Origin of the sequence: Yoonia sp. (genome assembly GCF_030731595.1) — a bacterium.
Taxonomy (GTDB): Bacteria; Pseudomonadota; Alphaproteobacteria; order Rhodobacterales; family Rhodobacteraceae; genus Yoonia.
Genome location: NZ_JANQTS010000095.1, coordinates 1 through 45,362 on the forward strand (window position 1 = coordinate 1; position 45,362 = coordinate 45,362).

A 45,362-nucleotide genomic window follows, 5' to 3' on the forward strand; every position below is an offset into this window, starting at 1 on the left:
CCATTCTCGTGGAAATAGTCGTAGATCGCCTGCGCCATATTCCCTGACACGCCCTCCACCGCTTTCAGGTCCGCGAGGTTCGCGCGGGCCACGGCCTTGGCCGATCCGAAATGCGCCAAGAGCGCCCGTTTCCGTGTCGCCCCGACGCCCGGCACATCGTCCAAAGGTGTTGCGCCGATCGCCTTGGACCGTTTTGCACGATGGGTGCCGATGGCAAAGCGGTGCACCTCGTCACGCATCCGCTGGATAAAATAAAGCACAGGATCATTGTGGCGCAGCGCCATGACCGGTTTGCCGGTGCGGTGGAATTCCTCTTTACCGGCATCGCGGTCGAGGCCTTTGGCCACGCCAACCATCGGGATATCGCTGACGCCCAGCGCATCCATGATTTCGCGCACAGCACTGACCTGCCCTTGGCCGCCGTCAATCAGCAACAGGTCCGGCCAAGTGCCTTGGGTCCGCTCGGGGTCTTCTTTCAACAGACGCTGGAACCTGCGGGTCAGCACCTCTTTCATCATGCCAAAGTCATCGCCGGGGGTCAGGTCTTCACCACGGATGTTGAATTTGCGGTACTGGTTCTTGTCGAACCCTTCGGGGCCAGCCACGATCATCGCACCCACCGCATGGGCACCTTGAATATGCGAGTTGTCATAGACCTCGATCCGCTGCGGGACGCGTGGCAGATCAAAGGCTTCGGCCAGACCTTTCAGCAAGCGTCCCTGCGTGGCAGTTTCCGACATCTTGCGCGCGAGACTTTCGCGGGCGTTGCGCAGGGCAGATTGCACCAGTTCGGCCTTTTCGCCACGCTGGGGGATCGTGATCTCGATCTTGCGACCGGCCTTTTCGGTCAGCGCTGCGGTCATCAGATCATCGTTATCCAACCCATGCGACAGGATCAGCAGGCGAGGTGGCTCGCGGGTTGAATAGAACTGGCCGACGAAAGCCTCCATGACTTCGGACAGGTCCTCGTCGCCACTGATACGCGGGTAATAATCGTGGTTGCCCCAGTTTTGATGGGCGCGGATGAAGAATACCTGCACGCAGGCCTGCCCGCCGTCGGTATGCAGCGCGATGACATCCGCCTCTGCCGTATTTTGCGGGTTGATTCCTTGGGCCGACTGCACCTGTGTCAGGGCCTTGATCCGGTCGCGCAAGGCGGCGGCGCGTTCAAATTCCATCGCGGCGCTGGCGTCCTGCATTTGCTGGGCCAGGGCCTCTTGGATGCCCTTGGTGCGGCCTTGCAGGAACTTTTCGGCATCGCGCACCGATGCGCCATAGTCGGTGGGCGATATCAAACCACAGCAAGGCCCCGAACAGCGCTTGATCTGGTATTGCAGACAGGGCCGCGTGCGGGTTTCGAAATCGCTGTCGGAACAGTTCCGAAGCAGGAAAACCCGTTGCAACTGATTCAAGGTGCGATTGACGGCACCGGCACCGGCGAAGGGACCGTAATAGTCACCTTTTTGGGTTTTCGCGCCGCGATGTTTCTTGATCATCGGAAAGGCATGGTCCTTGGCGACAAGGATATTGGGAAAGGATTTGTCGTCGCGCAGCAGCACGTTGTAACGCGGCTTGAGCTGTTTGATCAGGTTCTGTTCAAGCAGCAAGGCCTCGGTCTCTGTCCGTGTGGTCAGAAACATCATCGACGCTGTTTCGCGGATCATCCGTGCGATCCGCGGCGAATGGTTGCCTGGACGGGAGTAATTGCTGACTCGCGCCTTGAGGTTGCGTGCCTTGCCAACATAAAGCACGCGGCTGTCCGCATCGAGCATCCTGTAGACCCCCGGCGACGCATCGAGACTGCGCAGATACCCTTGGATCAGGTCATAACCTGTCTTGGGTGTCGTGATCTGTTCTTCCGTCATTTGATCCGGTCTGTGATTCTGTATTGGCTGCAATGGTAATGCACCAAGGACAAGAGGAAAGGCATCCACTGTTTCTGTGGATAAGTCGGTGGGTTAATCGCAAAGACACAGAATTTTCCGTTGTATTTTGCGGGCTTCACCAGTTTGCCTTAAAATTAGGCGATTTTACAGACCATTGAAATCATTGATAAAATTAATTTACGAATCCTTAACGCCTTGAAAACTAGTTCATTTATGACAGTTCTGTGAATGACGATTGGCGCAGGTGCACAACTTTTGAGGTCGATCATTCCAATCCCAGCACATCCGGTGTTTCCCAAGCCAGATGTTGACCCCCATCAACGGCCAGCATTTGGCCCGTCACGGCAGGTGCATCAAGGAAGTAACCCAGCGCTGCAGTGATATCAGCAGGGTTTGCGCCTCGCTTCAGAACGGTGGCGGCGCGTTGGCGGTCAAAGTGATCTTTGCTTTGGCGATGCCCCTGCAAGGTCGGGCCCGGGCCGATGCCATTGACCCGCACACGCGGGGCAAGCGCTTGGGCTGTGGTGCGTGTCATCGCCCAAAGCCCCATCTTGGCAATGGTATAGCTCATGAATTCGGGCGTCAGTTTATGCACCCGCTGATCAAGCATGTTGATCACCAGCCCTTGGGCTATCGGTTCGCCCTGCGCGTCCATCAGCGGGTCTGGCACTTGGGCTGCAAAATGCTGGGTCAGTACGAAGGGGGCGCGCAGGTTCGATTCAATATGCCGGTCCCAGCTCTTGCGGGTCGCATTGCTGATGTTGTCATATTCAAAGATCGACGCGTTGTTGATCAGACAGGTCAGCGGGCCGCCTAGTGCTGCAACCGCGTCACCGACAAGCGCCTGGCTTGCATCTTCGTCCAGTAGATCCGCTTGCAGGGCAACCCCGTGACGGCCCAGCGCTGCAAGCTGGGCCACAGTCTCGGACGCGCCCGCCTCGGACCCGGCGTAGTGCACGGCGACATCATAGCCCCGCTGCCCCAGATAGAGCGCCATGGCCTGACCAAGCCGCGCCCCTGCGCCGGTGACAAGCGCTCTCATTTACGCGGCTTTTCGCATTGGCACGGGCCCTTGCCGATCCGGTAGCGCAGGCATTTGGGGCATTTGGCGTCGGCCAGTCTTTGTTGGCCCGGAAACCGCCATTTCCCGAAGATCGCCAAGATCAGCATGAAGGCCAGAAAACCAAAGATCGCCTTGAGGATCACAGGCCGAACCTCGCGAATGCGGCCCGTTCTTCGATGCCGGAAACCGCATCGTCGACGATCCTCGCACCAAAACGGTCAAGAATGGATCTCTTTTGCCCGTAGCGGCGGAACTGCACCTTGTCGCCAAAGCGCTCTTTCATCACTGGCGCCAGATGGCCGATTCCGTCGGCCAGTCCGGCGTCGATCCCTTTTTGGCCGATAAAGACCTCGCCGGTGAACAGATCGGGATCATCTGACAGTTTGGTCCCGCGCCGCGATTTGACATAGTCGATAAAGGTCGCGTGCAGGTCTTCGAGCCAGCCCTTGAGCTTTTTCACATCGGCAGGCTTTTCCGGTTTGAACGGGTCCATCATCGACTTGGATTTCCCTGCCGTATGCACCCGCCGTTCGATTCCGATTTTCTCGATCGCGGTATGCGCCCCGAAACCTGAACTGATCACACCGATAGACCCTGTAATCGAACAGCTATCAACGAAAATTTCGTCTGCGGCACAGGCCAGCCAATAGCCACCAGAGGCCGCCACATCCTCGACAAAGGCGAAGACAGGGATTTTCTTTTCGTCAGCCAATCGCCGGATCCGCGAGGCAATGAGCGAGGACTGCACCGGCGAACCGCCGGGACAGTTTATTTCCAGCGCGACAGCGGCCGGCTTGCCCTTGGAAAAGGCTTTTTCAATGACGGGAGCAAGGCCGGGATTGTCCAAGCCGCGCGCCGAATTTGCAATCGCCCCTTGCAGCCGGATCACGGCAACGAAGGGATCGGATTTCATAAAAGGGATAAAGCGTTTCATGCCAGTGTACTTAGGCCTTCAGCGACGACGCACAAGGGTTATTGCCTGATCCGCCAGCCGGTGCGGAAAATCCACCAGATGACCGTCAGACAAATCCCCGTAAAGAGCGCGATAGCAAACAGCGAAAAGGCGATGCCAACATCGGCTGTGCCGAAAAAGGACCAGCGGAAACCACTGATCAGATAGACCACCGGATTGAAAAGGGTGATGGTTTGCCAGACAGGCGGCAGCATCGTGATGGAATAAAATGAGCCCCCCAGAAACACCAGCGGTGTGATGATCAACAAGGGGATGATCTGGAGTTGCTCGAAGTTGCCCGCCCAGATGCCGATGATGAACCCTAAAAGAGCAAAGCTGAAGCAGGTCAAAATCAGGAACGCCACCATCGCCACAGGATGCGCGATCTGGATGTCCACAAAGAAGAACGCCGTAATCAGGATGATGACACCGATAAACAGGGCTTTGGTTGCCGCCGCACCGACATAACCCGCCACGATTTCCAGAAAACTGACGGGGGCCGACAGCAATTCATAGATCGTGCCGATAAACTTGGGGAAGTAGATACCAAAGCTGGCGTTTGTCGTGGCCTGCGTCATCACCGACAGCATGATCAGACCGGGCACGATGAACGCGCCATAGCTGACCCCTTCCACGGTGTCGATCCGGCTGCCGATGGCGGCGCCGAAAACCACGAAGTAAAGCGATGTGGACAGCACGGGCGAGATCAAACTTTGCATGATGGTCCGGAAAAACCGGCGCATCTCGGTGACATAGATGGTGCGGACTGCGTGCAGGTTCATGCTGTTTCCTTTACCAATCCGACAAAGATGTCTTCCAGACTGCTTTGCTCGGTGCGGATATCCTTCATCTGCAAACCAGCCTTTTGCAGATCGTTCAGCAAGGTCGTAATGCCAGTCCGTTCACCCTTGGTGTCATAGGTATAGGTCAGGGTCAGCCCATCGTCGGCGCGGCTTAGCTCGTACCCCTTAAGCGCATCGGGCACCGTTGCTGTCGCTTGCGCCAATTCGATCTTGAGCTGCTTCTTGCCCATCTGCGCCATAAGATGTGCCTTGTCCTCGATCAGCAGGATTTCTCCTTTGCTGATCACACCGACACGGTCGGCAATCGCTTCGGCCTCTTCGATGTAATGGGTTGTCAGAATAATCGTGACACCAGAGGCTTTGAGCCCCGCGACGACCTCCCACATGTCCTTGCGCAATTCCACATCGACACCGGCGGTGGGTTCATCAAGGAACAGGACACGCGGTTCATGGCTGAGCGCCTTGGCGATCAGAACGCGCCGTTTCATGCCGCCCGATAGGGTCATCACCTTGTTGTTCTTCTTGTCACCCAAGGAAAGCTGATCGAGGATGCGCTCGATATAGCCGTCATCACGCGGCTTGCCGAAAAGCCCGCGTGAAAAGCTGACCGTGCTCATGACCGTCTCGAAGGGTTCTAGGCTGACCTCTTGCGGGACCAGCCCGATCAGGTTCCGCGCCGCACGAAAATCACTTTGCGTATCATGCCCGCCAACGGTGATCGTGCCGGAGGTCGGCACCGTGATCCCGCAGATTGTCGAGATCAGCGTGGTCTTCCCCGCCCCATTGGGGCCAAGGAGTGCAAGGATCTCGCCTTCTTCGATATCGAGGTTGATGGATTTCAGGGCCTCGAACCCGCCAGCGTAAGCTTTACGCAGGTTCCGGACAGATACGATTGCGGACATGGGGGAGAGGCCTTTGATTGGTTTTGGGTAACCTAGTGCGACTGACCGCCAAGGGAAAGGGATGAACGGCCATCGCGTGGACCAAGCGCAGGTGTCATCCGAAAAAGACTGCCGACTGTTCAAACAGGATTGGCTGAGGGCCCCGCAAACGAACACCAGATAGATCCAAAGTCAGCGAAGCCGTCAGATTTGGAGGCCGTCCCAAACGGCAGTACGTTCTCAAAGGTCCTTCGAAAAATAGTGCATGTGTGGGCGAAGCATAGGTTGATCAAGGTAGGTCGTCGTCTCAATCGGACCGGCCAATTCGACAAATCCAAGCTTTGGATAGAGGCTGCGCATTTCGATATTCGGTGTGAGCGTATCCGCGATCAACCGTTTCAAACCCATCTCGCGCGCCACTTTTTCGCGCGCTTCGATCAACGCGCGGCCCATGCCGGTGCCACGGGCGTCTTGCGCAACAAACATTCTTTTCAGTTCGCCAGTTTCATCATCAAGGCGCTTCAACATCCCGCATCCCACCATCTCTCCTGAGTTCTTCCGGGCCACAACCAGACAACCTTTCGGGGGCAGATAGTCGTCCGAATGTGCCCAAAACTCAGCAAGTGCGCTTTGGGGCGCGGCGAGATCAATTTCCAAGCCCATGTCCCGCATCCGGCGTACGATCAGATCGTAGTACTGAGACAAAATCCCGCTGAGTTCTTCTTTGGGCGGCAAAATCCGACAAAACTCGATCTTGATATCAGTCATGAAATTGCTCCAAATCCCGCGCTTTACTCTCCGTCCCCGTCGGGCCTCGGATAATTCAGTTTTGTACAACACTCGAAAATCATCAAGTCAGAAGCATTCACCCCATCAACCCTGCCACATCCAGCATCCGGCAGGAAAAGCCCCATTCGTTGTCGTACCAGCCAAAGACCCGCACCAGCCCGCCCTGCGTCACGCGTGTTTCCGGCAATGAGACAATCAGGCTTTCCGGCCTTGCCCGCAGATCGGTGGAAACCAGCGGCTTGTCGGTCCAGCCGATGATCCCTGATTGCGCGCGCAACACGGCATGGACCTCTTCCAGTGCTATCGGCCGATCCAAGGTCACGGTCAAATCGACAGCCGAGACTGACGCCACCGGTACGCGGACGGCTGCGGCTTCGATCCGGCCTGCGATCTCTGGCAGGACTGCATTCAACAGGCGCTGCGCCGAGGTTGTCGTTGGCACCATGGACAGCGCCGCGGCCCGGCTGCGCAACATGTCCCCGCGCGGGGCGTCAATGGTCGGTTGGCTGCCCGTATAACAATGGATCGTGGTCATCCAGCCTGTCTGCAGGCCCCAAGTGTCGTCGATCAGCTTGACCAGAGGTGCCAGCGCGTTTGTGGTGCAAGACGCATTCGAAACGATCCTTTGATCGCCAAGCAGATGATCATTTGCACCCAGCACAACTGTCAGGTCTGCGGCATCGGAGGGCCCGGAGATTAACACCCGCCCCGCACCTGCCAGCAATCCACGGGCAGCGATGTCGCGGTCGTCAGCCTTGCCGGTACATTCGAGCACCACGTCCACATGCCCAAGATCAAGCGTTCTGAGATCGTCGGTTTGGGTCAAGGGTATCGACTTGCCGTCGACAACAAGCGCATTTTGCTGCAGGTGCACCTGACCGGGGAACGGGCCAAAGATACTGTCATATTCAAAGAGATGCGCGCAGAGGTCGGGCGCGGCTATGTCGTTGATCCCGACAATCTCTAGGTCAGGCCATCCGCCAGATGCATGTACACGGAGCATGGTCCGGCCGATTCGGCCAAAACCGTTTATGAATACACGTGTCATGTTCGCACCCTTTGGACTCACGCGGATGGTGCATCTTTGCGTTCGGCGCTACAAGTCGGGTTTCACGGGAACCAGAGCCCGCCGATTAATATTACCTTGATAGAATCGGCACGACTTTACATTTTCATGATAGAGAATCACGGTTGGTGCTTCGACGTAATGGGTCGCATTTGCTAAAAATCTGTGCAAACACCCGTTGTATCCGAAAAAACGTGATGACTGAGTGACTGATGTAATCCCTCAACACATGAGGAATAAAAACATATGTGTTTTCAGTTAAAATAGCGACATATCTGCTAAGTTCGGTCAGATACTGTTTCGCTGCAATGCGATAATCAGCAGGAAGAACCGCAATTACGATCTACTAAACAACAAGTTAGCGTCACTTTTTGGCCTAATTTGGATGAGAGCAAAAAAGAACTGCGAAATGGACTCCCGTTTTGCAAGCAAGTTTGAGGGCTGGGTAGGCAAATGGCTAAGTTACAGGCGAAAGAAACGACTGACGACAAGGATGGCTTTGTTGACGAACTGAAACCGGGCACAAAGTTGATGCACGGCCAGTACACGATCGAAAGCTTCCTGAACGCAGGCGGCTTTGGCATCACTTATCTTGCGCGTGACAGCCTTGACCGGAAGATCGTCATCAAGGAATGTTTTCCCGGCGCGTTCTGCCGGCGTAGTCGCTACGTTGTTCAGGCCCGTTCGCGCGCACACCAGAACGAGTTGAAGTCCATTGTCCGGCTCTTCGTTCAAGAGGCGCGTAGCCTCGCTAAACTTGACCACCCGAACATTGTCGGCGTGCATCAGGTCTTCGAGGACAACGACACCGCCTATATGGCGCTTGATTTTGTTGAAGGCCGCGACCTGCTCGACACGATTGAGGATCCAAATCACGGGCTTACCCCGACGCAGATTAAAACCATCCTCAAGGAAGTGCTTGGTGCGGTCGGATTTATTCATGATCAAGGCATCCTGCACCGGGATATCTCGCCAGACAATATTCTGATCAATCAGGATTTCCGTCCTGTGCTGATCGACTTTGGCGCAGCACGTGAAGAAGCAACCAAACAGAGCCGGGTGCTTTCAGCGCTGCGGGTTGTCAAGGATGGTTACTCGCCGCAAGAATTCTACATTGCTGGGTCAGAACAAAGCCCCAGCAGCGACCTTTATGCATTGGCTGCATCGTTCCATCACTTGATCGCGAATGAGGTTCCGCCAAATTCACAGGCGCGTTTGGCCGCGATCGCCTCGGGCGATCCCGATCCTTACAAGGCGCTGGTCGGAAGGTTCCCTGACTACGATAACGCTTTCTTGGCTGCCATGGACAAAGCCTTGGCGGTATTGCCCAAGGACCGTGTTCAATCTGCAAAAGAATGGATCGCTCTGATGGACGGCGGTCAAGGCAATGTGACACCGCTAAAGGTCGCATCATCTCCTGCGGTCGAGAAAACGCCGGCTGCCGCTGCACCTGCCGCTGCCGCTGCAAAAAAATCGAACATGCCCATTTTGCTTGGATCTGCAGCAGCGATCGCTTTGCTGATTGGTGTGGGCGTTATAACGATGACTGGCGGCGATGAGCCCGAGGTGCCTCAAGCCACGACATCGGCGCCGGAGGCTTCGGCGCCCGTTGTCGCCGAGGCAACACCCGTGCCGCCAGTTGCCGAGCCCGTGCCAGCGGCCACACCAGAACCGACTCAGGAGTTGCCTGCATTCCTCAGGCCGCAGCCGGTTGCTGAACCTGAGGCTGTTGCTGTCGAAGAGCCTGCACCAGAAGTTGTTGCTGTCGAAGAGCCAGCGCCAGAAGTTGTTGCTGAACCAATCGTTCCAACCCCTGCGGAAACCGCCGCGCCGGAAGTTGCGGTCGAAACGCCGGCACCAGAGGTCCGTCCAGAAGCACGTCCTGAAAGCGTCGAGGTTGCTGTTGTTCCAGAACCAACACCGCTTCCCGAGCCAGTAGAAACGCCGCGACCTGTCATTTCTGAACCTGCTGCCGAAGCCGCTTTCCCTGATCAAAGTGGCAATCGTCCGCTCGCAGATAACGATACGGCTGCGGTAACGCTGCCTGCGACACCTGATGTCGTGGAAGCGGTTGGTGCCGGTCTCGAAGTCGATATTCCGGCCGTTGTGCCCGGCAATGAAATTCTTCCTGAGGTCGACAGCGTCATGGCCACCTGGACCGTGCAGCTGCCTTTCGTTGCAGCGGGTGCAAGGTCTAACATCATCGCGGTTGCTGGGCCCGTATCACCGGTTTGGGTACAGCCCGGCTTGGTCATTACCGGCGTGAATGGCGTACCTGTCGATGCAATCTCCGATATCCCGGATGCGTTGCGCGCTCAAACCGCCGGGCCGGAACTCTCGCCGACGGTTCAAGTGAATTTCCAGACACGAAATCCTGCATCGGGTGAAGTTGCGGAACATGGCTGGATCTTGCCAGTTGTGCAGCAAGTTGAATTGTTGGACGGCTCTCGTTTTGAAACAGTCTACGTTGGCGGTGATTGGAAAACGACCGTTGCGGAATTGGCAGAAGGCCAAGATGGCGGTTTGCAGCTTGGAGACGTCATCTCCTCCTATATCCCGACATCCGAAAGTGTGGATGGTCCTGATACGCTCATGAAGATTCTTGATCGGGAAATTGAAAATGGTACCGAACAATTCATGTTTGCGGTGCAAAGAGAAGGCAGCCTTTGGGTTGCATCACTCGCCTACAAAGGCGCTGAAGAGTAAAAATCGCAGCGGTACATCCTTCGGGATCGGCAGCGCGAGACGTAAATGGAAAGGTAGCTAAGATGAAGTTTATTCGTGATCTCCTCGGCAAGAAGCGCAAAGAAGAAGGCGCACGCCGTGCAAAAGGCATCGAGTCTCTTGAGCAGTCGTATCGCGAGACAATTGGCTCCATGGTCGATGACGCCGCGCCACTTGATGCGCTTCCGTCTGACAAAGCGCAGGTGCGTGTTGTTTCCGTAGACAGGGCGGTAACGCCACCTGTCGCCCCCGCCGTAAACATCTGGGATATGGAAGATGACGGCGGATCTACCGAATTGCCCGCGCCGGCTGCGCCGGCCGCGCAACCGCTGGAGCCTTCTCAAATTATCGCATCCGCTGCTGCAGCACGGTCTCCGGCGCGGTCACGCCGCACCAAGACGCGCCTGATCGGATTTGAAAAATCTGACGGTGATGTGGTCGATCTTTTCAATGATGCGCCAAAGGCGGCACCAACAAAGAACGTAAAGTTCCCGGTCGGTTGGATTGTCGTGGCTGAAGGGCCTGGGCGCGGCGCAAGTTTCTCTTTGCTGGCTGGCATGTCGCAGATTGGCCGCGGCGAAGATCAGGCTATCCAGCTTGATTTCGGCGACAACTCGATCTCGCGCTCGAACCACGCGGCGATTGTCTATGATCCGAGCAGTAAGGAATTCTTGTTAGGTCATGGTGGCAAGTCGAATATTGTTCGATTGAACGATAAGCCATTGATCAGCAACGAAACGCTGAAAACCGGCGATGTGATCCGTATTGGTGAAACCGTTTTGCGCTTTGTCGCATTGTGCGACAAATCATTCAATTGGGCCGAAGGCTCAACCGGGGAGGATGAAGATGTGGCGATCGCCTGAACCTCGTTTTGATGTCGCTTCAGCGATTTGTCAGGGCGGGCGAGACTACCAAGAGGACGCAATCGTAACTGACTTCCCGTTTGGGTCTGACAGCGGTCTTGTCGTTCTTGCTGACGGCATGGGTGGACATGCTGCTGGTGACGTGGCGAGCAAGATCGTCGTGACTGAAGTGTATAGCGAGCTCAAGTTCGAAAGCGCCAATTTTGCTGATTTCGAAAGCGAGATTCCTCGTTTTCTGACAGAATCGGCTTCGAATGCTAACGGGATCGTTCGATCCCATGTGCAAGCGCATCCGGAAACACGGGGTATGGGCGCAACGCTCGTTTCTGTCGTCCTGGTGGAAAACCGGATGTATTGGATGTCGATTGGTGACAGCCCGCTGTTCCACTATCGGGGCGGCAAGATGTCCCAACTGAACGAGGACCACTCGATGGCTCCTCAGATCGACTTTATGGTCAAGCAAGGGCTTCTGGACGAGGAAGCAGGCAGGAACCATCCGGATCGCAACTGTCTTACTTCCGTCATTCTTGGAGATCGGGTCGCAAAATCTGATTGCCCCAGAACACCTTTCGAGCTTCAGGTCGGCGATATCGTTGTCGTGTCCAGTGACGGATTGCAGTATCTGGAAGACAGCAAGATACAGAAAATCCTGCACCGTCACCGGCGCAAGAAGTCAGCCGAAATCGCGGGCTACCTGCTTGAAGCCATCGAGGAGCTGGCAGATCCGGATCAGGACAACTGCACTTTCTCGGTGATCAAGCTGAACCACAACAAGCCGGTCATCCGTGCGATCCGCGCCAAGCCAATCGGGCATGTGGATTCGCAAACATCAACCATGACTCGTGTCGTGACACTGGACGACAAGAACAAAGTTGCCGCCTCTGGCGCGCAGAGATCAGATGAACCTACGGTGATCAAAGAGGTGAAGCCTCTCAAGACTGTCACTATGAACGACGACACAAGCAACACACAGGAGGTTGAAGCGGCACCGCCGCCGGCTAAGATAGCCGCCGGAGGTAAGTGATGTCGAATCAATCGCTGGGGATCAGGGTTCTGGAAGAGCTCTCGCAAGCCGTCGAAAGCGGCTTGCTTCCTGATTCTGTTCAGGACAATGCGCAAAAGCTGTTGGACCGTTTGCGGCAGCCTGTGCGCCTGGCTCTCATGGGTATGCCAGAGTCAGGCAAATCAACACTTTTGAACCTGCTGGTCGGCAGCGATGTCATGACAGATGGTGTGCAACTCCCCACTCTGCAACTGACCTATGGCGAGACAACACAAACGATTTGCACACTGCCCGACGGCTCAAGAAAAACGCTGCCAACGACGAACGGAGCAGAGATTGCCGCTCTTTCGCCGGTGTTTGTAGAGATGCAAATGCCACTGCCCGCACTTGCCAAGATTTCAGTGCTGGAAGTCGTCGCGCCCAATGATGTGAACGCTATCCACCGCGCCAGTCAATGGGCATCAAAGCGGTCTGACGTCGCACTTTGGTGTACCCAGAGCTTTACCGAAGACGAGCAGCGCATTTGGTCAACGATGCCGGATCTTATCAAGGATCATGCTTTCTGCATGGTGACCCGCGCAGATGCTTTGGCATCGCAGGGCTTGCTGGATGCAACCTTGGGCGCTGTGAGCAATGCAGCAAGAGACGAATTCAACCAGATCCTGCCTATTGCGACACTGGACGCGCTCGCAGCGCGGCAGCCGGATGGCTCGGTTAATAAAGACAAGATGCGCGAAAGCGGTGGTCTTGCGCTTATTTCAGCGGTCTTGAAACAGGTTGAACTTGGTCGGCAGTCCGCTGTTGATATGGCTGACGTCCTTTTGCACCAGCACCGTGATATTCTTGCGCAAGACCCCGCTGTAGAGACCCCAGAGCCCGTTGCGCCAACCCTGTCATCAAGCCCAGATGCGTCCCAACCGGCATCAGGTTCAGCGACCACATCAGACTCGCCCCTGCCTGATGGCATAACCCGTCTCCGGACGCTGGCGGCGAAAAGATTGCAGGAAGAAGAGCAAGAAGGTCTGAAGCCCGCCACGCGTGAGGCCTACAAGCACGTCATCCAATATATCGAAGACCAAGCAAAGGATCTGAGTGCAGCACTCCAAGACCTGGGCGAGAGCGCACCGTCAGAGGTGATTGCGCAGTCGGTCGAGAATATCCAATGGTTGTGCGACTACCTGAATGAGAATGGCGACGACACTGATGCTTCGTTGCTAAGGGCCAGAGACACTGCATTCGATGCAGCAGATCTTGTCCAATTGATGCAGATGGAAAAACGTGACAGCGCCGCACTTGAAGCTGTCAGCCTAATACTTCAAATTAAGCGGGAGTTGCAGGCTGATCTCGCCGCCTAGATTGTGGCAGCAGTCGCAAAACGCTAACAAGTACGCCACACTTTTGCCCTGCGTATATGTTTCAGTTATGGCAAGAAAATGTGTGTTATCCTCGCCATTTGGCGGCGAGGCGAACTACTGTTAAAGGTAGTGCTTAGACGGTTATTGAGGACGGACAAGAATGAAGATGGAAGAGCTGGCAAAAGGGGATGGCTACAAAGTCCCAGCAGCACACCACCCTTTCATGCGACTTGGTCTCGAAAAGTTGGACGATTTCCACGACGAGGTGGCCGATCTTGAGGCAACTCTGGCGGATGTCGTAAAACTGGGCGGCCAAGACGCTGAAAAGAAAGCTGCTAAGCTTATCAAACAGTTACGGGCTTTCGAGCCAAGTATCACCATGATCGGTCAGATCAAGGCGGGCAAAACGTCCTTGGTAAATGCGATGGTTGGCCGTCCAGAGCTATTGCCGGCTGACGTGAATCCGTGGACTTCTGTTGTCACTTCGCTCCATCTGAACACGCCCCTGCCCGAAGATTCGCCAATGGCAACCTTCCAATTCTTCAGCCAAGGCGAATGGGATCACCTTGTCGAAAATGGTGGCCGAATCGGTGAACTCTCGTCACGGGCCGGTGCAGATGATGAACTTGAGAAAGTACGGCGACAAATCGCCGATATGCGCGAGAAGACAAAACAACGTCTGGGGCGCAAATTTGAACTGCTACTCGGGCAGAAACACAGCTACGCCGAATTGAATGATGATTTGGTGCAGCGTTATGTCTGCATGGGCGACGATTTTGAGGATCTGGAAGAAGAAGATCAGCAAGGGCGTTTTGCCGATATCACGAAATCGGCTGATCTTTATCTAGAAGCCAAAGCAATCCCGATGCCGCTATGTCTGCGCGATACACCGGGCGTGAACGATACCTTCATGATGCGCGAACAGATCACGATCAATGCGCTGCGCGACAGTCGTATCTGTGTGGTTGTTCTGTCTGCCCATCAGGCGCTGAGTTCGATGGATATGGGCCTGATCCGCCTCATCTCTAACGTGAAGGCCCGCGAAGTCATCATTTTCGTCAACCGGATCGATGAACTTTCCAATCCCGCCGAGCAGGTTCCCGAAATCCGTGACAGTATCTTGCAGACCCTGATCGACAACAACGGACCAGAAAATCCGCAGGTGATATTCGGGAGCGCGTATTGGGCGAATATGGCCTTGGGTCCCGACCTTGAAGACATCGTCGAGGACAGTGCAGAGGCCATGTTCAACTGGGCCGAGGCCGCGCTGAGTGCGGAAACATCCGGCATGGCAACGAACGAGCTTGTTTGGCATCTGTCCGGCGTTCCGGAGCTGTACCAAGCTATTTCCGAAAGGATATCAGAAGGACCTGGCGCCGAAATTCTGTCGGCATGCCGCAAGCGGGCACTCAATCTGGTTGGTGGTGTTCGGGCGTCCAACGCGGTTGTTTCCATGCGGCTGGAAGGCGACACGCTCGAGATCATGGCGCCAGCCACATTGCAAAAACACTTGGATAAACTTGAAGCGGACAACCTCAAATTCCTGAACGACAGGCTGGATATCGTTTTCCAACAGTTCGGATCGCGCGTGGAGCAATCGCACAAGCGCTTTCTTGATCGCGCTTTGGAGTCACTTCTCCAGCACCTCGAAACCAATGGCGAAGATGAGATCTGGCAGTACAGCCCAGATGGTTTGCGGATGCTCTTGCGCACGAGCTATCAGGTGATGCGTCGCAATGTGTCTTCGGCCTGCCAACAGGTTTATGGTGGAGCAGCCTCTGATCTGGCCGAAACCTACAGGGCCGCATTTGGCGTCGATGTTGAGAATTTCTCGATCACACCGCCGGCTGCACCTGAAATTCCGGCGCCCGTTTCTTTGGGACAAACAATCGCGCTCGACCTTCAGTCATCCTGGTGGAAGGGATGGTGGAAGCGGCGCAAAGGCTATCGCGCATTTGCGAGTGGCTTTTATGACCTGATCGAAGCCGAAACCGCGCCAATCGTTGACGAGCTTAAAGTACGGCAAGCGGAGGATATCCGCATGACGGCCGAAAAAGAGCTTCGGGAATTCTTGAGCGAACAGCGCGCAATTCTGACGGACATCAGTAACAAATCCGAAATTGCTTTTGATGATCTGGAAGATATTTTCGGCATCACTGCCCAGCAAGAGCGTGACGAGCTTTTCGACTATATTTTCGAAGAACTCAGCGATCCAAAGCATTCTGAAGGAAAAGGAGCGGCATTATGAGCGACGACGCTCTGGAAGTTGGAGGGCCACGCAAGCCGCGGATCGCCTTGATGGGCGAATTCAGTGCGGGCAAGAGCACCCTGTCCAACCTTTTGTTGGGCGCGCGGCCACTTCCGGAAAAGGTGACTGCCACACGTCTGTCTCCGGTCTGGTTGACCCATGGCACAGATGCGCCTTTCCGGGTTAACGTTGATGGCACGACAGAACCTGTTTCAATCGCAAATCTAGAAGATATTCCTGTTCACGAGACGCGCTATATCCAGCTCTTCCTTGAAGCTGATATTCTGGAAGTCTGTGACCTGATCGATTTCCCGGGCATCTCTGATCCCAACATGTCGTCCAGCGTCTGGGAACGGATGCTGCCAGAGGTGGATACCGTCATCTGGTGTACCCATGCGACGCAAGCATGGCGCCAGTCAGAAGCCGCCGTCTGGGAAGATATGCCTGCTTCGGTGCGCGAGAATGCGGTCTTGCTGATTACGCGCTTTGACAAGCTGACAAACGAGAAAGACCGTGGCCGGGTGATCAAGCGGGTACGCAAGGAAACCCAAGGCCAGTTCGGCGGCATCTTTCCTGTGTCACTCCTTCAGGCGATCAAGGCTGGCGAAGATCCAGCGCTTTGGGATGCAAGTGGCGCAGGGCCGTTCACGGAGTATCTGATCGACATGATCGAAAAGCTCGCCGAGATCACCTCCCGGTCCGAGGTTCCGCTTTATAATCTGGCCAGCATATCTGATGTACCAGCGGCTTTCGTGGAGCCTGTCACCCCTCGTCGGATCGAGCGGTCCCCTGATAGCAGCAGAACCCAACGGGGCGTCGCAACCGGTGGACCTGTCGTAGAAACCTCATCTGAAGCGAACCGAATAATCCGTACTTCTTGATTGCAATGGATGCAGAGGGTTTCATAACCTGCGCAATTGCCTTAGTCGTGTCTGATGTAAAAACAAAGCAGGCCATAAATGGTTGTTAATGAGTTGGACGCTTTGCGGGAGAAGTATGAAAGCTGTAACACAATTGCTTTCGCTGATCTGTCTACGCAAATGATCCTTGTAACCGATTCCAGTTCGAATCGCCGCCGAGAGGTGCTTGATGATCTCTGTGCAGAAGCTTCGCTGCTGTTAGGGGCTAATGGAAAGCTCGCGATCGGCCTTAAACAAAGCAATTCTGCTCTTGTTGCAAGCAAGTCGAGCGTTCGGATATTTCTGCGCGCCGAAGATGAACCGAATGATGTACTTTGCTGTATCTGTGCGCCTACAGTTGACGCGGGCGCCTTTCTTGCGGATGCCCGTGCCTGTATAGATCGCATCAGTAGCGCTGCATGAAGAGAAACCCGAAGCTGGAAACAGGTTGATGAGCGATTTGAACGCTTTGGCACAAAAGATATCTGCTTTGACTGCCCAAGACGTGGTCTTTGAAGCGGGTTCCCGCGTGATCTCGCAAGGCGGGTCGCCTGCACCTTTGGACAGTGTATTGGCCGAAATTGACGATACCGTGCTTGAGCGAAACCTGGAATTCACCGCCGACACACAGAAGATCAATCTGATCGTCGCTGGACGCAGGTTGCGCGGCGTGCTGGCTGTTTCTTCCATGGGTGCAGAGGACGTTATCGGCAAGACCGTCTCGCGCGAAGAACCCGATCTCTTGCTGGCTGTGGCTGACCTGATTTCCTCTATCTGCAGTTCAGCAAACCGCCTGACTGTCCGTAGCCTTGCGCCAGAGCCTTTTGGCACCGGCGGTGAGCGCGGCATATCGGCCCAAGGGCTAGCAGAGATTTGGCAGGTCGAAACAGACCAAGCACCCCAGACGCCGATGGGTCGTTTTCTGAATACCAACAAGTCGGCTTTTTCCGCAGTGTTGCACGTCGTGGACGATGAGATCGTCGCAACCTTCGGGGATTTTGATACGCTGCAAACAATCTGGGAAACACAAGTCGCAGCCTTTCAGGCAAGGCAGAAAAAGACCCTCAATGCCGATGATGGCCCTCAGTTGATCTGTTTTGATGGTGCACTCGAGGATGGCACGGCAGCCGCACTGGCATTGGCAGACGAGGATGTTGTCCTGATCGCCTATCCGGCCAACAACATCGGTGCGGTGCATAGCTCTTGGCGGGCGATTTTCGGCTAATGCATCCGATTGCGCAAAAGGCACCTTTGGCTGACCCGTTCTTTTCCGGCTTCACGGAACAATATTTTGACGGGCCTGACGGTGCCGTATTTTACCGCACCGGCGGCGAAGGGCCACCGCTTCTTTTGCTTCACGGCTACCCGCAGACTTCTGCAATGTGGCACGCGGTTGTACCGGAGTTGGCCAAATCCTATCAGGTGATTTGCCCCGATTTGCGCGGGTATGGACGGTCTTTGAAGCCAAAGACCGACGCGGACCATACGCCCTATTCCAAGCGGGCGATGGGCGCGGACATGCTGGCCTTGATGGATCATCTGGGACATCAGCGCTTCCTGATCGGCGCGCATGATCGGGGTGGGCGCGTAGCACACCGGCTGGCTGCCGACCACCCTGCCCGTGTCATCGCGCTTTCCGTGCTTGATATCGCCCCCACCCGCGAAATGTACCGCGAGGCGGACAGCAGTTTTGCGCATACCTATTGGCATTGGTACTGGCTGACTTTGCCGCATCCTTTTCCCGAAAGGCTGATCGGGGCTGACCCTGATTACTATTTGCTCACCAAGGTCGGCGCGGGTGCAGCGGGTCTCGCGCCTTTTGCGCAGCAAGCGCTGGATGAATATCTGACTTGTTTCAACGCGGCAGAGGCAATCCACGGTGCTTGCGAGGACTACCGTGCGGCGGCTTCAATCGACATTGCCCATGATGATGCGGACCCCAGCAAACTGCAAATGCCGCTTTTGGCGCTTTGGGGACGGGATGGCGCGATCGAAGCGCATTTTGATTGTTTGGCGCTGTGGCGCGAACGTGCAGATGACGTGCAGGGCTGGGCTTTGCCGGGCGGGCATTATGTGGCCGAGCAGCACCCCGACAAAGTCTTGGAAGCATGGCTGCCATTCTTTGCCGAGGCGATGAAAACCGTTTAGGTCAAGCGCGCCGGAAAGCCCTCTGCGCGCAGATCGGTTCCCAGCAGATCCTCCAATAATTTCACGATCATCGGGGATTGTGCATCGCCGCCATAGGCCGCACGCGCTGCAACATAGGTTTGCTGGGTCGCCGCCGCCAGTTCCAGCGGGACCTCGAATTCACGGCCAAAGCCCATGGCAAAGCCCAAATCCTTGAGAGCGAGATCAATGTTGAAGGCCACGTCATAAGAGCCGTTCAAAACCAATGCGCCTTCGGTTTCATGCACGAATGATGTTCCCGATGATGCCTTGATCGCATGCCAAGCTTGCGCAAGGTCCAGCCCGCCACGCTTGGCCAGCATCAGCGCCTCTCCACAGGCCTTGAGGTGGATAAAGGCCAGCATATTCGTGATCACCTTGATGACCGAGGCAGACCCGAGCGGGCCCATGTGAAAGACCTGATTGCCCATCGCCTTGAGGGCGGGCAAGTGCAGATCAAACATGTCCTTGTCGCCGCCCGCGAGCATCGTGATGTTGCCTTGGGCTGCAAGGTGCACACCACCGGTGACCGGAAGCTCCATCAAGCGGACATTATGTTTCGCCGCCATCCCGGCAAAGGCGAGGACCTCATCCCGCCCCAAGGTTGACATCTCGATCCAATGCGCACCGTCGCGCATTGCAGGCAGCATTTGGCCTGCGACACGCTCGGACACAGCCGGAGAGGGCAGGCAGGTGATCACATGATCGACTTGTGCGGCCAGTTCGGCAGGACTGTCCGCCCAACTGGCCCCCGCCGCCAAGGCCGCCGCTGCCGCGTCGCGGTTGATGTCTGTCACGGTGACCGTCATGCCTGCGCGCAGCAGACATGCCGTGCAATTCGCGCCCAGATTGCCTTGGCCAATATAACCGTAGTGCATGATGCGGTCCTTAAATGAAGTAGATATTGTAGTCAGCGCGGATCGCTGCATCCAATGCGGGATCGACCTGCAATTTGGCTTTCTGCAAGATGTCATTCTTGCGGGCAATCGCCTTGTCGATCAGGATCGGGCGGTCGGCTTCGTTCCATTCCTTCGGGCTCATGCGGTTTCCCAGCGTTGGATAGATATATTCGGTCTGCATCAACTTAAGCGTCTGATCCGACCCAAGATAATGCCCCGGCCCACCAAGACAGACAGCCTTCATCGCTTCGATGGATGTGCTGTCTTCGGTCACGTCAATCCCGCGGACCATCCGCATGACCTGACCAAGGATATCATCGCCCAGAACAAGCGATTCAAGACAGAAACCCAAGAGCGACGCATGCATGCCCGCCGCTTCATAGACCATGTTGAGGCCGGACAATCCTGCCAGAGCATTGGTCATCCCCGTTTCCCAGCCCGCCTGCATATCTGGCAGCTTGGAGTCCGAAATGCCCGCAGCCGCACCACCCGGCAAGTCATAGAACCGATGCATTTGGGCGCAGCCTGCGGTAAGCAGAGCCTGCTCTGCCGAACCACCGGACATCGCACCGGTGCGCAGATCAGACACAAAGGGCCAAGTGCCAAAGACCGCCGGATGGCCGGGCGCCATTGCGTTCACATAGACCACGCCTGCCAGACATTCCGCCACCGCTTGGACAATCGCCAGTGCAATAGGCGCAGGAGCGGTCGCGCCGGCCTGCCCTGCTGAGAGCAACAGGATCGGCATGCCCGCGCGAATGCATGATTCCATCGCGATGCAGCTTTCCTCGGCGAATTTCATCGGCGGGACGACAAAGCAATTCGAGTTCGATACGAAAGGCCGCGCGCGCCATGCAGCTTCACCGCCCGCGATACGGTGCAGCATCTCCATGCCTGGGGCCACATGGGAGGGGTCGCTGAAGGAGGTCCCGACGTGTTTGGTTGTCCCTGCACAGCATGCATAGATCGTGTTCAGATCCATCTCGAGGTTATCGGTGATATCACGCGCAACCATGGCCCGTTGGAAGAAATGGATGTTATCAAGCGCATGGGTGAGCTTTGCCGCATCATGCAAGTCCTGTGCGGTGCTTTCGCGGTACGTATTGGTTTCAACATCAACGACATGCACTGCGGCACCCGCTGTGCCAAAGTGAACCTTGCTGCCCGAAAGATGCAGATCATGCTTGGGATCACGCCCGAACAAGGTGATATTGCGTGCAGCCTTCGCCAGCATGTCCTCGACCAAGGCACGCGGAAACCGCAGACGGCCATCATCGCCAAGGATAGCTCCCGCCTTTGTCATGATCTCGATGCCCGAGGGCGGAGCTTGCGACAGACCAATCTGTTCCAGCGCATCAAGCGCAGAGAGGTGGATCCGCAGGACATCTGCATCGCTGAGCGGTTTATATTGCCCCCCCGACATGCCTGGCCGGACAGGACGCATATCCTCGGTCAAAGGCGCGCTGCGCAATGCCACGCGTGCGGCACGGCCGCCGCTACGGGCCGATCTGGTAATGGTTTCGGTCATGCTGGAAACTCCGTTGTCGCTGACAGAGTATTCTCCTGTGCTGATCTCTGATCAATCTGCCCATCCGGTTATTATTGATCGGCATTTCCGATTAGTGCATTCTATGCCCATGCAGATTGAACTCATCGAAACCTTTCTTGATCTTTGTGAAACCAAAAGCTTCAACCAGACCGCCGACCGATTGGGCGTGACCCAATCGACTGTGTCTGGGCGGATTAAAGCGCTAGAGGCTGTTGTCGGTGTAAGGCTATTCCAAAGATCGCGGTCCGGGACCGCGCTTACAACGCAGGGCCTGCGGTTCGAGCCACATGCACGCAGCTTGCGGCATGATTGGACCAGAGCGTTGAATGCGACGCGCGATACCGCGCTAGCTGGCATCACGATGCGGATCGGCTTGCAACATGATCTGGTCGGGCTTGGGATCAAACAGTTGATCGAAGAGTTCAGGGGTTTTCTGCCCAATACCACCTTTCTGTTCGAGGCCGACTATTCCAGTCAAATGTGTTCTGATTTGATTTCTGGACTGCAAGATATAGCCGTTCTCTATTCGCCGAAGGTGCAACCGGACTTGTATTTTGAAACTCTGGGAGAGGTCCACTATGTGATGGTTTCAAGCGAAGCGACCCGCTTGGCACAGCTGGACAAAGACCGCTATATCCTCGCCAATTATTCGCCAGCTTTTGCGCATGCCCATGCAGCTTTGTTGCCCGAATTTACGCATGTGTCTTTATCCATCGGCCAGAACGCGGCCATGGTGGACTTGTTGACGTCTCTTTCAGGCAGTGCCTATGTGCTGCGGCATTCGGCTGCGGCGCTGGTGCAAACGGGCAATTACGCCCTTGTCGCAGACGCCCCTGAAATTGCACAGCCAGTCTTTGCCGGACTGAACATGCGGAACAGGCATAGGGCGGCCTACCGAAGGCTCTTTGCCATTTTGCATGCACAATACGCAGCACATGGCAGCGAACGTCGACCCAAGGAACGGCGCTTTCCATCCTAAGTCAAAGCGGAGCGGATCGGCCTCACAAACGACAAGCGCGGTTGATTGTGGAATTCATTGGGAAGGGTCGGGTCATGCGGTAATCCCCTCCGAAAAGGGGACTAGGAACTGGCGTTCTCGCGGCGCCCTCTAACGTGGCGACACGTGATCCCGTCAAATCTCTTGAAGATCTTGCGGACTGGGATCGTAGAGAGGCCCCGCCGATCCCGTGGCGGGTTTTTGCCCGAATGACGGATGGAATTGAACCAAAGAGCGAACCAAAATCCATCAACTCTTGCGATAACTTCGAAATGGGGCGGGAAAAGGCTCTTGTCAGAGGGTCACTTTTTACTCGCGTAGACGCCTGACACGAAGAAAGCCGCGCATGACTGCGCGGCTTTCAGATAATTGTATTCCGGACATTAGCCCCGGTTCATCCGGTTCTCGATCAGGTCATCCACGACCGACGGATCAGCGAGCGTTGACGTATCGCCCAATGCGCCGAAATCATCCTCGGCGATCTTGCGCAGGATGCGCCGCATGATCTTGCCAGAGCGAGTCTTGGGCAGGCCCGGCGCCCATTGGATCAGGTCAGGTTTCGCAATCGGGCCAATCTCGTTGCGCACCCAGACCTCGAGTTCTTTGCGCAGCTCTTCTGTCGGCGTCTGACCGTTCATCAAGGTGACATAGGCATAAATCCCCTGCCCCTTGATTTTGTGCGGATAACCGACCACGGCAGCCTCGGCCACCTTCGCATGAGCGACCAGTGCGCTTTCGACCTCTGCTGTACCCATCCTATGACCCGAGACGTTGATCACGTCATCAACGCGGCCTGTGATCCAGTAGTAGCCATCAGCGTCACGACGGCAGCCATCGCCGGTGAAATAGTAGTTCTTGTAGTCCGCAAAATAGGTCTTCTCGAACCGTTCATGGTCGCCCCAGACGGTGCGCATCTGGGCAGGCCAGCTGTCCTTGATGCACAGCACGCCTTCGGCAGCCGTGTCGTTGATTTCCGCGCCCGTTGTTGGCTCCAAAATCACTGGCTGGATACCGAAGAACGGCAAGGTCGCAGATCCCGGCTTGGTCGCTGTCGCACCAGGCAGCGGCGTCAGCAGATGGCCGCCCGTTTCGGTCTGCCACCACGTATCGACAATCGGCGCTTTGCCCTTGCCGACAACATCATTGTACCAGTTCCAGGCTTCGGGGTTGATCGGTTCGCCCACGGTGCCCAGCACCTTAATGCTGGAAAGGTCATACTTCTCGACAGGCCCGTTGCCATGCGCCATCAGCGCACGAATGGCGGTAGGGGCTGTGTAGAACTGGTTCACCTTGTGCTTTTCGCAGACCTGCCAGAACCGGCCCGCATCCGGATAGGTTGGCACGCCTTCGAACATCAGTGTGGTGGCGCCATTGGCCAGCGGGCCATAGACGATATAGCTGTGACCGGTGACCCAGCCCACGTCTGCCGTACACCAGAAGACGTCGCCGTCATGATAATCAAACGTGTATTGATGCGTCATCGCCGCATAGACGAGATAGCCGCCGGTGGAATGGACAACGCCCTTGGGCTGGCCGGTTGAGCCGGAGGTATAGAGGATGAACAACGGGTCTTCGGCGTTCATTTCCTCGGGGGGGCAGTCGGCGCTGACCTTGGCTTCCATCTCGTGCAGCCAGTAATCACACTCGGGACGCCATGCGATCTGCTGGCCGGTCCGTTTGACGACCAGACATTTCACGCTGTCATAGTCATGTAGCAGAGCCTGATTCACGCTATCCTTGAGGTTCGTTATCCGCCCGCCGCGCGGTGCGCCATCAGAGGTGATCACCACTTTGGCGTCGCAGGCATTGATCCGGGCGCCCAGCGCCTCGGCCGAGAAACCGGCGAAAACGATAGAATGGATTGCCCCGATCCGCGTACAGGCCAGCATCGCATAGGCCGCTTCAGGTATCATCGGCATGTAAAGCACAACGCGATCACCTTTGCCCACGCCCAGTTCCTTGAGCACATTGGCCATCAGCGAGGTTTTTTCGTGCAGCATCTTGTAGGTGATATGCAAGGCTTCGTCATCGGGACTGTCGGGCTCCCAGATGATCGCGGTCTGGTCGCCGCGCGTGGCCAGATGCCGGTCAATGCAGTTGGCGCTGACGTTCAGCGTGCCATCCTCGAACCATTTGATGTCGACATTGCCGGGGGCAAAGCTGGTGTTCTTGACCTTGGTAAAGGGCTTGATCCAGTCGACACGCTTGCCATGTTCGGCCCAGAACCCGTCTGGATCGTTGATCGAGGCGGCATACATCGCATCATATTTCGCTTTGTCGGCATGCGCCCCTGCGGCCATGGCGGCGGATGGTGGAAATGTTCCGGCTGGTTGATCGGTCATGGCGTGTCCCCCCTTGATATTCTTTGTGTGGCGCGAAACTTTGGTTCGCGGCATCCTCGATCGGCATCATGGCGAAAAAGGTTGTGAATCCAAGTCGCCGTGAACTTGGCTGCGGCAATTTGTCAATCACAGCTAAAAATTTACAAAAAGCGTGTCAATGACTTTACCGGAATCGAGCCGGACAAGTCCATATAGCAAGTAAAGGCTAAAGCCCGCCGATTTCGCGGATCAGCTTGCTGATCTCATCCACACCCTTGCCGTGTCGCAAGCTCGCGAAGACAACGGGCAGGTCGCCGCGCATGCGTGCCGCGTCCCGCGCCATCACCTCAAGCGAGGCACCGACATGGGGCGCAAGGTCAGTCTTGTTGATCACTAGAATATCCGACCGGGTGATCGCAGGGCCGCCCTTGCGGGGAATTTCCTCGCCTGCGGCAACGTCGATCACATAGACCGTCACATCGGCCAGTTCGGGGCTGAAGGTCGCCGACAGATTGTCACCGCCGCTTTCGATCAGGATCAGTTCCAGATCAGCATGCCGCGCGCGCATCTCCGCAACTGCCGCCAGATTGATCGAGGCATCTTCGCGGATCGCTGTATGCGGGCATCCCCCGGTTTCGACCCCCATGACCCGATCATCGGGCAGGATCTGCATGCGCATCAGCGCCTCGGCATCCTCTTGCGTGTAGATGTCATTGGTGATCACCCCAAGGCTGATGTGATCCTTGAGCAAGCGGGCCAGATTGGCGGTCAATGTGGTTTTACCGGCACCCACAGGACCGCCGATTCCAACACGCAAAGGTCCGTTTGGCGACATCGCCTATCCTCCGATCAAAGTGAAAAGCAGACCCGCGGCCAGCACAAGGCAGAGCGGGCCATAATACCGCTGGTCATAGGTTGCAAAGGGTTCTTCCGGCGTCATCTTGCGCCAAAGACCTGCATAGGCAATGAGCCCGCGTCCGGCAAAGACAAGGGCCGCGAGCCAAAGCACAACGCGCGCGATAGTCACTGATGGCATCCAGAGCGCCGCAATCACAATAGCCAGACTGCCCGCAACCAGCAGGCAGGGGATGGTCCCCGGCATCCGTGTGACGCCCTTGGCACCGACGACCGCATGGGCAAGCTGGACTTCGTCCCGGATGGGAATCCAGATATGGAACGCCCATGCCAGATGCATTGCCGCGATCAACGACAGAAGAGCAGTCAAAAGAATCGTCATGACCTGAAGATACGCGAATATTGCGCCGCGTGCTGCATTGATGCCGTATCTACGGCAAAGGTCGCACTCCCGATATCGTCAAGCGATGCTGTGCTGGCCTCGGTCCCGATCTGGATACAGACAGGCGCAAGTGCTGCCAGAATACGCTGCCCTTCGGTCTGGCCAAGCGGCATCAGCCGTTGGGCGGCTTGCACAAGATTGCTGGCGAAGGCTTGCAACCAGAGTTGCACGGTGGGCAGAACAGGAAGACCAACGAGCCCAGCAGCCCGGCCAACAGCAACAGGATAGGCCATATCTGGCAGATCAATGTGCCAGACCGCCCGTGTTGTCGCGGCAAATGCCGCCCCCTGCTGGAGCGTTTCCATCCGCCGTTCTTGTGATGGCGCAAGCGCTGCGGCCAATTCTGCAATCGCTGCCACGTCATCGGCCCCATGTGCGGCACAAAGCAAGATCGCATCAGACCGCCCTGCCCCATTTTCAAGCACATTGGTCAACCAGTCGCGCAGATCGGCGGCGCTCGTAACATCGCCACGCCCGACCGCACGTTCCAGCCCATGCGACCAAGCGAAAGCCCCGACCGGATAGGCCGGAGACAACCACTGCGTCAGCGTCAAAAGCGCGTCGTCACGCATGGGAATGGCTGTGGTCGTGTCCCATCGTGCGGCCGTGCCCATAGGCACCGCCCTCGGGTGTAAAGGGGCCGTCAAAGTCGGTGACCGTGGCATGGAGTTGTTCAAGCATCGCGCGCATGACCTTTTCGCGCTGCAAGACCAGACCGTCCTCGGTGATCGCACAGGGCGCGTGCCGGTTGCCGACATGCCACGCAAGTCGCACCAGATCACCTGTGACGCGCATCAGCGGCTCGTCTGCGGCAACCACGCCGATTTGTCTGCCATCTTGCAGAACAAAGGCCTCGCCCGCATTGACCGATGTGGTCTGCGCCAGATCGACAAGAAACGGCTCGCCACTATCGGTGACAAGCCGTTTGCGCCGCAAAAGACGCGCATCGTAGGTGAGGCTGACGGTGCCTGCCAACGCAGTGGCATGATGGGTGACTTCGTGGGCGACGCTGCTCATGTGGTCTGCCCCGCCTGAAAACCGCCTAGGCGTCGTGCCGGAACGTCATGCTGATCAAGTCGGCGCGCGTCACACCTTTGGCGATCAACTGCTCTTCGGGGATTGCGGCTATTTCCTTCAACGCTTGCGTGCGTGAATTGCTGACAGCCAATCCTTCGAGGATAGCGCCAATTTTCCGAAACGGGACGAGCAACAGCTCGGTCAGCATTTCGCGGTTTGTGATCAGTGTGTTGTCTGGACGGAGTGCCATAATATGCCTCATGAATACGGTTTTCTGTCCTCCCGCAGCCACAGTTATGCCGGTCACCCTTCATCGACAACGTCCCTTTGTGCAATCCCACTATGCATGCCTTGCATCAGTGCGTCCAAATCAGAATAAAAAGTAGCGCTGCGCCATCGGCAGTTCGGTTGCCGGTTCACAGGTCAACAGCTCACCATCGGCGCGCACTTCATAGGTTTCGGGGTTTACCTCGACATGCGGCATCGCATCATTGAGCTTCAGATCCGCCTTGCCGATGCCGCGCGTATTGACAACGGGCAAGGTCTGCTTGGCAAGGCCGAGCCTTTCCCTGATCCCGGCATCCTGGGCCGCACCGCTGACAAAGGTCACAGCGGAATGTTCCAGCGACCGGCCGTAAGCCCCGAACATCGGACGGGTATAGACCGGTTGCGGCGTCGGGATCGACGCATTCGGATCACCCATTTGTGCCGCCACAATCGTGCCGCCCATCAAGATCATCTCTGGCTTGACCCCAAAGAACGCGGGGTTCCATAGTACCAGATCAGCGCGCTTGCCTTCCTGAACAGAGCCCACATGCGCCGAAAGCCCGTGGGCGATCGCAGGGTTGATCGTGTACTTGGCCACATAGCGTTTCACACGGAGATTGTCGTTGTCACCCGTCTCGTCGGCCAGCTGGCCACGCTGGACCTTCATCTTGTGGGCGGTTTGCCAAGTACGGATGATCACCTCGCCGACCCGACCCATCGCCTGACTGTCAGACGCGATGATCGAGAAAGCACCCATATCATGCAGGATATCCTCGGCAGCGATGGTTTCGCGCCGGATGCGGCTTTCGGCAAAAGCGACATCCTCGGGGATTGATTTATCAAGGTGATGGCAGACCATCAGCATATCAAGGTGTTCATCCACGGTATTGACCGTGAAAGGCCGCGTGGGGTTGGTAGAGGATGGCAAGACGTTGGGCTGTCCGCAAATCTTGATGATATCAGGGGCGTGACCCCCACCTGCACCTTCGGTGTGGAAGGCGTGGATCGTGCGGCCTTTCATGGCGCCGACCGTGTTTTCCACAAAGCCGCTTTCGTTCAGCGTATCGGTATGGATCATGACCTGTACGTCCATCGCGTCAGCAACTGTCAGGCAACAGTCGATGGCGGCAGGGGTGGTGCCCCAGTCTTCGTGCAGTTTCAGACAGGACGCACCCGCCAGTACCTGTTCTTCCAACGCCGCAGGCAGCGATGCATTGCCCTTGCCCGCAAAGGCAAGGTTCATGGGAAAGGCGTCAGCGGCTTGCAGCATGCGGCCCAGGTGCCAAGGCCCTGGCGTGCATGTCGTCGCAAGCGTGCCATGCGCAGGCCCGGTCCCGCCGCCGATCATGGTCGTGATTCCAGAATAAAGCGCATCCTCGATTTGTTGAGGGCAGATAAAGTGGATGTGGCTGTCGATCCCGCCCGCGGTCAGAATGCGGCCCTCGCCCGCGATCGCCTCGGTGCCAGGGCCGATGATGATATCGACGCCGGGTTGGGTGTCAGGGTTGCCCGCCTTGCCGATCTTGACGATCCTGCCGTCCCTGAGGCCAACATCCGCTTTGATGATGCCGGTCCAATCCACGATCAGCGCATTGGTGATGACCGTGTCAACGGCACCTTCGGCCCGTGTTGCCTGAGACTGCCCCATCCCGTCGCGGATCACCTTACCGCCGCCGAATTTCACCTCTTCACCGTAAAGCATGGCATTCTTACCCATGCCTTGCGATGTTGCCGCCCCTGCATTCTCTGCGGTCAGGTCGCGTTCAACCTCGATAATCAGGTCGGTATCGGCCAGCCTGACCCGATCCCCCGTTGTGGGGCCAAACATTGCGGCATAATCCGCGCGAGAGATCGTGGCTGGCATAGAGGTCTCCGATTAGGTGTTTTCAGACGTTTTCTTTCCGTCCCAAGGCGTATCGGCAATGGATACAGCTTTGGCGCGTGGTTTTGCTTTGGATTTGGGTGCCGAGGTTGTCTTGGCAGGCTCTTCATGGGCGACCGTCTTTGGTGCCGCCGTCTTTGCTGCTGGCGTCATCTCTGCTGGCGCTGCCTTTGCAACTTTGGGCGCAACCGTCTTGGCCGCAACCTTCGTTTCGGCTGGTGCGATCTCTGCCGGTTTTACAGCAACCGCTTCGGCCACTTTCGGAGAAACCTTGGGCTTGGCAACAGGCGGCATCTCTGCTGCTTTGACTGGGGCGGGCTTGGGTGCCACAACCGATTTTGTCTTTTTGGCTGGCTTGGGCGCCTTGGCCTTGATGACCTTCTTTTTGGCAGCAGCGGCCTTGGGAAGCTTCTTCTTGACCGGAGCCGCTTGCTTTGCTTTTGGCTGGGCCGCGATGTTCGCTGGCGCCTTCAAGAATGGTGTGAACAGGGCACGTTGTGCTGAAAAAGTTTGGTCAATAACCACATCGGCAAAGCGCATTTGCTGCGCGATCACGGCACTGGCCGCGTGCATGGCTTGGGCTGAAAGCGAGAGTGTCAGTGCGGGTGTCATGATTTTCCCCTTCGGGTTAAGTTGCTGTTGCCAGCATCATACCCCAGAGGCTTCTGCCGCGCAGCATTTTTCTGCACTGCAGCATATGTCGGCAAGATACCGATCACAGGTCCCCCATCACATGACCGTTAAAACCGTAAATCCTGCGCGCCCCGGAAATCGGTATCAGCGTGACTTCGCGGCGCTGCCCCGGTTCAAACCGCACTGCAGTCCCTGCGGCGATATTCAAACGCATGCCGCGGGCGGTCTCGCGGTCAAAATCCAGCGCAGGGTTCGTTTCGGCGAAATGAAAATGCGACCCGACCTGCACCGGCCTGTCACCTGTGTTGGCCACCTCCAGCACGGTTTCCGGCGCACCCGCATTGAGCGTATGGACACCTTCGCTTACGATTATTTCACCCGGTTTCATTGCTGCACCTCTTCATCACCTTGCCCAAAATAAGTGTTCCGAGCGCGTCATCGGATCGGATCATGGACCGTCACCAGCTTTGTCCCATCGGGGAAAGTCGCCTCGACCTGCACCTCGTGGATCATATCAGCGATCCCGTCCATGACCTGTTCGCGGGTAATCACATGCGCGCCGGCTTCCATCATATCGGCGACTGACCGGCCATCACGCGCACCTTCAACAACTGCATCTGTGATCAGGGCAATCGCCTCTGGATAGTTGAGCTTGACGCCACGTGCCAAACGCTTGCGGGCAACCTCGGCGGCCATCGCGATCAGCAGCTTGTCTTTTTCGCGGGGGGTCAATTGCATGTCTTAAAGTCTCCAAACACGGGGGATCGGCGCTGTTGCCAGCGCCTCAACAACAGGGATCATTTGTTTGCGCAAGTCAAACCCGTCTTTTGCCAAAAGACGCACAAGCAGCACGTCATCTGCAATCAGACTGAAGCCGCTGCTGTCGGGCAGGTCAATCTGCGCTGCACAGGCCGCAGCAGAAGGCCCTGCAAGCAAAATGGTTGCCATGGCACCTGCACCAGAACCGATCGCCCTGCGCGCCAACAACTCTTGGGCGTTACCGACCATGCGGATGGCATCGGCGAAAACCAGTTTGCCATCGCGGCGGATCTTCCAATGATCCTTGAAATTCAGTTGCTGGACGGTCTCGCCCATCGCGACCCGCCCAAAGATCACCGGCTCGACCAAAAGGGCCGTCGCGTCCGCCGCCAGATCGACCTCCAGACGTCGGTGGAGCGCAGCGTGATCAAAGAGTATCGTTTCTTGGGGCATCCAGTCGATACGACCACCGGCCGCCACATCCAAAGACACGCGGGCATGCGCAACCTGATCAGGCTGGGCGCGATATGCACGTTCAGCCGCTTGGGATGACATGATCACATGCGCATTTTGCCGCGCCGCAACGTCAATCGCCATCCGGTCGCCACCTGTCAACCCACCCGCAGTATTGAGGAACACCGCATCAAGTGCATTGCCGCGCACCTTGGGAAAAAGCGCCTTGAGCGATCCGTCCTGGCGCAAGTCTGCAATGACAGTCTCGGCGCCGCGCCGCTTTGCGACCAGCCGGAGTGCACCTTGGGCACGCGGTGCGCATGGCACGGCATCCTGAGCGCGAATTTCAGCAACGTATGTAATGGGTCGCCCCCAACGGCCAACTTATCTTCCAGACCACCGTGCCAAACTTTGTGCGGGACATGCCAGCACCGCTTGCAAAATTTCCGACAACCCGTCGCATTTGAAGGGGCAACTGCCTAATTTGCGGGCAGATTGGCACGGGATGCAAAAAGGGGCGCTCAGCGGCGCCCCCTTTGAATGCCCGTGCTTGACGCGCTCAGTCTGTCTGATCCATCCGCACCGCGTAACGGACCTGGCCTTTGACAGGGCGACTCCAGTTCAAGTGGACATCACGCATACTGCTGCCCCTCTCGCCCTCGGCCCAAGGAAGATCATGGATCCGCGCATTGTTGGTATCGGTGATCTGGCCTACAGGCATGACGCTTTCGACCGTCAGCGCCCGCCCGTCAAAGGGCAGCGCGGTATCGGTCTGCATCACCCAGGTCGTCGCCACAGTTTGTTGGTCGTGAGTAAGGTATGCCGGATTGGACACAGGTTCATTGACGTTGTGAAAAGTATTGCCTGTGAACACAAAGCTGCGGGTGCGGCTGTAGTCCAGATCGGCAAAGCTCGTATCCACATTCTCGACCCTGTCGATCCGCCCGTTCAATGACCGAAACACATTGCCGACAACGGCGAAGCCGTTGATGAAATGACCGGGGCCATAAGGTTTGATCACGATGAAATTGAACCAGTCGGCCACATCATTTGTGGTGAACATATTGCCCGTAATCGTCAGCCCACCAAAGGAAAACTGTGTGCCCAGCGCGGGCGAGCTGTCGTGTTCGTTTGTCCATTCGATAAAGTTGTTATCACAATAATTGCCGGTAAAAATGCTCTTGGGATTGGGTAATGTCAGGACAATCCCCCCCATACGTACCCCGTTGACCTCGTCATCGCCATGAAACCAGTGGTTTCCGGTAATCAGGTTTCCAGACCCTGCCAGCACACAGAAATGCCTGAACTTGCTAGTGCGATTGTCCCGGATTTTCACGTCGTTGGCATTGGCATTGAACCCGATACTGACGCGGGCGGCCACGGGCACATCCTGTTCGTCTGAAATCAACTGGCAGCGGTCAATCATCATCCCCTGACAGCCGCGCCCGGGCGACGTGATACCCCTATCCTTTGGGTTGTTGATGAAACAATCGCGAATATGAAACGTGAAGCCTTCGGGTGCCAAGATGATCCCGCTTGCCACGCCACGCCCCTGAAATTCGATATCATCAAGGATGAACTGGCTCAGCTTTTCGTAGCCCGAGAAATCAAGCATGTATTTGAATCGGGTAAAGGTGAAAACCTGCGTACCCTCGGCATCAAAAAGCGGACGGCTCAGTTCCAGCGTCTGTGCTGCGACATTCACAGAAGTCACATAGATCTCGCGCCCGACACCGTTGCCCTGCACCAATGATCCAACTGTGATATTGGCAATACCGGCAACATTGGTCAGGTGGTTGTCATTTGCCGCCGCATAGCTCGCCTGAGATGTGACCACGACCGAATTCCAGACCGACCCGTCTGCGGGCTGGAACTGCCCGTTGCGAATGACTCTGCGGGTTTCGAAACGGGTGCGCGACGGATCGCATGCCTGCATGTCCACCGGTTCTGTGAGCAAGATGCGCCGCCCGCACAGATCAAGCGACTCGTGATCCGCAAAGTTGATCAGCGCCTGATAGGCTTTTTTGAAAGCAGTTTCTTCATCTTTGAACGCTGCAAAATAGGTATCATAGTTGTAGTTTTGTTGCAGAATGAACCGGTGTTCAGCCGCTTGCACGATCTGCCCTTCGAACCGCACGGCACTTTCCATCGTCACACTGTCGTCCAAGAAATATGTGCCGGCTGGAACCATGACAGTGCGCCCTGCCGCCGCTGCATCGGCGGCATCAAAAGCCGCACTGTCGTCGGTCACGCCGTCACCCTTGGCTCCATAGTCGCGGACATCAACAAGCCCGATCAGGTCACGGGTAAAGATCGCACTGACATCGGTGATGGTGATGTCATCAAGGCGGATAACACCCCCCGAAGGACCCGTCACATCAATCCCGATGTGCCCATACTCGGCACCGGTCCAAACCATATCCACTCCGGACCGATCAGCAGTTGCAATGATGGCGCTGATCTCGACAACTTGGCCATAAGTGGTCAACTGGGCCGATGACCCCGCAAGCGTCAGACCCGTAACCGGAATACCGCCTGTGATGCCGGCCCAACCCGCGATACGCACGGCAGGAAGCGGCCCTGCGACTGCCTTCACCCGCGCTGTCACTTGCAGGTAGCACCCCGGAATAATAGGCGTTTCTCCCATATAGCGGACCCGCGCCGTCGGATCGACCTTGAGCAGTTCCAGACAGCCCGCAAAATCCTGATCAGCGGCGACAAAGACACCCGACCCGCTGATCGCATAGGTATCCGACCCCGGCGTGCCATCGCCGCTCGACCACAGTCCCAAGCCTGCGGAAAATGGCAGCGGATTAAACACAATCCCGTCGGTTATCGCTTTGTTCATGAAAGAGCCCTCTTGGTTGCCGAATGCAAAAGGCCCGGCACACCGCCGAGCCATTCGCCCAAGAGCTAACCGCGAGGTCTAAAAAGGGGCTTGCAGCACCGTCACGATGCCCTGCGCAACCCGGGGAAGTTCAGGCGCCAACGTCAGGCGATGGCAACAGCTGCACCCCGTTGATCTGCCAGCCTTCGGCTGTTTCGATCATCTGATAGTCCAGAATATGCAAACCACCTTGCGCATCGCGTACCATCACCTTTTGCCAAAGGTTGCCAGCCACATCGCGCAGTTCCAGAAACCGCACATCGGCATTGTCCCAAACCATCGGATAGCCTTGCTGGACCATCATCCCGAAATTGCCCGGGTTACCGAACAGCCTTTTGATATTGGGGCTGGCGTATTGCCACGCTTCTTCGATGTCGCGGTCGTTAAAGGCCTCGAGTTGATTGCCGATGACGCCTTCGATGGCACCGGCGTCTTGCGCCCATACCGCAGTTGCCGCGATCCAAAAGCCCAGAACGATTGCCAAAATGCGTTTCATACCTGTCTCCTATCCCTATCTATCTTTCCAGATACGGATCAAAACGCAAATTAGTTTCGTTTTAGTCGGCGACAGCCAGTTGCGCCTCGATCAGGGCAACGGTTTCGTCAACGCCATAAAGTGCGATGAACCCGCCAAAACGTGGACCCTGCGAAGCCCCCAGCAGCACCTCGTAAAGCGCTGTGAACCATCCGCGCAGCGGCTCAAACCCGTGTTCGGTGCCGACCGCAAAGACCATCGTCTGCAAGTCTTCCGCATCCAATCCGCCATCCCAAACCTTCAGCCGTTCGGCCAGATCGGTTAACGCTGCACGTTCTTGATCGGTCGGCGCGCGGTAGGTTTTGGTCGGCTTCACGAAATCATTGTAATAGCGCACGGCAAAGCCCGCCGCCTGATCCATCTGTGGATTCTTTTCGGCAGATGCGTCCGGCGCATAGCGCTGGATAAAGCCCCAAAGCGTGTCCTTGTCCTCTGCCCCAGAGACAGAGGCGAGGTTCAACAGCATCGCAAATGGCACCACCATGTCCGAGGCAGGCACGTTATGGCCGTGAATGTGGAACACAGGGTTATTGGCACGGCCCGCATCATCCTGATCCGCATAGGCGCGCAACTGCTGGTGATATTCATCCACGGCCTTTGGGATCACATCGAAATACATCCGTTTGGCGGTCTTGGGCTTGAGATACATGAAATAGCTCAAGGATTCGGTCGAGGCATAGGTCAGCCATTCGTCGATCGAAATGCCGTTGCCGGAAGATTTTGAAATCTTCTGACCGTTCTCATCGAGGAACAATTCATAGGAAAAATGGTTCGGTTTGCGCCCGCCCAAAATCTCGCAAATCCGGTCGTAGATCGCAGTATTGGTGGCATGTTCTTTGCCGTACATCTCGAAATCGACATCCAAAGCGGCCCAGCGCGCGCCAAAGTCAGGCTTCCACTGGAGCTTCACGTTGCCACCAGTCACAGGCAGTGTCCACTCACGACCATCGGGGTCATCAAATGTGATTTCACCTTTCACCGCATCGACGTTCTTCATCGGCACATAAAGCACGCGACCCGTTTCGGGATGGATCGGCAAGAAGATCGAATAAGTCTCGCGGCGTTCCTCGCGCAATGACTTAAGCATCACTTCCATGATGGCGTCATAACGGGCGGCGGCACGCAGCAGAATTTCGTCGAACTGACCTGTCTGATAAAACTCGCGGGCAGAATAAAACTCGTAATCGAACCCGAAGGTATCCAGAAAACGGCGCAACATCGCGTTGTTATGATGGCCAAAGCTTTCATGGGTGCCAAAAGGATCAGGCACCGATGTCAGCGGCTTGTGCATATGTTCGGCCAGCATGTCCTGCTGGGGCACATTGCCCGGCACTTTGCGCATCCCGTCCAGATCGTCGGAAAAACAGATCAGCTTGGTCGGAATGTCGGAAATCACCTCAAAGGCGCGGCGGATCATCGTCGTTCGCAGAACTTCGCCAAAAGTGCCGATATGGGGCAGGCCCGATGGGCCATAGCCGGTCTCAAAAAGCACATAGCCCTTCTCAGGCGGCTTGTTTTCATAGCGTTTGAGCAAAGCGCGGGCTTCTTCAAAAGGCCAGGCTTTCGACGTCATCGCCGCTTCACGCAAATTGCTCATTCTATTTCTCACATCCTTTGGGTCGACATTGTGACGACCGCAACGCGCACTCCCTATTGCGAGACAGGCAAGGCGTCAATAAATGGGGTGTATCAGCAAAGGATTTGATCATGATCGAAGACGCCCCAATGACCTCGCAGGACGCCCTTGCGGCCCTGATGATCGCTGTATCCGCATCCGACGAACACATCCGGACGGCAGAATTGGTCAAGATGAGCAATGCGATCAACAATCTGCCTGTTTTTGCAGACTATGACGCCGAACGGCTGCCGCGCATCTCCAAGATGGTCTTTGACCTTCTGGAACAGGAAGACGGGCTCGAGGCGCTGTTTGGCTTGATCCGCGATGCCCTGCCAGAGCGGCTCTTCGAGACGGCCTATGCGCTGTCTTGCGATGTGGCGGCGGCAGATGGGCGTATCCTAGGTGCCGAAGCGAGGATGCTGGAAGAAATCCGCGATGAGTTGAATTTGGACCGTCTGCACGCCGCAGCCATCGAACGAGGTGCGCGCGCGCGGCATATGACGCTCTGATCAGCCTGCCCGCAGCGCCAGATGGGCAATAATCTCGCGCTGAAGATCGCGCGCGCGCCTGTTCCATGACCGAGCACCGGGCGGCGCTTCACTTCCTTCCAGCTTTCCGGCGGCCCGTGCATCAAGATCGGATGCAAATATTGCAAAAGCAAGGTCACGGCCCTGTTCTGTCCGAACATATCCCGCGAGGCTCGACACAAAATTCAAGGTGCCGGTCTTTGCGCTCACGATCGCCTGACGCGTTGCGATGACTTTTTCATCATCACCGACCAAGGGCATTGTCCGCATGATCGGCTGTAGCGTTGGCATGACATCAGGCGCGGTCAGCATCGTCACCATCTGTGCCGGTGATACACGCGACAGATCACCCAAACCGGAATGATCTACAAAATGCGGGGCAATCCCGCCGCAGCGTTCATTGGCCCAACGCGCCATCCCGAAAGCCGAGGTATGCAACCCCCGCTGCTGGCCTGTGCGCAAAGCCGTCGCCGCCAGCCCCGCTGCTTCTGCCGTGATATTTGTCGAGAACCGCAGCATCCCGCGCATCATTTCGGTCAATGGCTCGCTTTGGAAAGTTGCCAATAAACGACCTGCGGGCATCTGCATGACTTCTTTTGGAGCCTTGAGCACAATCCCATGACTGCGGGCAAAAGTCGCAAAAACCTCTCCGGCATAAAGTGCGGGGTGACGGACTGGCAGCCATCGCGATCCCTCGTTGTTCAGGGCGCTGCGGGCCACTGTCCATTGGTCGACGTCACCGGCATCACTGTAGCTGAAAACCGGGCTGTCCCGTTCCACCACACGCATGCGCGCCGTCGTCACCGCAGGACGATAGTTTTCGCTGCGGGCATCCATCGTGGTCACAAAATTCTGACCTTCACGCTTCCATTCAAAATGCACGCGGTTGAAGTTCAGATTGAGCCCCGTAATCGTCGGATTGTACCCAAGATAATCCAATTGCGCGGCGTCAATTTCAGCGACATTCCGCAAGGCATTATCCCAGACGAGGAAATCACCTCTGACCTCTCGCAATCCAGTGGCTTTAAGGCGTTGAGCCAATTCAGCCAGATGATCAGTGACCAAATTCGGATCGCCTCCACCAGCCAAAATCAAATTACCATCTAAAATACCGTCTTTTACTTCACCTTCAGCAAATATACGTGTTTCAAACTGATGCCCCGCACCAAGTGTTTCCACGGCGTACAGGGCCGTGAAAGCCTTGGTCACGCTTGCAGGGGGGTGCGCAACATCAGGAGCGATTTCTTCCAGATAGGCCCCTGTTGCAATGTCAGCCACAACCACGCCGATGCTGCCCGAAAGGCCAGCGTTGGCGACCATCTTCGTGATAGCATCTTGTACAGGGACACGGGCGCGGGGACGCATCGACGTCAGCGGGGCATCTGCAAAAGCACCGGTCGCCAAGCTCGACGCAGCACCGGCAAGCAAGGCGCGCCGTGACAAACGCATCACCATTCTCCCCTCGCCCGGATAGCACTTGAGGACTGGTTGGAAAGCGGGACATTGATAAAAATCCAAGCAGGTGCTTCCATCCGTCCCAAGACATGCGACGCCCGACCGGGAAGACGCGCTTGGGCATAGACCTTGGCCGCTTTCGACATCCGCGCCGAGATCCGGTCTCCCGGACGCGCGATCACACCAACGGGGACGTTTTCCATGATCCAGCGCCAATCCTGCCAGAGGTGGAATTGCGCCAGATTATCTGCCCCCATCAGCCAGACAAAGCGGACCCCCGGATAGCGGCGGCGCAACGCAACAAGGGTTTGCGCTGTATAGCGCGTGCCCAAATCGGCCTCGATATCCGTGACTGTGACCTTGGGATGTTGCATCATTGCCCTTGCGGCTTGCATCCGTTCAGCCAAAGGGGCGGGACCGTTCTTTTTCAATGGGTTACCCGGGGACACCAGCCACCAAAGGCGATCCAGCCCAAAGCGTTGCAGGGCAGCCTTTGAGATATGCACATGGCCTGCGTGCGGCGGGTCAAAAGACCCACCCAACAGCCCAACAATCTGGCCGGGTTTCGCGACAGGCATCATCTGCGCTTCTCTGTCCGCAAAATGGAAAACCCTAGCAAGTTGGAAAAAAGGTAAAGGTATCTCTGCATCGTTGGCCTTGTAATAGCCCCTTGATCGGGCACGATGTCAATCGCTCCACATCAAACCCGCGTGTGACAATGCTGCTCTTATTGCCGGACATAGCGCATAAATGCAAAGCGCCGGCTGTCAGGTGCCCAGCACGGGACATTGATTGTGCCCTGCCCCCCATGCAGATGGCAAAGCGTGCGCGGGCTTCCCCCTGCCATCGGCATCACCCGCAAACTGACATCAAGACCACCGGGATGTCCTGTGGTCCCTTCGGGATAGGCCAAATAAAGTACCCATTCACCATCCGGCGAGGGATGTGGAAACCAGTTCACCAAAGGATCATCCGTCATCTGCGCAAGGCCTGACCCATCGGTTCGGACCCGCCAAAGCTCCACTTTGCCCTCGCGTTCCCCGTTAAACCAAATCCACGCCCCATCCGGGCTATAGTCAGGCCCGTCAACGTGATCAAAATCACTCACGACCGCCGTTTCTGCCCCACCCGCAACAGGGCAGGTATAAAGCGCAAAGGGACCATCGCGCCGCCCGACATAGGCCAGCGTCGTCCCATCCGGCGCCCAGCCATGCCAGTAAGAAGGGAGCTTTTCGGTCACTTTGCGGGGCACGCCACCTGCAACGGGCAACGTATAGATGCAGCTTTTGCCAAACTCACTTTTGTCACTGATGACAAGTTGCTGACCGCAAGGCGAGATCCCGTGGTCATTATTGCAGTTTACCGCAAATCCCGTGTCGATCGGCACAAGATCAGGTGCGTTCAGCGGAACCCGGAAAAGCCGCCCGCCACCGTTCACGATCAGGTAGCCGTCCCTGTGCCAGTTCGGCGCCTCGATATGCCCTTCGTGGCGCAACACGACCTCGACTGCGTCCAGGCCCAAATCAAATATACAAAGCTCGCTGATCATGCCGTATCCCGTGCATCCATCGGCAAGTAATCAAAGCGCGTAAAGCGCGCTTCTTTACCCTGTCCGGTAAGATCAAAAGCAATCATTCCGACAAATGCTCCGGTAAACGAGGCGTGTTCACCCCGCCCGCCTTCGTCGGAAATCACCGAAGCATCGAGCGCCGGACCAAGGGCCTGCCACGCCTCGCCCTGCCTGAACCAAAACTGCTGTTCATTTCCATGGACAGTCACGCGCAGGTCAACAGAACCTGCGGCGACCGGGACTGATGCGGCTGGAAACTCCAAGGCCTCATCCGGCCAGTTGCCGGGGCAAGATACGATCGTCAGCACAGACCCCACTTTGGCGTCATGGGTGACAAGCGCCGCATGAAACTTGTGCCGATTGTAATAGGTCGTTAGCCCTGCGCCCTGCTGATAAGTTTCTGGCGCAAAAGTCAGTGATGTTTCGGCGCTGTAAGCGACGTGCTCTTGGCGTCTGGCAACAAGCGACTGCTCGAACCAACTCCCGATGCTTTCGCGCCCGATCAGGACCAATGCGTCGGCCTCCTCGCGGAAAAGGCGCGCCTTATCCGGCGTCCGCAGCCATTGAAAAGCAGCCGGCAGCGGGCCACCCAATACATGCTTTTCAAAAGATGGCCGATGCGGTTCCACATTGACAGGTCCAGGCAGGTCTTCTCGGGCAACAAGTCCGCCTTGTTGCAGGTAAAGCCAATCATCGCGCCACACGACTTCTTCGATGCCTGTCTCGCGGCCCATCGGGCAAAAAGGCCCCGGTTGCTGCGGGCGGCCCATAAGGAACGTGTGATAATGGCGCCCCCAATGGGTCTCGATGTACTGCCCATGTCCGGTTCTTTGGATCGGTCCCTGACTGCCATCTGCACAGATGACGTGTAAGTCCGGGTGGCTATCATATGGCCCCCAGATGTTGCGTGCCCTGGCAAGCGAAACGGCGTGTTGATAGCCGGTCCCACCCTCGGCCGTCGTCAGATAATAGTACCCGTTGCGTTTGAACAGATGCGGCGCTTCGGTCAGGCCACGCGTGGTTCCGGCATAGATATTCTTGACGGGGCCGAACAAACCCCGGTCGGGTGCCCACTCCTGCAACAAGATACCATCAAATGAATCATGGGCAGGGTTCACTCCGGTTCCCTTGCGCCGATGGTTCCACTGCATATTCACGAACCATTTGCGCCCATCGTCATCATGAAACAGCGACGGATCGAACCCCGACGAATTTACATACCAAGGATCAGTCCAATCCCCGTCAACCGTGTCGCTGGTCGTGATATAGTTATGAGCATCTTTGAACGCCCCGTCCAACCGCTTTACGTCAGTGTAGACCAACCAGAACTTGCCATCCGCATGCGAAAGGCAGGGCGCCCAAATCCCGCAGCTATCGGGATTGCCGCGCATATCCAACAAGGCGGCGCGGTTAAGTGGACGAGCCACTAAAGTCCAATTCACCAAGTCGCGGGAATGGTGGATCTGTACGCCGGGATACCACTCGAACGTTGATGTCGCGATATAGTAATCTTCACCCACCCGGCAGATCGAAGGATCGGGATTGAATCCCGGTAGGATGGGATTACGGATCATCCGTCTATCTCTGCCGAGGCCGCCCAAAGATTGATCTGTTCTTCATCGGCGTATTGATCGATCAAAGCCAGTTCTTCGGCACTAAAGGTCAGGTTCTTGATTGCACCGACACAGTCTACGACCTGCGACGGTTTCGATGCGCCAATCAGGGCCGTCGTGATCCCCCCATCGCGCAAGACCCAAGCAATCGCCATCTGCGCCAGCGACTGGCCGCGCCCCTGCGCGATTTCGTCAAGTTTGCGGATATTTGCGAGCGCTTGATCCGTCAGCATGGACGGGAACAAGGATTTATCCTGTGTCGCGCGGCTGCCTTCTGGAATACCGCTGAGGTATTTCTTGGTGAGCATGCCCTGCGCCAATGGCGTGAATGCAATCGACCCGACACCCAAATCTGCCAGAGTTTCTTTCAACCCGTCCCTCTCCACCCAGCGGTTGAGCATATTGTAGGATGGCTGATGGATCAGACAGGGCGTGCCAAGGTCATTGAGAATGGCAACCGCCTGGCGCGTCCGTTCGGAATTATACGACGAAATCCCAGCATAAAGCGCCCGCCCCGACCGCACGATATGATCAAGCGCACCCATCGTTTCTTCCAGCGGGGTGTCAGGGTCAAAGCGATGCGAATAAAAGATATCAACGTAATCAAGACCCATCCGCTTGAGCGACTGATCACAGGAGGCAATCATATACTTCCGGCTTCCCCATTCGCCATAAGGACCGGGCCACATGTCATAGCCGGCCTTTGAGCTGATGATGAGTTCATCGCGGTAACCTTTGAAGTCTTCCGCGAGGATGGACCCAAACGCATGTTCTGCCGAACCCGGCGGCGGACCATAGTTATTGGCCAGATCAAAATGGGTGATGCCGTGATCAAAGGCTGTCCGGCAAATGGCCTGCTTTGTTTCATGCGGCGTGTCATGGCCGAAATTATGCCAAAGCCCCAATGACACCGCTGGCAGTTTCAGGCCCGAGGCCCCGCAGCGCCGATACTCCATCCGGTCATAGCGATCTTCTGCTGGGGTGTAGGTCATGATGCGGCTCCTATAACGATTACGAATATGCGACCATGCGACACCGAGGATGTCAACGCCACACCTTTGCGACGGGTGCTTTGGCAGATAGCTTGTCAGAGAGAAAAATGTCAGCCGGAGCCGAGAATTTTGAAATCTCAGATCAGCCAAACTGCCGCCCTCGGCCTTCTTGCGCTGCTGCTTCTGCCTTTCGCGCTTTATTCAGTCGATTTTGGGCAGGCGGGTCTGCGCAATGATCTGGATGAACCGCATTATCTGCGTTCCACGCAATGGGCGGCAAATCTGGCAATCTTTACCCATATGGTCACCGGGGCTGTAATTACCCTGCTGATCCCCTTCCAACTGATCGGGCCGCTGCGGCGGCGCGCTCCCGGTTTGCACCGTTGGTCGGGGCGCTTGATTGCAATCGCAGCGACCATCACCGCTTTGGGGGGTCTGATCTATATCCCCTTGCGCGGGACCATCGGGGGATGGCCCATGGATCTGGGCTTTGCGCTTTACGGGCTCCTGACGCTGGGCGCGGCCCTGCAAACTGTGCGCCATGCCAAAGCAAAGCGGATAGCCCAGCATCAGGCTTGGGCCTTGCGGTTCTTCTGGCTAGCGATCGGGTCGTGGTTGTACCGGGTTCATTATGGACTTTGGTATCTCGCGACAGACGGGCTTTGGTCGAACGCTGAATTCACAGGCGCCTTTGATCTGGCGCAGAACTTTGCCTTCTATCTGCCCTATCTGATTGCTGTGGAACTCTATCTGCGGCGCAAACGGTAGGATGTTTCAGATGCATGAGCGCAGCCGCTTTTCATCCCCGCCGCGCCATGTCACTGTTTCGGTATGACACACTTAGAAACAAAAAAAGGGACCCCTGTGTCCCGCCTCACATTTGGCACCATGCAGTTTGGTGGCACGGCCGATGCAACCGAAAGCAAAGCCATGTTCGACGCGGCGCGCGCGGCAGGGATCAATCACTTTGACACCGCTGTCGGCTACACGGGCGGGGCGTCAGAGAAAATCCTTGGCGCGCTCATCAAAGCAAACCGCGATGACATCTATCTGGCCACCAAGGTGGGCTATGTCGGCGGGGGCTCGCGCGCCAATATCACCAAACACTTCGACATCTGCCGCCAGCAGTTGCAACAGGATGAGGTCGATCTGCTTTATATGCATCGCTTTGACGATGACACGCCGCTGGAGGAAACATTCAGCACATTGGCAGAGCTTCAGTCACAAGGCGCTATCCGCCACATCGGTGTCTCGAACTATGCCGCATGGCAGGTCATGAAAGCACAGGCTGTTGCCAAATCCCTTGGCACGCGGATCGATGCTATACAGCCGATGTACAGCCTTGTGAAACGCCAATCCGAGGTCGAGATTTTCCCGATGGCGGTTGATCAAGGCATCACCATTATTCCCTATTCGCCCTTGGGCGGCGGGCTTCTGACCGGAAAATACAGCAAAGGTGAAACAGGCCGCCTGACCGATGATGAACGCTACAAGGCGCGGTATGATCAACGATGGATGCACGAGGCGGCCGTCGGCTTGGCGGCATTGGGCACAGAGCTTGGCGTCAGTCCGGCAACCCTCGCCGTCGCATGGGCGGCCAGCCACCCTGCCAAGCCGCTGCCGATCATCTCGGCCCGGTCCGCAGCACAACTGGTACCCTCTCTTGCAGCGGCAGATTTTGAGATGTCAGAAGCGCTTTATGCACGGATTGCAGCCCTTAGCATTGCCCCGCCACCTGCGACTGACCGGTTGGAAGAAGCATGATCGACTTTTTGGTCATCGGCGGCGGGATCGCTGGGGTATCAGCCGCTGCGCGATTGTCCGAACTCGGAAGTGTCACACTGCTCGAGGGCGAAGATGCGCTGGCCTATCACGCCTCTGGTCGCTCTGCGGCGCTCTTTGAACAAAACTACGGGAAACCGGCAACCATCGCGTTGAACAAGGCCAGCAAGGATTTCCACCGCACAGCCGAGGTGCTGAGCCCGCGTGGCCTTTTGCTGATCGGCACCAAAGTCGATGCCGCAGCGTTCCAGGCAGATCAGGCACAAATGGAGCTTGCACCGATCACGGTCACAGAAGCCAAGGCCATGATCCCGATCCTTGATGACAGCGTGATTGATCGCGCGGCCTATGATGCGGAAGCATGGGATATTGATACAGACAAGCTGATCCAGACCTTTGCCAAAATGACCCGTGCAAACGGCAGCACGATCAAGGCCAAAGCCGCGGTGACAGCGATAAAGCGGTTGCCACAGGGCTGGGAAGTGACTGCCGCGGGCGAAACCTATCAGTGCAAACAACTGGTCAATGCCGCTGGCGCTTGGGTGGACGAGATCGCCAAATTGGCGGGCATCACCCCGCTTGGTTTCACCCCGCTGCGTCGCTCAATGGCGCGAATCGCAGCCCCCGGCGGGCATGATGTCAGCCGCTGGCCCATGATGTTCGGACCCGGCGAAGACTGGTACGCCAAACCCGACGCCGGTGCCCTGATCGTTTCTCCCGCCGAGGAAGACCCTGTCGCACCCCACGACGCCTATGCGGATGATATGGTGCTGGCCGAAGGTCTTGCCCGCTATGAGGCAAATGTCACCGAAGCCGTCACACGCCCGCTCAGCACATGGGCGGGGCTACGGACATTTGCGCCAGACCGCACGCTTGTGCTGGGACCATCTCCGCAAGACCCCAGCTTTATCTGGTGTGCAGGCCAAGGCGGATACGGAATGCAATCGGCACCGGGGGCAAGCCTGCTTTTGGCGGATTTAATCGGCGGGCGGCCTTCCGCTTTGCCCCAAGATACGATCGCAGCACTGTCACCGCAGCGCTTTGCATGACGGCGCGGGTAAACACGCTGGGGCAACCCATCGGTGCTGCGCTGCCGGATTGGACCGGATGTGCACCTATTCCCAAGACCGCCATGCAGGGGCGATCCTGCGATGTTGTCCCGCTGGCGCCGAGACATAGTAAAGACCTGCACAAGGCATTCAGCACAGACCAGACCGGCGCAATATGGACCTACATGCCAACCGGCCCGTTTGAGGCGGAACGAGACTTTGTGGCTTGGGTTGCACAAGCCTGCGAGAGCACCGATCCGCTTTTCTTTGCGATCATTGACAAGAGCACGTCAAAGCCTGTGGGCGTGGCAAGCTTCTTGCGGATCCAGCCACCGCATGGCGTGGTAGAGGTCGGTTTCATTACCTACGCACCACAGTTGCAACGCACCGTGATGGCGACAGAGGCGATGTATCTGATGATGAAGCGGGCCTTCGACGAATTGGGCTACCGGCGTTACGAGTGGAAATGTGACGCTTTAAACGCACCGTCACGGCGGGCGGCAAAGCGGCTTGGCTTCAGCTATGACGGTCTGTTCAAACAGGCACTGGTCTACAAGGGGCG

The 45,362-nt window shown here is 56.7% G+C and carries 44 protein-coding genes; 15 read left to right on the forward strand and 29 right to left on the reverse strand.

The genetic code is table 11. The annotated features are described in order from the left end of the window. The 8 genes from uvrC to NWQ23_RS11090 all read right to left on the reverse strand — a co-directional run. Positions 1–1,865, reverse strand: a 1,865-nt coding sequence (gene uvrC / locus NWQ23_RS11055; RefSeq protein ID WP_306166412.1) for an excinuclease ABC subunit UvrC, incomplete at its 3' end; no start/stop codon positions are given. Between the two features lie 286 nt (positions 1,866–2,151). Next, positions 2,152–2,928, reverse strand: coding sequence for an SDR family oxidoreductase (locus NWQ23_RS11060; protein ID WP_306166413.1), 777 nt, complete (start codon positions 2,926–2,928; stop codon positions 2,152–2,154). Continuing rightward, positions 2,925–3,092, reverse strand: coding sequence for a hypothetical protein (locus NWQ23_RS11065; RefSeq protein WP_306166414.1), 168 nt, complete (start codon positions 3,090–3,092; stop codon positions 2,925–2,927). The genes NWQ23_RS11060 and NWQ23_RS11065 overlap by 4 nt, the downstream gene beginning before the upstream one ends. After that, on the reverse strand, positions 3,089–3,883 hold the full coding sequence (locus NWQ23_RS11070) for a S49 family peptidase (RefSeq protein WP_306166415.1): 795 nt from the start codon (positions 3,881–3,883) through the stop codon (positions 3,089–3,091). The genes NWQ23_RS11065 and NWQ23_RS11070 overlap by 4 nt, the downstream gene beginning before the upstream one ends. Positions 3,884–3,921: 38 nt before the next feature. Continuing rightward, positions 3,922–4,683, reverse strand: coding sequence for an ABC transporter permease (locus NWQ23_RS11075; RefSeq protein WP_306166416.1), 762 nt, complete (start codon positions 4,681–4,683; stop codon positions 3,922–3,924). Continuing rightward, the gene (locus tag NWQ23_RS11080; RefSeq protein ID WP_306166417.1) at positions 4,680–5,606 is read right to left on the reverse strand and encodes an ABC transporter ATP-binding protein; all 927 of its coding nucleotides are present in this window, start codon (positions 5,604–5,606) and stop codon (positions 4,680–4,682) included. The genes NWQ23_RS11075 and NWQ23_RS11080 overlap by 4 nt, the downstream gene beginning before the upstream one ends. A 219-nt stretch (positions 5,607–5,825) precedes the next feature. After that, complete coding sequence (locus NWQ23_RS11085; RefSeq protein WP_306166418.1) at positions 5,826–6,353, reverse strand: GNAT family N-acetyltransferase; 528 nt, start codon at positions 6,351–6,353, stop codon at positions 5,826–5,828. A 97-nt stretch (positions 6,354–6,450) separates the two neighbouring features. Continuing rightward, positions 6,451–7,422, reverse strand: a complete 972-nt coding sequence (locus tag NWQ23_RS11090; RefSeq protein ID WP_306166419.1) for a type I glyceraldehyde-3-phosphate dehydrogenase — start codon at positions 7,420–7,422, stop codon at positions 6,451–6,453. 471 nt (positions 7,423–7,893) lie between these two features. Here NWQ23_RS11090 and NWQ23_RS11095 point away from each other — a divergent pair, with 471 nt between their 5' ends. The 9 genes from NWQ23_RS11095 to NWQ23_RS11135 all read left to right on the forward strand — a co-directional run bounded on the left by NWQ23_RS11095 (position 7,894) and on the right by NWQ23_RS11135 (position 18,680). Continuing rightward, the gene (locus NWQ23_RS11095; protein ID WP_306166420.1) at positions 7,894–10,146 is read left to right on the forward strand and encodes a serine/threonine protein kinase; all 2,253 of its coding nucleotides are present in this window, start codon (positions 7,894–7,896) and stop codon (positions 10,144–10,146) included. A gap of 62 nt (positions 10,147–10,208) precedes the next feature. Then, the gene (locus NWQ23_RS11100) at positions 10,209–11,027 is read left to right on the forward strand and encodes an FHA domain-containing protein (RefSeq protein WP_306166421.1); all 819 of its coding nucleotides are present in this window, start codon (positions 10,209–10,211) and stop codon (positions 11,025–11,027) included. Continuing rightward, positions 10,951–12,051 carry a PP2C family serine/threonine-protein phosphatase gene (locus tag NWQ23_RS11105; protein WP_306166422.1) on the forward strand — a complete coding sequence of 367 codons (1,101 nt, stop codon included), beginning with the start codon at positions 10,951–10,953 and terminating at the stop codon, positions 12,049–12,051. Before NWQ23_RS11100 ends, NWQ23_RS11105 begins: the two co-directional genes overlap by 77 nt. Then, on the forward strand, positions 12,051–13,385 hold the full coding sequence (locus tag NWQ23_RS11110) for a GTPase (RefSeq protein WP_306166423.1): 1,335 nt from the start codon (positions 12,051–12,053) through the stop codon (positions 13,383–13,385). The genes NWQ23_RS11105 and NWQ23_RS11110 overlap by 1 nt, the downstream gene beginning before the upstream one ends. Before the next feature lie 160 nt (positions 13,386–13,545). Continuing rightward, the gene (locus tag NWQ23_RS11115) at positions 13,546–15,633 is read left to right on the forward strand and encodes a dynamin family protein (protein ID WP_306166424.1); all 2,088 of its coding nucleotides are present in this window, start codon (positions 13,546–13,548) and stop codon (positions 15,631–15,633) included. Beyond that, positions 15,630–16,514: a dynamin family protein gene (locus NWQ23_RS11120; RefSeq protein ID WP_306166425.1), complete on the forward strand. Its 885-nt coding sequence runs from the start codon at positions 15,630–15,632 to the stop codon at positions 16,512–16,514. The genes NWQ23_RS11115 and NWQ23_RS11120 overlap by 4 nt, the downstream gene beginning before the upstream one ends. A 78-nt stretch (positions 16,515–16,592) precedes the next feature. Beyond that, positions 16,593–16,955 (forward strand): hypothetical protein, encoded by a 363-nt coding sequence (locus NWQ23_RS11125; protein WP_306166426.1) that lies wholly within the window; start codon positions 16,593–16,595, stop codon positions 16,953–16,955. 28 nt (positions 16,956–16,983) lie between these two features. Beyond that, positions 16,984–17,757 carry a hypothetical protein gene (locus tag NWQ23_RS11130; RefSeq protein ID WP_306166427.1) on the forward strand — a complete coding sequence of 258 codons (774 nt, stop codon included), beginning with the start codon at positions 16,984–16,986 and terminating at the stop codon, positions 17,755–17,757. Further along, a complete protein-coding gene (locus tag NWQ23_RS11135) occupies positions 17,757–18,680 on the forward strand; it encodes an alpha/beta fold hydrolase (RefSeq protein ID WP_306166428.1) in 924 nt (307 codons plus the stop codon). Before NWQ23_RS11130 ends, NWQ23_RS11135 begins: the two co-directional genes overlap by 1 nt. Here the strand turns inward: NWQ23_RS11135 and NWQ23_RS11140 are convergent. Both NWQ23_RS11140 and NWQ23_RS11145 read right to left on the reverse strand, forming a co-directional pair. Then, on the reverse strand, positions 18,677–19,576 hold the full coding sequence (locus tag NWQ23_RS11140) for an NAD(P)-dependent oxidoreductase (protein ID WP_306166429.1): 900 nt from the start codon (positions 19,574–19,576) through the stop codon (positions 18,677–18,679). The genes NWQ23_RS11135 and NWQ23_RS11140 overlap by 4 nt on opposite strands. A 10-nt stretch (positions 19,577–19,586) precedes the next feature. Continuing rightward, positions 19,587–21,125 (reverse strand): trimethylamine methyltransferase family protein, encoded by a 1,539-nt coding sequence (locus NWQ23_RS11145; RefSeq protein ID WP_306166430.1) that lies wholly within the window; start codon positions 21,123–21,125, stop codon positions 19,587–19,589. Between the two features lie 109 nt (positions 21,126–21,234). Between NWQ23_RS11145 and NWQ23_RS11150 the strand changes: the two genes are divergently transcribed. Then, the gene (locus NWQ23_RS11150) at positions 21,235–22,125 is read left to right on the forward strand and encodes a LysR family transcriptional regulator (protein WP_306166431.1); all 891 of its coding nucleotides are present in this window, start codon (positions 21,235–21,237) and stop codon (positions 22,123–22,125) included. Between the two features lie 401 nt (positions 22,126–22,526). Here the strand turns inward: NWQ23_RS11150 and acs are convergent, their stop codons facing one another. The 14 genes from acs to NWQ23_RS11220 all read right to left on the reverse strand — a co-directional run bounded on the left by acs (position 22,527) and on the right by NWQ23_RS11220 (position 35,791). Continuing rightward, positions 22,527–24,485 carry an acetate--CoA ligase gene (gene acs / locus NWQ23_RS11155; RefSeq protein ID WP_306166432.1) on the reverse strand — a complete coding sequence of 653 codons (1,959 nt, stop codon included), beginning with the start codon at positions 24,483–24,485 and terminating at the stop codon, positions 22,527–22,529. A 205-nt stretch (positions 24,486–24,690) separates the two neighbouring features. Further along, positions 24,691–25,299: an urease accessory protein UreG gene (ureG, locus tag NWQ23_RS11160; RefSeq protein ID WP_306166433.1), complete on the reverse strand. Its 609-nt coding sequence runs from the start codon at positions 25,297–25,299 to the stop codon at positions 24,691–24,693. Between the two features lie 3 nt (positions 25,300–25,302). Continuing rightward, the gene (locus tag NWQ23_RS11165; protein ID WP_306166434.1) at positions 25,303–25,701 is read right to left on the reverse strand and encodes a DUF3995 domain-containing protein; all 399 of its coding nucleotides are present in this window, start codon (positions 25,699–25,701) and stop codon (positions 25,303–25,305) included. Continuing rightward, entirely contained in the window at positions 25,698–26,375 is a 678-nt protein-coding gene (locus tag NWQ23_RS11170; protein ID WP_306166435.1) for an urease accessory protein UreF, read from the reverse strand. The genes NWQ23_RS11165 and NWQ23_RS11170 overlap by 4 nt, the downstream gene beginning before the upstream one ends. Beyond that, the gene (locus NWQ23_RS11175) at positions 26,326–26,778 is read right to left on the reverse strand and encodes an urease accessory protein UreE (protein WP_306166436.1); all 453 of its coding nucleotides are present in this window, start codon (positions 26,776–26,778) and stop codon (positions 26,326–26,328) included. Before NWQ23_RS11175 ends, NWQ23_RS11170 begins: the two co-directional genes overlap by 50 nt. A gap of 25 nt (positions 26,779–26,803) precedes the next feature. Next, on the reverse strand, positions 26,804–27,028 hold the full coding sequence (locus tag NWQ23_RS11180; protein ID WP_306166437.1) for a DUF1127 domain-containing protein: 225 nt from the start codon (positions 27,026–27,028) through the stop codon (positions 26,804–26,806). A 120-nt stretch (positions 27,029–27,148) separates the two neighbouring features. Further along, positions 27,149–28,909, reverse strand: a complete 1,761-nt coding sequence (gene ureC / locus NWQ23_RS11185; protein ID WP_306166438.1) for an urease subunit alpha — start codon at positions 28,907–28,909, stop codon at positions 27,149–27,151. A gap of 12 nt (positions 28,910–28,921) precedes the next feature. After that, entirely contained in the window at positions 28,922–29,539 is a 618-nt protein-coding gene (locus NWQ23_RS11190; protein ID WP_306166439.1) for a hypothetical protein, read from the reverse strand. 103 nt (positions 29,540–29,642) lie between these two features. Then, positions 29,643–29,948, reverse strand: a complete 306-nt coding sequence (locus NWQ23_RS11195; protein WP_306166440.1) for an urease subunit beta — start codon at positions 29,946–29,948, stop codon at positions 29,643–29,645. Positions 29,949–29,995: 47 nt separating this feature from the next. Further along, positions 29,996–30,298 (reverse strand): urease subunit gamma, encoded by a 303-nt coding sequence (locus NWQ23_RS11200; RefSeq protein ID WP_306166441.1) that lies wholly within the window; start codon positions 30,296–30,298, stop codon positions 29,996–29,998. A gap of 3 nt (positions 30,299–30,301) precedes the next feature. After that, on the reverse strand, positions 30,302–31,099 hold the full coding sequence (locus NWQ23_RS11205; RefSeq protein WP_306166442.1) for an urease accessory protein UreD: 798 nt from the start codon (positions 31,097–31,099) through the stop codon (positions 30,302–30,304). 232 nt (positions 31,100–31,331) lie between these two features. Next, positions 31,332–33,620, reverse strand: a complete 2,289-nt coding sequence (locus NWQ23_RS11210; protein WP_306166443.1) for a glycosyl hydrolase family 28-related protein — start codon at positions 33,618–33,620, stop codon at positions 31,332–31,334. A 130-nt stretch (positions 33,621–33,750) separates the two neighbouring features. Further along, positions 33,751–34,155, reverse strand: a complete 405-nt coding sequence (locus tag NWQ23_RS11215; protein WP_306166444.1) for a DUF4864 domain-containing protein — start codon at positions 34,153–34,155, stop codon at positions 33,751–33,753. Positions 34,156–34,216: 61 nt separating this feature from the next. Then, positions 34,217–35,791, reverse strand: a complete 1,575-nt coding sequence (locus NWQ23_RS11220) for a lysine--tRNA ligase (RefSeq protein ID WP_306166445.1) — start codon at positions 35,789–35,791, stop codon at positions 34,217–34,219. A 110-nt stretch (positions 35,792–35,901) separates the two neighbouring features. On the opposite strand from NWQ23_RS11220, the gene NWQ23_RS11225 reads away from it, so the two are divergent. Continuing rightward, entirely contained in the window at positions 35,902–36,321 is a 420-nt protein-coding gene (locus NWQ23_RS11225; RefSeq protein WP_306166446.1) for a tellurite resistance TerB family protein, read from the forward strand. Here the strand turns inward: NWQ23_RS11225 and dacB are convergent, their stop codons facing one another. The 5 genes from dacB to mgrA all read right to left on the reverse strand — a co-directional run bounded on the left by dacB (position 36,322) and on the right by mgrA (position 41,969). Then, positions 36,322–37,788 carry a D-alanyl-D-alanine carboxypeptidase/D-alanyl-D-alanine-endopeptidase gene (gene dacB / locus NWQ23_RS11230; RefSeq protein WP_306166447.1) on the reverse strand — a complete coding sequence of 489 codons (1,467 nt, stop codon included), beginning with the start codon at positions 37,786–37,788 and terminating at the stop codon, positions 36,322–36,324. Beyond that, complete coding sequence (locus NWQ23_RS11235) at positions 37,788–38,372, reverse strand: nicotinate-nucleotide adenylyltransferase (protein WP_372340125.1); 585 nt, start codon at positions 38,370–38,372, stop codon at positions 37,788–37,790. Before NWQ23_RS11235 ends, dacB begins: the two co-directional genes overlap by 1 nt. Positions 38,373–38,521: 149 nt before the next feature. Continuing rightward, entirely contained in the window at positions 38,522–39,343 is an 822-nt protein-coding gene (locus tag NWQ23_RS11240; RefSeq protein ID WP_306166449.1) for a hypothetical protein, read from the reverse strand. Then, positions 39,340–40,938: a glycoside hydrolase family 43 protein gene (locus tag NWQ23_RS11245; protein WP_306166450.1), complete on the reverse strand. Its 1,599-nt coding sequence runs from the start codon at positions 40,936–40,938 to the stop codon at positions 39,340–39,342. The genes NWQ23_RS11240 and NWQ23_RS11245 overlap by 4 nt, the downstream gene beginning before the upstream one ends. Next, on the reverse strand, positions 40,935–41,969 hold the full coding sequence (gene mgrA, locus NWQ23_RS11250) for an L-glyceraldehyde 3-phosphate reductase (protein WP_306166451.1): 1,035 nt from the start codon (positions 41,967–41,969) through the stop codon (positions 40,935–40,937). Before mgrA ends, NWQ23_RS11245 begins: the two co-directional genes overlap by 4 nt. Positions 41,970–42,098: 129 nt before the next feature. On the opposite strand from mgrA, the gene NWQ23_RS11255 reads away from it, so the two are divergent. The 4 genes from NWQ23_RS11255 to NWQ23_RS11270 all read left to right on the forward strand — a co-directional run. Beyond that, positions 42,099–42,737: a DUF2306 domain-containing protein gene (locus NWQ23_RS11255; protein ID WP_306166452.1), complete on the forward strand. Its 639-nt coding sequence runs from the start codon at positions 42,099–42,101 to the stop codon at positions 42,735–42,737. A 63-nt stretch (positions 42,738–42,800) separates the two neighbouring features. After that, a complete protein-coding gene (locus NWQ23_RS11260; RefSeq protein ID WP_306166453.1) occupies positions 42,801–43,733 on the forward strand; it encodes an aldo/keto reductase in 933 nt (310 codons plus the stop codon). Next, on the forward strand, positions 43,730–44,800 hold the full coding sequence (locus tag NWQ23_RS11265) for an FAD-binding oxidoreductase (RefSeq protein ID WP_306166454.1): 1,071 nt from the start codon (positions 43,730–43,732) through the stop codon (positions 44,798–44,800). The genes NWQ23_RS11260 and NWQ23_RS11265 overlap by 4 nt, the downstream gene beginning before the upstream one ends. After that, the coding region (locus tag NWQ23_RS11270) for a GNAT family N-acetyltransferase (RefSeq protein WP_306166455.1) at positions 44,797–45,362 on the forward strand (566 nt) is incomplete at its 3' end. The genes NWQ23_RS11265 and NWQ23_RS11270, both read left to right, overlap by 4 nt.

Coding starts and splice junctions, on each gene's coding strand:
- NWQ23_RS11060 (WP_306166413.1), bottom strand. CDS start 2,928: ATGAGAGCGCTTGTCACCGGCGCAGGGGCGCGGCTTGGTCAGGCCATG.
- NWQ23_RS11070 (WP_306166415.1), bottom strand. CDS start 3,883: ATGAAACGCTTTATCCCTTTTATGAAATCCGATCCCTTCGTTGCCGTG.
- NWQ23_RS11075 (WP_306166416.1), bottom strand. CDS start 4,683: ATGAACCTGCACGCAGTCCGCACCATCTATGTCACCGAGATGCGCCGG.
- NWQ23_RS11080 (WP_306166417.1), bottom strand. CDS start 5,606: ATGTCCGCAATCGTATCTGTCCGGAACCTGCGTAAAGCTTACGCTGGC.
- NWQ23_RS11085 (WP_306166418.1), bottom strand. CDS start 6,353: ATGACTGATATCAAGATCGAGTTTTGTCGGATTTTGCCGCCCAAAGAA.
- NWQ23_RS11090 (WP_306166419.1), bottom strand. CDS start 7,422: ATGACACGTGTATTCATAAACGGTTTTGGCCGAATCGGCCGGACCATG.
- NWQ23_RS11095 (WP_306166420.1), top strand. CDS start 7,894: ATGGCTAAGTTACAGGCGAAAGAAACGACTGACGACAAGGATGGCTTT.
- NWQ23_RS11100 (WP_306166421.1), top strand. CDS start 10,209: ATGAAGTTTATTCGTGATCTCCTCGGCAAGAAGCGCAAAGAAGAAGGC.
- NWQ23_RS11110 (WP_306166423.1), top strand. CDS start 12,051: ATGTCGAATCAATCGCTGGGGATCAGGGTTCTGGAAGAGCTCTCGCAA.
- NWQ23_RS11115 (WP_306166424.1), top strand. CDS start 13,546: ATGAAGATGGAAGAGCTGGCAAAAGGGGATGGCTACAAAGTCCCAGCA.
- NWQ23_RS11120 (WP_306166425.1), top strand. CDS start 15,630: ATGAGCGACGACGCTCTGGAAGTTGGAGGGCCACGCAAGCCGCGGATC.
- NWQ23_RS11125 (WP_306166426.1), top strand. CDS start 16,593: ATGGTTGTTAATGAGTTGGACGCTTTGCGGGAGAAGTATGAAAGCTGT.
- NWQ23_RS11130 (WP_306166427.1), top strand. CDS start 16,984: ATGAGCGATTTGAACGCTTTGGCACAAAAGATATCTGCTTTGACTGCC.
- NWQ23_RS11135 (WP_306166428.1), top strand. CDS start 17,757: ATGCATCCGATTGCGCAAAAGGCACCTTTGGCTGACCCGTTCTTTTCC.
- NWQ23_RS11140 (WP_306166429.1), bottom strand. CDS start 19,576: ATGCACTACGGTTATATTGGCCAAGGCAATCTGGGCGCGAATTGCACG.
- NWQ23_RS11145 (WP_306166430.1), bottom strand. CDS start 21,125: ATGACCGAAACCATTACCAGATCGGCCCGTAGCGGCGGCCGTGCCGCA.
- NWQ23_RS11150 (WP_306166431.1), top strand. CDS start 21,235: ATGCAGATTGAACTCATCGAAACCTTTCTTGATCTTTGTGAAACCAAA.
- acs (WP_306166432.1), bottom strand. CDS start 24,485: ATGACCGATCAACCAGCCGGAACATTTCCACCATCCGCCGCCATGGCC.
- ureG (WP_306166433.1), bottom strand. CDS start 25,299: ATGTCGCCAAACGGACCTTTGCGTGTTGGAATCGGCGGTCCTGTGGGT.
- NWQ23_RS11165 (WP_306166434.1), bottom strand. CDS start 25,701: ATGACGATTCTTTTGACTGCTCTTCTGTCGTTGATCGCGGCAATGCAT.
- NWQ23_RS11170 (WP_306166435.1), bottom strand. CDS start 26,375: ATGGGCACGGCCGCACGATGGGACACGACCACAGCCATTCCCATGCGT.
- NWQ23_RS11175 (WP_306166436.1), bottom strand. CDS start 26,778: ATGAGCAGCGTCGCCCACGAAGTCACCCATCATGCCACTGCGTTGGCA.
- NWQ23_RS11180 (WP_306166437.1), bottom strand. CDS start 27,028: ATGGCACTCCGTCCAGACAACACACTGATCACAAACCGCGAAATGCTG.
- ureC (WP_306166438.1), bottom strand. CDS start 28,909: ATGCCAGCCACGATCTCTCGCGCGGATTATGCCGCAATGTTTGGCCCC.
- NWQ23_RS11190 (WP_306166439.1), bottom strand. CDS start 29,539: ATGACACCCGCACTGACACTCTCGCTTTCAGCCCAAGCCATGCACGCG.
- NWQ23_RS11195 (WP_306166440.1), bottom strand. CDS start 29,948: ATGAAACCGGGTGAAATAATCGTAAGCGAAGGTGTCCATACGCTCAAT.
- NWQ23_RS11200 (WP_306166441.1), bottom strand. CDS start 30,298: ATGCAATTGACCCCCCGCGAAAAAGACAAGCTGCTGATCGCGATGGCC.
- NWQ23_RS11210 (WP_306166443.1), bottom strand. CDS start 33,620: ATGAACAAAGCGATAACCGACGGGATTGTGTTTAATCCGCTGCCATTT.
- NWQ23_RS11215 (WP_306166444.1), bottom strand. CDS start 34,155: ATGAAACGCATTTTGGCAATCGTTCTGGGCTTTTGGATCGCGGCAACT.
- NWQ23_RS11220 (WP_306166445.1), bottom strand. CDS start 35,791: ATGAGCAATTTGCGTGAAGCGGCGATGACGTCGAAAGCCTGGCCTTTT.
- NWQ23_RS11225 (WP_306166446.1), top strand. CDS start 35,902: ATGATCGAAGACGCCCCAATGACCTCGCAGGACGCCCTTGCGGCCCTG.
- dacB (WP_306166447.1), bottom strand. CDS start 37,788: ATGCGTTTGTCACGGCGCGCCTTGCTTGCCGGTGCTGCGTCGAGCTTG.
- NWQ23_RS11235 (WP_372340125.1), bottom strand. CDS start 38,372: ATGCCTGTCGCGAAACCCGGCCAGATTGTTGGGCTGTTGGGTGGGTCT.
- NWQ23_RS11240 (WP_306166449.1), bottom strand. CDS start 39,343: ATGATCAGCGAGCTTTGTATATTTGATTTGGGCCTGGACGCAGTCGAG.
- NWQ23_RS11245 (WP_306166450.1), bottom strand. CDS start 40,938: ATGATCCGTAATCCCATCCTACCGGGATTCAATCCCGATCCTTCGATC.
- mgrA (WP_306166451.1), bottom strand. CDS start 41,969: ATGACCTACACCCCAGCAGAAGATCGCTATGACCGGATGGAGTATCGG.
- NWQ23_RS11260 (WP_306166453.1), top strand. CDS start 42,801: ATGACACACTTAGAAACAAAAAAAGGGACCCCTGTGTCCCGCCTCACA.
- NWQ23_RS11265 (WP_306166454.1), top strand. CDS start 43,730: ATGATCGACTTTTTGGTCATCGGCGGCGGGATCGCTGGGGTATCAGCC.